General features: G+C 67.0%; 54 protein-coding genes (2 of these 54 running past the window's edge). 26 read left to right on the top strand and 28 right to left on the bottom strand.

The window, feature by feature from the left end; all coding sequences use genetic code 11:
• Positions 1 to 705 carry the 5' portion of an enoyl-CoA hydratase-related protein gene (locus AC1DW0_RS18780; RefSeq protein ID WP_457389863.1) on the bottom strand. The gene continues 93 nt to the left of window position 1, outside the view, so 705 of the gene's 798 nt are visible here — the first part of the coding sequence; its start codon is at positions 703 to 705; the stop codon falls past the left edge of the window.
• A 117-nt stretch (positions 706 to 822) separates the two neighbouring features.
• On the opposite strand from AC1DW0_RS18780, the gene AC1DW0_RS18775 reads away from it, so the two are divergent.
• Positions 823 to 1,866: a sensor histidine kinase gene (locus AC1DW0_RS18775; RefSeq protein WP_477947324.1), complete on the top strand. Its 1,044-nt coding sequence runs from the start codon at positions 823 to 825 to the stop codon at positions 1,864 to 1,866.
• A complete protein-coding gene (locus tag AC1DW0_RS18770) occupies positions 1,863 to 2,621 on the top strand; it encodes a LytR/AlgR family response regulator transcription factor (protein ID WP_457389865.1) in 759 nt (252 codons plus the stop codon). Before AC1DW0_RS18775 ends, AC1DW0_RS18770 begins: the two co-directional genes overlap by 4 nt.
• A 23-nt stretch (positions 2,622 to 2,644) precedes the next feature.
• Here the strand turns inward: AC1DW0_RS18770 and AC1DW0_RS18765 are convergent, their stop codons facing one another.
• The 5 genes from AC1DW0_RS18765 to AC1DW0_RS18745 all read right to left on the bottom strand — a co-directional run bounded on the left by AC1DW0_RS18765 (position 2,645) and on the right by AC1DW0_RS18745 (position 9,063).
• Positions 2,645 to 5,341 carry a peptidase M16 family protein gene (locus tag AC1DW0_RS18765; RefSeq protein WP_477947322.1) on the bottom strand — a complete coding sequence of 899 codons (2,697 nt, stop codon included), beginning with the start codon at positions 5,339 to 5,341 and terminating at the stop codon, positions 2,645 to 2,647.
• Positions 5,342 to 5,365: 24 nt separating this feature from the next.
• The gene (locus AC1DW0_RS18760; protein ID WP_477947320.1) at positions 5,366 to 6,250 is read right to left on the bottom strand and encodes a HEAT repeat domain-containing protein; all 885 of its coding nucleotides are present in this window, start codon (positions 6,248 to 6,250) and stop codon (positions 5,366 to 5,368) included.
• 10 nt (positions 6,251 to 6,260) lie between these two features.
• Complete coding sequence (locus AC1DW0_RS18755) at positions 6,261 to 7,046, bottom strand: hypothetical protein (RefSeq protein ID WP_457389868.1); 786 nt, start codon at positions 7,044 to 7,046, stop codon at positions 6,261 to 6,263.
• Positions 7,047 to 7,107: 61 nt separating this feature from the next.
• Positions 7,108 to 8,736 carry a MutS-related protein gene (locus AC1DW0_RS18750; RefSeq protein ID WP_477947318.1) on the bottom strand — a complete coding sequence of 543 codons (1,629 nt, stop codon included), beginning with the start codon at positions 8,734 to 8,736 and terminating at the stop codon, positions 7,108 to 7,110.
• A gap of 189 nt (positions 8,737 to 8,925) precedes the next feature.
• A complete protein-coding gene (locus AC1DW0_RS18745) occupies positions 8,926 to 9,063 on the bottom strand; it encodes a hypothetical protein (RefSeq protein ID WP_457389870.1) in 138 nt (45 codons plus the stop codon).
• Positions 9,064 to 9,374: 311 nt separating this feature from the next.
• On the opposite strand from AC1DW0_RS18745, the gene AC1DW0_RS18740 reads away from it, so the two are divergent.
• Positions 9,375 to 11,093, top strand: a complete 1,719-nt coding sequence (locus tag AC1DW0_RS18740; RefSeq protein WP_457389871.1) for a M14 family metallopeptidase — start codon at positions 9,375 to 9,377, stop codon at positions 11,091 to 11,093.
• 157 nt (positions 11,094 to 11,250) lie between these two features.
• On the opposite strand, the gene AC1DW0_RS18735 is transcribed toward AC1DW0_RS18740, so the two are convergent.
• From AC1DW0_RS18735 to AC1DW0_RS18725, 3 genes are all read right to left on the bottom strand, one after another.
• Positions 11,251 to 12,036, bottom strand: coding sequence for a PEP-CTERM sorting domain-containing protein (locus tag AC1DW0_RS18735; protein WP_162247825.1), 786 nt, complete (start codon positions 12,034 to 12,036; stop codon positions 11,251 to 11,253).
• A gap of 178 nt (positions 12,037 to 12,214) precedes the next feature.
• Positions 12,215 to 13,213 carry a substrate-binding domain-containing protein gene (locus AC1DW0_RS18730; RefSeq protein ID WP_056200675.1) on the bottom strand — a complete coding sequence of 333 codons (999 nt, stop codon included), beginning with the start codon at positions 13,211 to 13,213 and terminating at the stop codon, positions 12,215 to 12,217.
• Between the two features lie 73 nt (positions 13,214 to 13,286).
• A complete protein-coding gene (locus AC1DW0_RS18725) occupies positions 13,287 to 14,153 on the bottom strand; it encodes a 23S rRNA (adenine(2030)-N(6))-methyltransferase RlmJ (protein ID WP_056200679.1) in 867 nt (288 codons plus the stop codon).
• A 102-nt stretch (positions 14,154 to 14,255) separates the two neighbouring features.
• Between AC1DW0_RS18725 and AC1DW0_RS18720 the strand changes: the two genes are divergently transcribed.
• Positions 14,256 to 15,338 carry an alkene reductase gene (locus AC1DW0_RS18720; RefSeq protein ID WP_056200682.1) on the top strand — a complete coding sequence of 361 codons (1,083 nt, stop codon included), beginning with the start codon at positions 14,256 to 14,258 and terminating at the stop codon, positions 15,336 to 15,338.
• A 79-nt stretch (positions 15,339 to 15,417) separates the two neighbouring features.
• On the opposite strand, the gene AC1DW0_RS18715 is transcribed toward AC1DW0_RS18720, so the two are convergent.
• Together AC1DW0_RS18715 and AC1DW0_RS18710 are read right to left on the bottom strand one after the other, a co-directional pair.
• Positions 15,418 to 16,548 carry a hypothetical protein gene (locus tag AC1DW0_RS18715; RefSeq protein ID WP_477947315.1) on the bottom strand — a complete coding sequence of 377 codons (1,131 nt, stop codon included), beginning with the start codon at positions 16,546 to 16,548 and terminating at the stop codon, positions 15,418 to 15,420.
• Positions 16,548 to 17,114 carry an MOSC domain-containing protein gene (locus AC1DW0_RS18710; protein WP_457389876.1) on the bottom strand — a complete coding sequence of 189 codons (567 nt, stop codon included), beginning with the start codon at positions 17,112 to 17,114 and terminating at the stop codon, positions 16,548 to 16,550. Before AC1DW0_RS18710 ends, AC1DW0_RS18715 begins: the two co-directional genes overlap by 1 nt.
• 94 nt (positions 17,115 to 17,208) lie before the next feature.
• On the opposite strand from AC1DW0_RS18710, the gene AC1DW0_RS18705 reads away from it, so the two are divergent.
• From AC1DW0_RS18705 to AC1DW0_RS18695, 3 genes are all read left to right on the top strand, one after another.
• Complete coding sequence (locus AC1DW0_RS18705; RefSeq protein ID WP_082532833.1) at positions 17,209 to 18,459, top strand: cation:proton antiporter; 1,251 nt, start codon at positions 17,209 to 17,211, stop codon at positions 18,457 to 18,459.
• The gene (locus AC1DW0_RS18700) at positions 18,456 to 19,571 is read left to right on the top strand and encodes a YbdK family carboxylate-amine ligase (protein WP_457352220.1); all 1,116 of its coding nucleotides are present in this window, start codon (positions 18,456 to 18,458) and stop codon (positions 19,569 to 19,571) included. Before AC1DW0_RS18705 ends, AC1DW0_RS18700 begins: the two co-directional genes overlap by 4 nt.
• 174 nt (positions 19,572 to 19,745) lie before the next feature.
• On the top strand, positions 19,746 to 20,924 hold the full coding sequence (locus tag AC1DW0_RS18695) for an MFS transporter (RefSeq protein ID WP_477947313.1): 1,179 nt from the start codon (positions 19,746 to 19,748) through the stop codon (positions 20,922 to 20,924).
• 216 nt (positions 20,925 to 21,140) lie between these two features.
• Here AC1DW0_RS18695 and AC1DW0_RS18690 read toward each other — a convergent pair whose 3' ends face one another.
• On the bottom strand, positions 21,141 to 21,644 hold the full coding sequence (locus AC1DW0_RS18690) for a 3'-5' exonuclease family protein (protein WP_477947311.1): 504 nt from the start codon (positions 21,642 to 21,644) through the stop codon (positions 21,141 to 21,143).
• Positions 21,645 to 21,994: 350 nt separating this feature from the next.
• Here AC1DW0_RS18690 and AC1DW0_RS18685 point away from each other — a divergent pair, with 350 nt between their 5' ends.
• The gene (locus AC1DW0_RS18685; RefSeq protein WP_477947310.1) at positions 21,995 to 23,152 is read left to right on the top strand and encodes an HNH endonuclease; all 1,158 of its coding nucleotides are present in this window, start codon (positions 21,995 to 21,997) and stop codon (positions 23,150 to 23,152) included.
• Between the two features lie 215 nt (positions 23,153 to 23,367).
• A complete protein-coding gene (locus AC1DW0_RS18680; protein ID WP_477947308.1) occupies positions 23,368 to 23,787 on the top strand; it encodes a hypothetical protein in 420 nt (139 codons plus the stop codon).
• Between the two features lie 82 nt (positions 23,788 to 23,869).
• Here AC1DW0_RS18680 and AC1DW0_RS18675 read toward each other — a convergent pair whose 3' ends face one another.
• Complete coding sequence (locus AC1DW0_RS18675) at positions 23,870 to 24,421, bottom strand: hypothetical protein (protein WP_477947306.1); 552 nt, start codon at positions 24,419 to 24,421, stop codon at positions 23,870 to 23,872.
• Positions 24,418 to 24,606, bottom strand: a complete 189-nt coding sequence (locus tag AC1DW0_RS18670) for a hypothetical protein (RefSeq protein ID WP_477947304.1) — start codon at positions 24,604 to 24,606, stop codon at positions 24,418 to 24,420. The genes AC1DW0_RS18675 and AC1DW0_RS18670 overlap by 4 nt, the downstream gene beginning before the upstream one ends.
• Between AC1DW0_RS18670 and AC1DW0_RS18665 the strand changes: the two genes are divergently transcribed.
• The gene (locus AC1DW0_RS18665; protein WP_477947302.1) at positions 24,599 to 24,859 is read left to right on the top strand and encodes a hypothetical protein; all 261 of its coding nucleotides are present in this window, start codon (positions 24,599 to 24,601) and stop codon (positions 24,857 to 24,859) included. The two genes, AC1DW0_RS18670 and AC1DW0_RS18665, sit on opposite strands and share 8 nt — an antisense overlap.
• 479 nt (positions 24,860 to 25,338) lie before the next feature.
• On the top strand, positions 25,339 to 27,225 hold the full coding sequence (locus AC1DW0_RS18660; RefSeq protein WP_056200699.1) for a phosphoenolpyruvate carboxykinase (GTP): 1,887 nt from the start codon (positions 25,339 to 25,341) through the stop codon (positions 27,223 to 27,225).
• Positions 27,226 to 27,273: 48 nt separating this feature from the next.
• Here the strand turns inward: AC1DW0_RS18660 and AC1DW0_RS18655 are convergent, their stop codons facing one another.
• The 3 genes from AC1DW0_RS18655 to AC1DW0_RS18645 form a co-directional block, all read right to left on the bottom strand.
• The gene (locus tag AC1DW0_RS18655) at positions 27,274 to 27,492 is read right to left on the bottom strand and encodes a hypothetical protein (RefSeq protein WP_056200702.1); all 219 of its coding nucleotides are present in this window, start codon (positions 27,490 to 27,492) and stop codon (positions 27,274 to 27,276) included.
• 98 nt (positions 27,493 to 27,590) lie between these two features.
• Positions 27,591 to 28,724 carry a hypothetical protein gene (locus AC1DW0_RS18650; protein ID WP_477947300.1) on the bottom strand — a complete coding sequence of 378 codons (1,134 nt, stop codon included), beginning with the start codon at positions 28,722 to 28,724 and terminating at the stop codon, positions 27,591 to 27,593.
• 18 nt (positions 28,725 to 28,742) lie between these two features.
• Positions 28,743 to 29,327, bottom strand: a complete 585-nt coding sequence (locus AC1DW0_RS18645) for a hypothetical protein (protein WP_477947298.1) — start codon at positions 29,325 to 29,327, stop codon at positions 28,743 to 28,745.
• 158 nt (positions 29,328 to 29,485) lie between these two features.
• On the opposite strand from AC1DW0_RS18645, the gene AC1DW0_RS18640 reads away from it, so the two are divergent.
• Entirely contained in the window at positions 29,486 to 29,776 is a 291-nt protein-coding gene (locus AC1DW0_RS18640) for a hypothetical protein (protein WP_477947296.1), read from the top strand.
• Here the strand turns inward: AC1DW0_RS18640 and AC1DW0_RS18635 are convergent.
• From AC1DW0_RS18635 to AC1DW0_RS18625, 3 genes are read right to left on the bottom strand one after another with little or no spacing between them, the layout of a single operon-like run.
• Positions 29,773 to 30,318 (bottom strand): DUF924 family protein, encoded by a 546-nt coding sequence (locus tag AC1DW0_RS18635; RefSeq protein WP_457320832.1) that lies wholly within the window; start codon positions 30,316 to 30,318, stop codon positions 29,773 to 29,775. The genes AC1DW0_RS18640 and AC1DW0_RS18635 overlap by 4 nt on opposite strands.
• A complete protein-coding gene (locus tag AC1DW0_RS18630) occupies positions 30,315 to 30,533 on the bottom strand; it encodes a hypothetical protein (protein WP_056200707.1) in 219 nt (72 codons plus the stop codon). Before AC1DW0_RS18630 ends, AC1DW0_RS18635 begins: the two co-directional genes overlap by 4 nt.
• Positions 30,534 to 30,572: 39 nt before the next feature.
• The gene (locus tag AC1DW0_RS18625) at positions 30,573 to 31,460 is read right to left on the bottom strand and encodes a hypothetical protein (RefSeq protein ID WP_457320834.1); all 888 of its coding nucleotides are present in this window, start codon (positions 31,458 to 31,460) and stop codon (positions 30,573 to 30,575) included.
• A 145-nt stretch (positions 31,461 to 31,605) separates the two neighbouring features.
• Between AC1DW0_RS18625 and AC1DW0_RS18620 the strand changes: the two genes are divergently transcribed.
• From AC1DW0_RS18620 to AC1DW0_RS18585, 8 genes are all read left to right on the top strand, one after another.
• Complete coding sequence (locus AC1DW0_RS18620; protein WP_477947293.1) at positions 31,606 to 32,505, top strand: AAA family ATPase; 900 nt, start codon at positions 31,606 to 31,608, stop codon at positions 32,503 to 32,505.
• A gap of 3 nt (positions 32,506 to 32,508) precedes the next feature.
• Entirely contained in the window at positions 32,509 to 33,756 is a 1,248-nt protein-coding gene (locus tag AC1DW0_RS18615) for a vWA domain-containing protein (RefSeq protein WP_477947291.1), read from the top strand.
• Positions 33,757 to 33,873: 117 nt separating this feature from the next.
• Positions 33,874 to 34,188, top strand: a complete 315-nt coding sequence (locus AC1DW0_RS18610; protein ID WP_056200713.1) for a BON domain-containing protein — start codon at positions 33,874 to 33,876, stop codon at positions 34,186 to 34,188.
• An 89-nt stretch (positions 34,189 to 34,277) separates the two neighbouring features.
• Positions 34,278 to 34,826: an SRPBCC family protein gene (locus AC1DW0_RS18605; protein ID WP_457389885.1), complete on the top strand. Its 549-nt coding sequence runs from the start codon at positions 34,278 to 34,280 to the stop codon at positions 34,824 to 34,826.
• A gap of 219 nt (positions 34,827 to 35,045) precedes the next feature.
• Entirely contained in the window at positions 35,046 to 36,149 is a 1,104-nt protein-coding gene (locus tag AC1DW0_RS18600) for an acyltransferase family protein (RefSeq protein WP_477947288.1), read from the top strand.
• A gap of 136 nt (positions 36,150 to 36,285) precedes the next feature.
• Positions 36,286 to 38,277 carry a ferritin-like domain-containing protein gene (locus AC1DW0_RS18595; protein WP_477947286.1) on the top strand — a complete coding sequence of 664 codons (1,992 nt, stop codon included), beginning with the start codon at positions 36,286 to 36,288 and terminating at the stop codon, positions 38,275 to 38,277.
• Entirely contained in the window at positions 38,258 to 41,074 is a 2,817-nt protein-coding gene (locus AC1DW0_RS18590; protein ID WP_457352201.1) for a PAS domain-containing hybrid sensor histidine kinase/response regulator, read from the top strand. The genes AC1DW0_RS18595 and AC1DW0_RS18590 overlap by 20 nt, the downstream gene beginning before the upstream one ends.
• 13 nt (positions 41,075 to 41,087) lie before the next feature.
• On the top strand, positions 41,088 to 41,474 hold the full coding sequence (locus AC1DW0_RS18585) for a DUF488 domain-containing protein (protein WP_477947284.1): 387 nt from the start codon (positions 41,088 to 41,090) through the stop codon (positions 41,472 to 41,474).
• 173 nt (positions 41,475 to 41,647) lie between these two features.
• On the opposite strand, the gene AC1DW0_RS18580 is transcribed toward AC1DW0_RS18585, so the two are convergent.
• Complete coding sequence (locus AC1DW0_RS18580; RefSeq protein ID WP_056200736.1) at positions 41,648 to 42,343, bottom strand: helix-turn-helix transcriptional regulator; 696 nt, start codon at positions 42,341 to 42,343, stop codon at positions 41,648 to 41,650.
• A 230-nt stretch (positions 42,344 to 42,573) separates the two neighbouring features.
• Complete coding sequence (locus tag AC1DW0_RS18575; protein ID WP_457320849.1) at positions 42,574 to 42,969, bottom strand: VOC family protein; 396 nt, start codon at positions 42,967 to 42,969, stop codon at positions 42,574 to 42,576.
• Positions 42,970 to 43,054: 85 nt separating this feature from the next.
• Between AC1DW0_RS18575 and AC1DW0_RS18570 the strand changes: the two genes are divergently transcribed.
• Positions 43,055 to 43,633: a TMEM165/GDT1 family protein gene (locus tag AC1DW0_RS18570; RefSeq protein WP_457352197.1), complete on the top strand. Its 579-nt coding sequence runs from the start codon at positions 43,055 to 43,057 to the stop codon at positions 43,631 to 43,633.
• Between the two features lie 65 nt (positions 43,634 to 43,698).
• The gene (locus AC1DW0_RS18565; RefSeq protein ID WP_477947281.1) at positions 43,699 to 44,019 is read left to right on the top strand and encodes a DUF805 domain-containing protein; all 321 of its coding nucleotides are present in this window, start codon (positions 43,699 to 43,701) and stop codon (positions 44,017 to 44,019) included.
• On the opposite strand, the gene AC1DW0_RS18560 is transcribed toward AC1DW0_RS18565, so the two are convergent.
• Positions 44,008 to 44,901, bottom strand: coding sequence for a LysR family transcriptional regulator (locus AC1DW0_RS18560; RefSeq protein ID WP_477856833.1), 894 nt, complete (start codon positions 44,899 to 44,901; stop codon positions 44,008 to 44,010). The genes AC1DW0_RS18565 and AC1DW0_RS18560 overlap by 12 nt on opposite strands.
• A 105-nt stretch (positions 44,902 to 45,006) precedes the next feature.
• Here AC1DW0_RS18560 and AC1DW0_RS18555 point away from each other — a divergent pair, with 105 nt between their 5' ends.
• Complete coding sequence (locus tag AC1DW0_RS18555; protein WP_477947279.1) at positions 45,007 to 45,858, top strand: oxidoreductase; 852 nt, start codon at positions 45,007 to 45,009, stop codon at positions 45,856 to 45,858.
• Positions 45,859 to 45,892: 34 nt separating this feature from the next.
• Here AC1DW0_RS18555 and AC1DW0_RS18550 read toward each other — a convergent pair whose 3' ends face one another.
• Complete coding sequence (locus AC1DW0_RS18550) at positions 45,893 to 46,354, bottom strand: hypothetical protein (RefSeq protein WP_477947277.1); 462 nt, start codon at positions 46,352 to 46,354, stop codon at positions 45,893 to 45,895.
• 28 nt (positions 46,355 to 46,382) lie between these two features.
• Positions 46,383 to 47,849 (bottom strand): glycerol kinase GlpK, encoded by a 1,467-nt coding sequence (gene glpK / locus AC1DW0_RS18545; RefSeq protein WP_477947275.1) that lies wholly within the window; start codon positions 47,847 to 47,849, stop codon positions 46,383 to 46,385.
• 22 nt (positions 47,850 to 47,871) lie between these two features.
• Between glpK and glpD the strand changes: the two genes are divergently transcribed.
• On the top strand, positions 47,872 to 49,356 hold the full coding sequence (gene glpD, locus AC1DW0_RS18540) for a glycerol-3-phosphate dehydrogenase (RefSeq protein ID WP_477947273.1): 1,485 nt from the start codon (positions 47,872 to 47,874) through the stop codon (positions 49,354 to 49,356).
• On the opposite strand, the gene AC1DW0_RS18535 is transcribed toward glpD, so the two are convergent.
• Positions 49,340 to 50,011 carry a hypothetical protein gene (locus tag AC1DW0_RS18535; protein WP_477947271.1) on the bottom strand — a complete coding sequence of 224 codons (672 nt, stop codon included), beginning with the start codon at positions 50,009 to 50,011 and terminating at the stop codon, positions 49,340 to 49,342. The two genes, glpD and AC1DW0_RS18535, sit on opposite strands and share 17 nt — an antisense overlap.
• A 55-nt stretch (positions 50,012 to 50,066) precedes the next feature.
• Here AC1DW0_RS18535 and AC1DW0_RS18530 point away from each other — a divergent pair, with 55 nt between their 5' ends.
• Complete coding sequence (locus tag AC1DW0_RS18530) at positions 50,067 to 51,035, top strand: DMT family transporter (protein ID WP_477947269.1); 969 nt, start codon at positions 50,067 to 50,069, stop codon at positions 51,033 to 51,035.
• 22 nt (positions 51,036 to 51,057) lie between these two features.
• Here AC1DW0_RS18530 and AC1DW0_RS18525 read toward each other — a convergent pair whose 3' ends face one another.
• A complete protein-coding gene (locus AC1DW0_RS18525) occupies positions 51,058 to 51,822 on the bottom strand; it encodes a metallophosphoesterase (RefSeq protein ID WP_457352191.1) in 765 nt (254 codons plus the stop codon).
• 54 nt (positions 51,823 to 51,876) lie between these two features.
• Positions 51,877 to 52,638, bottom strand: coding sequence for a YecA/YgfB family protein (locus AC1DW0_RS18520; RefSeq protein ID WP_056200764.1), 762 nt, complete (start codon positions 52,636 to 52,638; stop codon positions 51,877 to 51,879).
• Between the two features lie 380 nt (positions 52,639 to 53,018).
• Here AC1DW0_RS18520 and AC1DW0_RS18515 point away from each other — a divergent pair, with 380 nt between their 5' ends.
• On the top strand, positions 53,019 to 54,634 hold the 5' portion of the coding sequence (locus tag AC1DW0_RS18515; protein WP_056200766.1) for a TonB-dependent receptor. 925 nt of this gene lie beyond the right edge of the window; 1,616 of the gene's 2,541 nt are visible here — the first part of the coding sequence; its start codon is at positions 53,019 to 53,021; its stop codon lies beyond the right edge, outside the window.

Genomic DNA, 54,634 nt, shown 5'->3' with positions numbered 1-54,634 from the left:
TTGAGCGGTCAGCTCGCGCACCTCGGCCGTGACCGGGCCGGGCGCCAGGCGTGCATAGAGCTGCTTGATCTCGGCCTGCGCCTGCGGGCCGCAGGCGAGCAGGTCGGCCACGAGGGCATCGACGGCGGTGTCCAGGCCTTCTGCCGGCACGACGCGCTGCACAAGGCCAACGCGCAGCGCCTCGTCGGCGCCGATGCGGCAGGCCATCAGCGCCAGCCGCCGCGCCTCGCGCAGGCCGACGGCATTGACAAGATGCGGGCCGATGACCGCGGGCAGGATGCCCATGCGGGCCTCGCTGACCGCGAAGCTCGCGGCGTCGGACGCGACGGCCATGTCACAGGCACAGACGAGGCCGACGCCGCCGCCGAGTGCCGCACCCTGCACTCGGGCGATGGTCGGCTTCGGGGTCTCGGCAATACGCGCCAGCATGGCGGAGAAGCGGCGGGCATCGGCGAGGTTGTCGTCCTGCGACGCCGCGGCCGCGCGCTGCATCCACTGCAGGTCCGCGCCGGCGCTGAAATGCTTGCCGGCGCCGGCCAGCACGATGGCACGGACGCCAGCGTCGCCGCCCAGAAGCGCGAAGGCGGCATCCAGCTCGGCAATCAGCGTCTCGTCGAAGGCATTGAACACGGCCGAACGGTTCATCGTCAGCACGGCCACGCCGTCATCGCGGCGCTGCAGATCGAGGGAGGTCCAAGAAAGCATGGGCGGCATTCTGCTCTTTTCCCGACCGATCGGTCGACTGTGCAGTTCAAGCGCCTCGGCCTGCCGTTCGCCGCAAACCAGCGCACTGGTTCCCGCCCCCCCCTAGACTCACCCACCATGCCTTCCCTGCTCAACGCCCGGCACCGTCACCAGTGGTTCGCCCTCAAGCCGAGGCGCGTCTTCACGCCCGAGGAAATGGCGCGCGCAGGCATGCAGCCTTGGCCAGCGGGCATCGACCAGTACGTCATCGTCAACGTCGTGCTGCTGCTGGCCGCGTTCACACACCAGATGTCCCAGGGCGCGCAGCCTCTGACCTGGTTCCTGTCTCTGGCGTCCGCAGCCATGGCGCTCTCCGTGGCGCGTTCACTCTGGCATGACCCGAGCCGCCGCCGGCTCAACATCGCCTGCTACGTCACGGCCACCGTGGTGTCGGTGGCCTTCGTCGGCCTGGCAAAGGCGGGCTATCACGATTTCTTCGTCCTGTATGCGCTGCTGGCCTTGGTGCTAATGACGGCCATCCTGTCGGCCTGGTGGGTGCTGACGGTCTACCGTGTCGATCAGATCGAGGCGCGGCTGCGTGAGCTGGCCGAACAGGACACCGCGCTGCGCTTACAGACCCGTCTGGCCGCCGCCCAGATCCAACCGCACTTCCTGTTCAATACGCTGGCTTCCCTGCAGCATTGGGTCGACACGGGCGACGCACGCGCCGCGCCGCTGTTGCGCGATTTCACGGCCTATCTGCGCTCGACGCTGCCGATGTTCGAGCGCGAGTTGCAGCCGCTGGCCGAAGAGATGGAGATGGTGCGCCGCTATCTGGCCGTCATGCAGGCCAGACTGGGCGCGCGCCTGAGCTTCAACATCGATGTGCAGACCGGTCTGGACACCACCCTGCCGCCAGGCGTCTTGCTGACCCTGGTGGAGAACGCCATTGCGCACGGCATCGAACCCCAGCTGCGCGGCGGCCACCTCGAGGTCACCGCCCGCCAGGAGGCCGGTCGCCTCGTGCTGACGATCAGCGACGACGGCCCCGGCCTCGCGTCCGGCTGGACCGAGGGTGTCGGCCTGTCCAACACGCGCCGCCGCTTGGCTGACGCCTTTCCCGACGCCTCGCTGACCCTGTCCGATGCGCATCCCGGCTGCACGACCACCCTGACCCTGTGACTCCCATCACCGCCCTGATCTCCGACGACGAGGAGGCCCCGCGCGAGCAACTGCGTGCCGCCCTGGCCCGCCTCTGGCCCGAATTGAAAATCGTCGCCGCCAGCACCAATGGCACCGAGGCCTGGGACGACTGCCTGGCCCATGAGCCCGCCATCGGCTTCCTCGACATCCGCATGCCCGGCCTCACGGGCCTTGAAGTGGCGCGACGTCTGTCGGCACTCGCCGCGCCGCCGCTGATCGTCTTCGTGACGGCCTATGACGATCAGGCGCTGGCGGCCTTCGATGCCGGTGCTGTCGACTATGTGCTCAAGCCCGTCGACGACGAACGCCTGGCTCAGACCCTGACACGGTTGCGCGCGCGGCTGACCCAGCCCGCCTCCGACACGACGGCTCTGCAGCGCCTCTTGGCCAGCCTGCCCCAGGCCCGACCGGCCATGCGCCCCATCCAGGCCAGCGTCGGCCGCGAAGTGTTGCTGATCCCCCCGGACGAGATCATCTATTTCGAGGCCGACCAGCGCTATACCCGCGTTGTCCATCAGAGCGGCGACGCCCTCATCCGGACGCCGCTGCGCGAGCTGCTGGCGCAGTTCGACCCGGACCAGTTCTGGCAGATCCACCGCTCGGTGCTCGTCAACAGCCGCTGCATCGCACGCGCCATCCGCGTAGACGAAGGCAGCATGGTCCTGACCCTGCGCGGCCGCGACGAAAAGCTGCCGGTATCGCGTCAGTTCCAGGCCCTCTTCAAAGGCCAGTAGACGGCTGCCGACCCGTCACGGGGTCAGGATGGCATCAGTGCCAATGCGTTCACTGACCTGCCCGCCAGTGTGGAGGGCACTTTGTCCGGCGAATCGCAGGCCAATGAGATCACGGGCGTCGCCGAAGCGAAGAACACTGCGGCAATGGCTTGGGCGCGCTCCAGCGGCATCAGCCGGATTTGCGCGGCAATTGCCAGTTCGCGTTCGCTGCGTCCCAGGCACAGGTCGTAAGCCTCCAGCACCAGCCTGTTGAGGGCAGATTCGCCCAGGCCGAATCGCATCAGCGCCTTGATGCGCAATGTCTGATGGTCCAGCAGCGACAGGTCGAGACCCGCTGCGGCCTCGCCAAACCGAGACAGCTGCTCAACACATCGGTCGATGGATGGCGCCTGGTAGACGCCGAAGAAAAGCTGGTTGACGGTTGCGTCGCGCCCGAAGAAGCTGCCATAGGCGCCCAGATCGTCCCGGAAGACTGGTGTCATGCACGTGGCATCCAGGGCCTCGGCCATCAGACAGAGGGCCGCCAGTTCCTCACTGCCGAGCGCATCGGTGGGGTACTTCACGATGACCGATGGCATGCCGGGCGCGCCTGCGACGGCCGCCGCTTCGTTGCACTGCCGGACGGGCGCTTTCGTCAGCGTGCGGCGGACACGCCAGCGGGGCTGCGCGGTTTCCACGCGCAGCCTGTGCAAGGTCTCGGGACCGTCCGTGCCATCGCCGAGCAGAAAGGACACGCTGGGCGACGCAAGTATCTGGGCGAGCAACCGGGACACGCCGCTGGACAGGCCTGCAATGTCGGTGTGCGTGGCATGGCTCGAGAGGAGCTCCACCTGCGGGAAACCGCTCCACAGCGCCGTGATGCGAGCCGCTTCGGACAGGTGAGATCCCGCCTGCGCCAGCAGGACGCCCAGCGCGTTTTCGCAAATGGCGGCTCTCAGCCGAAGCACATGCGTCTGGGTCAGGGCCACATGCCTGGCGATCTTCTCCAGGGTATCCGTCAGCAAGGCCTCGGGATCAAGTTCCCAAGGCTCGGGGACGGGGCTGCGAAGCCACTTCATGCGGATCGACAGAAAGAGGCCGGTAGCGTCTGGGCCGCTCCATTGCGAGAAAGGGGAACACTGTAAGGACACCTGCGGCGGCGTCTGTGCAGCGTTCTCGATGACCTGAAATGCCAGCAGCAACAGCGGCAGCAACTCCACATCGGCGGTCGAAATGTTGAACACGCGATGGAGGTAGGCGACACCGTGGGTGGTGAGCTTGGCATGCGCGCGTTCGGGCGGGGCGGACCGGGACTGCGCGGCCCTGCGCGGGGTTGACGCCCGCATGTCGGGGCGGCTCGACGGGCCTCGATTCCACGCCGTCGCACGGCGGCTCAACCGCTCGACGACGCGGCGCTCCCGCGCCGCGACGTCAGCAAACGGGCGCCTGGCGGGCGCGACCACCACATTGCCGATCTCACAGGCTAGCGCTGCGGACGCCTCTGCCGCCAGCGCCACGGGGTCGCTCAACGCCTGACGCGCAAGCGCAAGCTCGTCGAGCAGGCGGTTGAACTTCGGCAGATCGGCGTAGAGCAGGTAGTCGCACAACATCAGCAGGCCGGCAGGCGTGCTGCGCTCGAAGGCGAGATAGTGCTCCCGGACATTGAGTTCTCCGGCCGCCAACTCTGATCGCATGGGCGTGGTGGCGAGGTAGTCGACCAGGTATTTCTGCATCACAGGCCGCAGCAGCGGCCGATGGTCGACGCCGACGCAGGTCGACTTGAAAGTCAACCACAGCGTCTGATCCGCACCCACGCGGACGACCCCGCTCAGGTCCGGCAAGTACTCGCCGCCAAGCCGCTCCGCGACTTGCGCGAAAACAGGGGCAAACGCTTTCAGTGCGCCATCCACAGCCCAGGCCAGGCATGCAGCCTTGGCGTCGAGCGCGTTGCCGAGCTGCCAGCTGTAGCGGTGATAGTGAAGGCCCTCATTGCCAGGAAACAGATGGGTGCCGGGATCACGTCGCGTGCGGCGCGCCGCTGCTGGCGGGCGTGGCCCAAGGGGCCGCTTGGGCAGCGCGGCAATCAAGCGGTCGACCCCCGCCAGGGCCGCGTCGTCAGCCTGGATCAACAGGCAGGCATTGTCGTGGGTGACGAATTCGGCTGCGAATGCGCGGACGTGCTCCACCGTGACATGCCGCAGGAGTTCCGGGTCGCCTCCGGGCTCATGGCCGTGGGATCCATTGGCGACCTGTTCGGAAGTCGCCAGTCCGATCTGCCGCCGCTCCGTGTAGAAGGTCGACTTCATCTCGTTGTAGACCACGCCCGAGGCCATCGGTCCATCCGATCGTTCCCGCGCGACGAGGCGGAAGCATTCCTGCTCGACGAACTCCTGCGTGATCGGGACCTGAGGCAGGCTCACCAGCCAATCGACCGCCGCATGCAACGAAGCCTCCGTCACGCAGGTGGCGTAGAAGACGAGCCGATCGCACTCGGTGAGCGCGTTGAGGCTCAGATCCGGGAAGTCACTACCCAGGGCCCGCATCGACCGCCCCCGGGAATCCGGCGAGACCGAGAGCACATGTTCCAGCACATGCGCCACGCCGGAGTCGCAGCGCGTCTCGATCGGAAAGAGCATGACGGCCGAGTACTGGTGGGCTTCGCCAACGGCCTTGACCAGGCGGATCGGCCCGGAGGACTCGACCGCCACTGCGCGGCTGCCTGGCTTGCGAGAAGTGATCATCTGCGAGGCTCCCGCGCCGGCCGGTCAGATGTACTGTTGGACGTGATGCTTCACGATGGGCGCCGTGTCGTCGCGCAGCGCGAGCAGAACGTCGCGATGCGCCGTGGGCGAGGTTTCGGCGAGGACACGCGCGGCCTCGTACCGGGTGCGCGGGTCCAGATGGGTCTTGGCGATGTCGACGAAGATGCCCGTCATCTCATCGTTGGCCAGATGCTTGGCCATGTCGAAAAGGCGGCGGCGCTGCTCCACGATGTTGGGTGCTCGGGAGCGGATGATGCCCCGCGTTCCCAGCTTCTGCGGGATCTCGAAGAAGTACTGGTCGCGCAAGCCATTCTGGTTCACCGTGGGGATCACATTCAACGTGATAGAGGGCGTCGCGGGGAAGTTCTGGACGTGAATGTCCTTGTTGCACAGATACATGAGAACGTCGCCTACCTCGTGCTTGTGCGTGCCAAGCGGCGTCAGCTCGACCTCTTCACCGATGTAGCCCACCGCCTTCTCATAGTCGTACTGGTAATCGTCGGAAAGGTAGCCATCACCGCAGTAGGCGAGCGACAGCAGGTCGAAGTTGTGATCGTGCGGCTGGTCGTAGGCGAACAGCTTGGCCTCCTCAGCGGTGCATTGGTCTTCCGGCAGCCAGAAGTTGGCGCGCACGTAGAAGGTGTCGCAGCGGTACATGACGATCGCCTGCGAGATGACGATGGCGTAGATGTCCTTGCGGGCGTTGCCCTTGATGTAGTCGATGTAGAAGTTCGACAGGAAGTCGCGATCATTGCCCAGCATCGCGAAGCAGTCGCTCAGCTCCCACAGGCCGTCCTGGGTGGTGACGTCGACGCCGTTCTTGGCGAACTCGATGAAGTCCTTGAACGTGATGGATTCGGTCGTGGAAGATTTCTTGACGATGGGCATGATCGGCTCCTCAGGCGCTTTGCATCAGGGTTTGGCGGGCTGCGTTGGACAGCGGCTTGTTCGCCGAACCGGCGAGTACCTTCATCGCGTCGATGCCGGCCTGGCGGTCAAGGCATGACAGCGCCACGGCAGCCTCCCACTTGATGTTGTCCAGCTGATGGCCGAGCAGCGACCTCAAGGGATCGATGCAGTTGGCATCGCCGTAGTAGCCGAGGAACTTGGCCACCAGTTGCATTGACGTCGACGGCGGGTAGGTGAAGAAGCTGGTGAAGGGCTTGCCCGTCTGCAGGTCGAACTTGTAGTGCACGCCTTCGAAAGTGAACTCAGCCAGCGAGACGAAGATGATGGGCTCGGGCGACTTCAGCGCGTACAGGTCGGCCCGACCGTCGATGGCCATGACATCCCCTGCGCCGAAATGCCCTTCCTCGTTGAGCGTCGCGCGCGCCTCGGGGTTGAACGCGTCCGGCTGGAAGCCCTGCAGGCGGTAGTGCCGAAAATCGCAGCCGGAATAGAAGTACTGCAGCACGTCCTGATGTGTGCAGACCACGGCTGGGTAGTCCTTCGCCTGGGTGATGGTCAGGTCGAGTGCCAGCGAATCCCACACCTGCAAGCGCAGCGTCGAGTCGGCCACGGTGGGCGGCGGGCGGCGGTAGTCGGCCAGCGCGGCCTTCAGCTCACGGGTCAGCAAGGCACGGATGTCGAGCTGGCTGACGAAGCGCTCGAAACTCTCCCGGTGGTCGATGACACGGCGCCGCGGTTCAGCGTTGAGAAGGGCGGAAAATTCTTCGGTATTCATGTGTGCTCCCTTTGAATTCGTGGCCCGCACGGCGGCGGTGCTCAGTTGCCGGAGATTGACGTCAGTCGATCTGCGGAAAAGTCGTGGGTTGGATCGTGTAGGCGGAAAACCAGCTAAAAACCCTCAGCGCCTCGTCGATGGCCGATTGCGGCAGGCCATACTGGCGCATCATGTCGATGCCATTGGTTTCCGTCATCACGCCGAGGCGTATTTCCAAACTGTTTTTTTCTGGCGCCGTGAACTGTAGATTCATGGGTATAAGCAGCCGACTCAGCAACGGCGCCAACACGAGATTGTGGGATGTGACAAATACGAGATGCCGGCGACCGAGTTCGGCGATGACGGCGGCGCCGGCCGACACGGATTCAATATTGTTCGTGCCACGGAATAACTCGTCGATCAGAAAGATCGTCGATGGATTGGTGCGTGAGTGGTCCAGCAGTTCCCGGGCGCGCCGCATTTCCGCCATGTACAGGCTTTCGGATGCGCTGATCGAATCGTCGTGACCGATGCTGGTGCGCACGACCGCAAAGGGCACGCACGCCGCCGCGGCGTAACAGCAACCGAAAGCGCGCGCGGTGAGTAAGCTGAGGCCCACGGCGCGCAGCAGCGTGCTTTTGCCGGCGCCGTTCTGCCCCGAGATGAATGTGCCCCGGCCATCCGGGATCGACAGCGTGAGCGGCAGGGGATGCTTCACGAGCGGGTGCACCAAGCGTTCGAGGGTGATCGCGCGGCCGTCGGCAAATTCCGCGCCGCAATGCGTGCCGCCGGACTCGATATGCGCCAGCAGCGCCAGCCCGCCTTCGAACCGCGCCACCGCCTCATAGACGCGCTGCAGGTCGGGAATCAGCGACTCCAGCGTGCCCACCGCCTTGCCAAAGCGGGCGTATTCATACAGGAACAGCAGGTTGGCGTATTCGGCAACCCCCGCCATGCGCTCGTACCAGGTGAGCTGGATCCTGCCCTGCAGCGCCTTGGCAATGGCGTCAACTTCAGCCAGCTCATGGAGCAGCCGATGGCCGTGCTGGCGCTGCAGGGCGGCGACGCCACGGCTGGCGTCGAGGATGCCCCACAGCGCCTGGCGCAGCGTCTGCCAGGCCTTGAGTGGCCGGTACAGGCGGATCTGGACGAACGCGACGACGCAAAGGTACAGCACCAGCAGCACGGCCAGATAGCCGCCGGGCGCCGTCCAGAGCAGCGCCAGCAGGGCGGTGAATGCCCATGGCATCAGCCACAGACGGGCAGACCAGGCGGGCAGCACGGGGCGCTGGCCGCGGTACAGGAAGGGCGTCAGGTCCTGGGATATGAGGCGCAGGTTCTGGATCCACGGGTCTGCCGCGGCCTTCAAAGAGGCCGTCTCGCCGGCGACGACGCCGCGGTCGTCGTAGATGGACTTGTCGCCTGCGGCAACGCGCCCCTGCCGCAGTTGCCGGTACAGGTATTGCCTGGCCAGGATGCTGTGTTCGCGGCAGGTGGCACGGATGAAGTCATCGACGTGCAGGTCGCTCCAGGTCTGGTCGTCAACGCGCTGCGCTGGCGTCGCAGGCCGCCCGGCGTCGTAGCCGGCAACCTCGTCCGGCGTGAACCAGTCGTAGTGGACAGGACTCGGGCGGGCATTACTGAACGACCAGCCAATCAGTGCAAGGAGACGACGAATCACGGTCAGCGCAGCCGACAAGAAAGCTTTCATACCTGGCGGGAAAGTCAAAACTGCGCGGATTATCGGCCTGCGGTATTGCACGCTGGAGTCCTGAAACGGGAATTTTGAAAAACGACCGGGGCGGGGCAATCGGGCCCCGGTCGCAGATGGGATATTGGCAGGCGGATCAATTGTCAAGAGCGAACTATTGACTATTGATTCTCATCTGCCAAAGCGCGTTCAGGACAGCGCAATAATCCACATGATGCCGACCAGCGCCGGCACCAGTTGCTGACCCTTTTCGGAACCGGCGGCTTCGGTCTTGGCCTCGAGCGGCACGACGTTGACCAGTGGCTTGTTCGATTCATTGCGCTTCATTGGAAGTTCCTTTGCTTAGGTTTTGAAATCCCCTCGCACATCTGTGCAGAAGGTCTTTTTATTATTTGGAGCGCGCCAGATACTTCAATGGCACTATTTACAGGCGCTCGCCAAATCCCCGTTTCGGATAACTACCTATGCGAATGTCGCATTCGATGTGTTCGCCTCGCCGACGCAGTCCGCAACAGCACCTGAGCCGGCGCGGGCAACCCCGCGGGCAAACCCTTGGGCGCCTGCACGGGTCGGCTTCAGACAATCCGCCGCATTCCAGAGCCCCTAGTTCTTGGGGTCACATAAAGACAGACGCCGCCATGCCCACTCCACTGCCCAACCCGCGCTTCGACCACTTCTACCGCTACGACGAGCTGACGGCCCTGCTGTTCGCCTACGCCGAAGCCCGCCCCAACCTGGTGTCGGTGCGCTCGATCGGCAAGAGCTACGAGGGCCGCGACATCTGGGTCATCGTCGTCACGAACCTGGCCAGCGGCATGGACATCGACAAGCCGGCGATGTGGATCGACGGCAATATCCATGCGGCCGAGCTGACCGCGTCGACGACCTGCCTGTACTACGTGCATCACCTGCTGAAGGAGCACGGCGGCACGTCGGCCGAGGCCCAGCAGATCAACCGCCTGCTGGACACGCGCACTCTCTACATCGTGCCGCGCCTGAACCCCGACGGTGCCGAGCTGGCCCTGGCCGACCGGCCGCGCCATATCCGCAGCTCGACGCGGCCCTACCCCTACACCGAGGAAGCCGTCGACGGCCTCACCATCGAGGACGTCGATGGCGACGGCCGCATCCTGACCATGCGCGTGCCGGACCCCCATGGCGGCTACAAGAAGCACGCGGGCGACCCGCGGCTGATGGTGGCGCGCGAGCCCGGCGAGCAGGGCGGCGAGTACTACCGCCTCATCCCCGAGGGCTTCATCAAGAACCACGACGGGCTGACGGTCAAGGTCAACGCCGACCGCGAAGGCCTGGACCTGAACCGCAACTTCCCCGGCGAATGGCGCCAGGAGTTCCAACAGCTCGGTGCCGGCCCCTACCCGACCAGCGAGCCCGAGGTGCGGGCCATGGTGGACTTCATCACCCAGCATCCCAACATCGGCGCGGCCATCAGTTATCACACGCACAGCGGCGTCATCCTGCGCCCCTGCGGCACCCGCAGCGACAACGACATGACGCCCGAGGACCTGTGGTTGTTCCAGAACTTCTCGGCCCTGGGCGAGAAGCACACGGGCTACCCCGCCGTCAGCATCTACGAGGATTTCCGCTACCACCCCAAGGACGTCATCACCGGCACCCAGGACTGGGTCTACGAGCACCTGGGCGCGCTGTTCTGGGTCGTCGAGCTGTGGTCGCCAAGCAAGGAGGCCGGCCTCGAGGTCAAGAAGTTCATCGACTGGTACCGACAGCATCCGGTGGAAGACGACGTCAAGCTGCTGAAGTGGAGCGACGAGCAATGCGGCGGCAAGGCCCATGTCGAATGGACGCCCTTCCAGCATCCGCAGCTGGGTTCCGTGGAGATCGGCGGCTGGGACAAGATGAACTATTGGCGCAACCCGCCGCCGGCCCTGCGCGAGCGCGAGGCGGCGCGCTTTCCGGCCTGGATGACGCAGATCGCCATGAGCCTGCCCAAGCTGGAGCTGATCCGCACCGAGGTGCGAGCACTCGGTCCCGACATGTGGCGGGTGCGCATGGCCGTGGCCAACGCCGGCTATCTGCCGGCCTATGTGACGCAGCGGGCCCTGGAGCGCAAGGCGGTGCGCGGCGTCATGTTCGAGATCCACATGCCCAGCGGCGACCCGGCCATCAGCCTCGTCAACGGCAAGGAGCGCATGGAAGGCCCGCAGCTCGAAGGCCACGCGCCCAAGCAGAGCCAGTTGGCCTTCCTGTTCAACAAGCAGCCCACGGGCGACCGCGCAGTGGCGGAGTGGGTGGTGCGAGCGCCGGTGGGGACGCGGCTGGCGCTGTCGGCGAGTGCGGAGCGGGCAGGGGTGGTGAGGACGGAGGTGGTGCTGGATTGACGAGAAGTCGCATCCCTGAGACCTTCGCATCAACGCTACATGCGGCGGCCAGTGCGCTTGCCGAGCGCGGAGAACGTGTCCTCCGCTCAGTTCTGAAATGCCGGCGAGCTCGGCACCGCAACGGCCAATGAAGCAGCAACTTGGGGGCGCGCCGAGCTCACTGCCGTTGCCGAATCACCAGCAAGCCCATCAGGCAAGCGCCACAAAAAAGCATTGACGTTGTGCCGGGTTCAGGAACTGGCGCCGCTTGCTGTTCAGCGTTCGCAAACATGGTTGTGTAAATGGTCTCCTCGCGCGACCACCCGTTTACAAACGTCACCGAGAGCGTCCTAGCTTCGGAAAAGGAAAAGGAGCCGCCTTCCTCATCTATTGACTTTTGCAAGACATCTGCCACAGGAAAATTTATCAGGGTCGAGACGTTGATGTATGCGGTGGCGAGAACCGTGTTGTGAAAGGTCTGGACGCCGGCAACTCCGGAGTTCGCTTGGAGTTTGGCATCCGCCGTAATTTCTAGTTTCGTGTTAGGCGACAGCGTGAATATCGAGTACGCCAACGCGTTCGCACCTGTCTCGTTAGGAGAATATGCACCTCCGCTGGCGCCAAGGGAAGACGACACGTGGCTTTCAAAACTGAGGCTGGCTAGACTGCTTGTATCGATCCGGAATTCCCCAGTTTGACCTTCGCTGATCAAGTTCCTTGAAAAGCTTGCCAAGGGCGCTTGAGTGCTCGCGGTAAGCTGGTCCGTCATGCCAGTGGGCGTAGTTGCCCAAAGCTTTCCGACCAGCTGGCCGCCAGCCAAAGTTATATACGGCGCAATACCGTCGCCAGGATTGAGGTCGACCAGTGTGAAGTGGAAATTGCTCAATGAGGCGCTTACCTGGACGTCTGCTCTGCACGTTAACGCAGCAAACATGACACCGCAGGCCGCGAGTATTTTGTTCATTTGAAGCTCCATTCAGCACCGGTAGTGGTGCTGTCGGACATTAGCGAGCTTTGGCTACCAGACGTACCCCTAGGGCGAGCCGGTCAAGCGAACTGGTGCGGGCACCGGTCGGGACGCGGCTGGCGCTGTCGGCCAGTGCCGAACGCGCCGGCATCATCCGGACCGAGGTCGTGCTGGACTAAGTACTGCGAACGACCAGTTCGGTCGGCATGATCTCGCTGGCGGCGGCCTGGCCGCCGATCAGGTCCAGCACCTTGCGCGCCAGCAGCACGCCGCCGTGATGCCAGTCCTGGCGCACGCTGGTCAGCGGCGGCGCAAAGCTCTGGGCGGCGGGCGAGTCGTCATAGCCGATCACCGAGACCGCATCAGGCACGGCCAGGCCGGCATCGGTGAAGGCGCGCACAGCGCCCATGGCGAGCAGGTCGCTGGCGGCGAACAGACCGTCGGGCGCCTTGCCGCCTCGACCCAGGTTGGCGAGATGGGCCTGCACGGCCGTGAAGCCGGCGCCGAAGGTGAAGGCCGCCGGCGTCAACGTCTGGGTCTTGAGCCCGGCCTTCTTCAGCGCCTTGGCGAAGCCCTGCTGGCGGTCGCGGATCTCGGCATGGCGCACGTCACCGAGGAAGAGCAGCTCGCGCCGCTGCAGTGTGATGAGGCGCTCGGCCGCACAAGCGCCGCCATGGGCGTTGTCGCCGCCGACCACGACCGAGTCGCCGCGGCCATGCTCGGCTCCCCACACCACCATCGGCAGGCCCATCGCCGCAGCCGACTTCACCGCCGAGCCGTTGGCGCCCTGGCCCAGCAGGATGAGGCCGTCGGCGGACGCCGCCATGCCCTGGCCGGGGCTTTGCAGGGCCGACAGCAGCACGCTGTAGCCGCGCGAGGTCAGCTCCTGGGTGATGCCGCCGAGCAGCTGCAGCGGGTAGGCGTCGGTCATGGGACGGTCGGTGTCGGGCTGCATCTCCAGCATGACGGCGACCATGTGGCTGCGGCGCAGCCGCAGGTTGCGCGCATGGTGGTTGAAGCGGTAGCCGGCGGCTTCCGCCAGCGTCTTGATGCGCTCGCGCGTGGCCGGCGTGACCGAGGGGCTGTCGCGCAGCGCGCGCGAAACCGTGATCGTGGAGACGCCGGCCAGAGCGGCGATCTGCTCCATCGTGACGGGCTTGGACTCCGTCGTCATTGGTGCACCCTTCGGCCTACGGCCTGTCCCGCCAGGCGGGAGCGAGCTTGCTTGGGGCGGCCCGGCGCGGCGCTCATGCCACTTTCTGTTCCAGCACGTAGTTCGCGCCGTCGTACTGGCCCAGTCGCTCGACGAGCACCGGCAGGCATTCGGCCAGTTCGTCGTGCAGCGTGAACGGCGGGTTGGCGATGAACATGCCGCTGCCCAGCATGCCCAGGCCTTTGCCGTCCGGGCGGTCGGCGGGTTCGGCCACGGTCAGCCGCACATGCAGCCAACCCTTCTTGGCGGCGGCGTCGGCGCTGCCCTTCAGGCGCGCCGCGAGCTGGCTCGATTCGAGCAGCTGCAGCTGCGGGTACCAGATCATGATGACCGTGTCGGCGGCCCGCTCCAGCGCCTCGCGCAACGCCGAAAGCACCTTGCCGTAGTCGCTCTTGATCTCGTAGGACGGGTCCATCAGCAACGCGGCGCGGCGGGTGGGCGAGGGCAGCTCGGCCTTGATGGCGGCAAAGCCGTCGGTGTCGCGCACCTGCGTCTGCGCGCGGCCGTCGAGGTAGCTGGCCAGGATGCGGTGGTCGGTCGAGTGCAGCTCGTAGACGCGCAGCCGGTCGGTCTCGCGCATCAGCATGTTGGCGATGGCCGGCGAGCCCGGGTACTGGCGCAGCTGGCCGCCGGGGTTGAAGGCGCGCACCAGGTCGAGGTAGTCGGCCAGCGGTGCGGGCAGGTCCTTGCGGTCGTAGAGCTTGACGACGCCTTCGGCGTACTCACCCTTCTTCTGCGCATAGCGGCCTTCGACCGAGTAGCCACCGGCGCCTGCATGGGTGTCGATCAGCGTGTAGGGCTTGTCTTTCTCAGCCATGTAGCGCAGCACGCGCGTCAGCACGAGGTGCTTGAGGACGTCGGCATGGTTGCCGGCATGGAAGGCGTGGCGGTAGGCGAGCATGGCGCGATTGTCGCTAACACATCCGCCATCAACCCCACCGGGACGGGGAAAGTCGGCCCCGGCCAGACTTGCAACCATCCTTACCGGCCCTATTTCACCGCCATGCCTACCCTTTTCGACCCCATCCGCTTCGGCGACATCCAGCTGGCCAACCGCGTCGTCATGGCGCCGCTGACGCGCAACCGCGCCACCCGCCAGACCCCGCACGACCTGCATGTCGAGTACTACCGCCAGCGCGCCGGCGCCGGCCTGCTGATCACCGAGGCGACCCAGATCCGCCCCGATGGCCAGGGCTATTTCGACACGCCGGGCATCCACACGCCCGAGCAGATCGCCGCCTGGAAGCAGGTGACGGACGCCGTGCATGCTGCGGGCGGCAAGATCGTCGTGCAGCTCTGGCATGTGGGCCGCATCTCGCTGAAGAGCCTGCAGCCGGGCGGCCAGCAGCCGGTGTCGTCCACCAATCGCGCCGCCAAGACCAAGACCTATGCGGCCTATGGCGAGCTGGTGCCCACCGATGAGCCCCGCGCACTCGCCACGCATGAGATCCCGCAGCTGATCGCTGACTATGTGCAGGCCGCCAAGAACGCCATCGCCGCCGGCTTTGACGGCGTCGAGGTCCACGGCGCCAACGGCTATCTGCTCGACCAGTTCCTGCGTGACAGCGCCAACGACCGCAACGATGAATACGGCGGCTCCATCGAGAACCGCGCCCGCCTGCTGATCGAGGTCATGACGGCGGTGGCCGGCACCATCGGCGCCGGCCGCACGGCGCTGCGCCTGAGCCCGGTCACGCCGAGCAACGACATCGGCCAGGACAGCAATCCGCAGGCTCTCTTCAACTACGTGGCCAACCAGCTCGCGCCGCTGAAGCTGGCCTTCCTGGAGGTGGTGGAAGGCGCCACCGGCGGCGCACGCGACGTCGCACCCTTCGATTACGCCGAGCTGCGCCGCCGCTTCAACGGCCCCTATATCGCCAACAACGGCTACGACCGCACCATGGCCCTGGACGCCGTCGCCAGCGGCAAGGCGGACGCGGTGGCCATTGGCCGGCCCTTCATCGCCAACCCCGACCTCGTCGAGCGCATCCGCGGCGACCTGCCCTGGGCCGCGCCGCAGAAGGAGACTTTCTACGGCGGCGGTGCCGAGGGCTACACGGACTACCCGGTGCTGAAGCGCGCCTGACCCATACGCCGCCGATATGGCGGCGCGCCGGTGCCGAGCTGCGACGACGCCAATGACCTGACGGCCGGCTTCAACGCCCTCAGGACTGGAAAGCGCCGGGGTGGCGCGCCGGCCCGTTGAGGGCCTGGCTGGTGTGAGGGTGGCGGTACTCGCGCGAAGGCGCGAGCTTCATGCCGCCCCCCTCGCCGGCGTCGGCAGCCTTGCCGCGCAGTGACGAATCGGGCTTGAGTCGGTAGTCGTCGCGCGCCGCGCGCACAAACTCATCCCAGTCGGCGTGGAAGTTGGCGCGCCGCGTCCAATGCCCCTCGGCCGCGAGCTGGGGGCCGCCGACGAGCAGGTTGTTGGCCAGCACGACCTCGGCCTGCGGCGGCGTCACGCGCAACCAGATGCCGCCGCTGGGCAGTTGGTCCACCAGCGTGTTGTTGACGAGGTAGAGGGCCTGCTTCTCCCATTTCGCACCCTCGACGCCGAAGGAAATGACGTGCGGGTTCTCCGTCATCGAGCTCTGCATGATGAGGTTGCCCATGACGACGGCGACGCCGCCGTTGGGGAACTCCAGCTCATAGCTCGCGCGGCCACCGATCTCGTCAGACAGGCGGTTGTAGAGGATGCGGTTGAGGGCCGCGCGGCTCTTCAGCAGATGGCCATGCAGGCCGTGGTGGAAGTAGCTGCCGGTCACGGCCAGGCGCTTGATGGCGCCGACGTAGAGGTTGTGCGTCTTGCCCTCGCGCGGCAGGATGGGGCCGAAGTCGCAGTCGACGATGTCGAGCTCGATGGCCTCATCGTTGGCGGTCAGCACGCCGTTCTCGTTGTCGCTGAAGGTGCAGTCCACCAGCGTCAGTGAACCGGCCTCGACACGGATGCCGGCGCCGTTGCGATCGGGCACCGCGGCGCCGGTGAAATCGAAGCCTTCGATGCGCTGGCGCCGGCCGGTCGTCACGAACAGGCCCTTGCCCTGCGCGTGGGCGCCGGCCGCGACCAGCTTCACGCGGCCGCCGACGGCACGCAGCGTCAGCCCGTGCTGGGGCCAAGTGGCGACATCGGCCACGTACTCGCCCGCATCGACCTCGACGAGCATGCCGTCACGCGCTTGGCGGGCCGCGGCGGCCAGCGACTTGACGGCGCGCCTGGGTCCGACCTGCAGCACCGGGCCGGCATAGGCGGCAACGGGCGCCAACCCTGCCACGGCCAACAGCAGCCGGCGCCGCATTAGCCCTTCTTCTTCATTTTTGCCTTGAAGAGTTCGACGATGCCGACCTCGCGTGGCCCTGCTATCAACTCGAAGGCCTGGCCGGCCGCAATCGATCCCTCGCGCTTCACGGCAAGATAGAAGCCGCAGTAGCCGCTCTGCGCCATCAGCTTGGCGGCCTGGTTGAAGCCCATGTGCGCGTTGAACTTGAAGCAGGGGTAGCGCGGCTCGGACACGACGAGCTCGCAGTCCGGGAAGCGCAGCACATCGCCGATCCAGACCCTGCTTTCCAGCAGGCCCGTCAACGTCAGGTTCTCGCCGCAATCCCCCGGCTGCAGCGCGCCTTCCACCTTGGCCTGGCCGCGCACCGTCTGCCAGAAAGCGTAGTGCTCCTGGGGGTAGGCATAGACGGCCTTGCTCAGGCCGCCGTGCACGCTCAGGTCGGCCTGCTCGTCGCCGTCCAGGCCCAGGGGCCGGACATCGACGGGCCCCTGGCAGTGGCGCTTGCGAATGGCCGAATCCAGTACCTGGCCCGAGGTCGCAACAAAGTGTTCGACGCGGGCGGTGTTCACGCTGACGACTTGCATGGCGGCCATTGTCCAGGAGGCTTTCGGCATGTCGGCCTACAAGGGCGCGCCGACCGTGCGTCTAGGCTTCGGCCAAAACTTTTAGGGAGAGCCTATGAATGCACTAGACACCGGCGCGCGGGTCTGGGCCGGCTTGGCCGTTCCTCCGTCCAGCGCGCTGATGTTCGTCGTTGGCGTGCTGCTGGCCGGCGCTCTGGCCGGCGAATTCATCGCCGCGACGACGCGGCTGCCGCGCGTGGTCGGCTACACATTGGCAGGCTGCGTGGCCGCTGCCTTCGGCCACGGCGTTGCGATGCCGCTGGCCGGCGCGGCCCAGACTGTGACCGACCTGGCCCTGGGCCTGCTGTTGTTCGAGATCGGCAGCCGCGTGCACCTGCGCTGGCTGGTCCGCAACCCTGGCCTGGCGCTGACCAGCCTGGCCGAAGCCCTGCTCAGTGCACTGGCGGTGGCTTTCGTACTGCGCCTGTTTGATCTCAGTTGGCAGACGGCCATCGCCTGCGCCATCCTGGCCATGCCGGCGCCCGCCGCCGTGTCGGGGCGCGTCGCGATGGAATTGGGGGCTGCGGGTCAAGTCACGCAGCGGGCTTCGTTGCTGACGGCCTTGAACACGCTGTACGCCGTTGTTGCGCTGATCCTGATGCGCACCTGGTGGGCGGCCGATGACGGCGGCAGCCTGTCGCAGGCGCTCGCTGGCCTGGCGATCTCGCTGCTGACGACACTGGGGCTGGCCGCGCTGCTGGCGGGCGCCGTCTACCTCGTTGCGCGGCGCCTGGACTTGCGCAATGAGAGCGCCGTGTTGCTGCTGTTCGGCCTGGTCGCTTTCGCCATCGTCGCCGCGCGCGCCATCGGCGTGTCGACGCTGCTGATGCCGCTGCTGGCGGGCCTGCTGCTGCGCAACACCAGCGACCGGCCCTGGGTCTGGCCGCGTCACTTCGGCACCTCGGGCGGGGCGCTGGTGCTGATGCTCTTCGTCATCGTCGGCTCGGCCTGGTCGCCCAAGATCCTCGTCGCCGGCGGCTTCGCCGCGCTGGCGCTGCTGGCAGCCCGCTTCATCGCCAAGACCGTGGCCATCGTGGCGCTGGCGCCCATGGCCAAGGCCAGTTGGCGCCAGGGCCTGGCGCTATCGATCACGATGACGCCGCTGTCCGCGACCGCCCTGGTCATGCTCAGCGAGCTGATGCGCGCCGAGCCGGAACTGGCTGCCGGCGCCGTACCCATCATCCTGGCCAGCATCGCCGTGCTGGAACTGATCGGCCCCATCGCCGTGCAGTTCGCGCTGCGCCTGGCCGGCGAGCTGCCGCCTGCGCCCAAGCGCGTCCCACGCAACAAGGAGGCCGTTGAATGAGCCTGGGTGATTTCTCCAAATCGCAGCCGCTCACCCTCGGTGTCGAGCTCGAACTGCAGATCGTCAACAGCGACGACTACGACCTCGCGCCTGTCTCGGGTGACCTGATGCGGCTGATGGAAAAGCGCAGCATCCCGGGCGACGTGAAGCCCGAGATCACCAGCAGCATGATCGAGCTGGCCACCGGCGTCTGCACGGGCTTCGGCCAGGTGCTGTCGGAGCTGGGCCAGATCCGCGACGCGCTGGTGGACTGTGCCGAAAAGCTGGACGTGAGTCTGTGCGGCGGCGGCACCCACCCCTTCCAGCACTGGAAGCGCCAGCGCATCTTCGAGACGCCGCGCTTTCACGAGCTGTCGTCGCTGTACGGCTACCTGTCCAAGCAGTTCACCATCTTCGGCCAGCACGTGCATATCGGCTGCCCGAGCGCCGACGAAGCCCTGGTGCTGCTGCACGGCATGAGCCGCTTCATCCCCCACCTGATCGCGCTGGCAGCATCGTCTCCGTTTGTGCAGGGCGAGGACACCGGCTTCGATTCGGCACGCCTGAACTCGGTCTTCGCCTTCCCGCTGTCGGGCCGTGCGCCGTTCGTGCAAACCTGGACCGACTTCGAGGCCTACTTCGCCAAGATGACCCGCACCGGCGTTGTCTCGGGAATGAAGGACTTCTACTGGGACATCCGCCCCAAGCCCGAGTTCGGCACCATCGAAGTCCGCGTGCTTGACACGCCGCTGACCATCGAGAAGGCGGCGGCCCTGGCCGGCTTCATCCAGTGCCTGGCGCGCTGGATCACGGTGGAGAAACCGTTCAAGCTCAGCGAAGACGATTACCTGCCCTACACCTTCAACCGCTTCCAGGCCTGCCGCTTCGGCCTGGACGGCACCTTCGTCGATCCCGAGACCGGTGACCACCGCGTGCTGCGCGACGACCTGATCCATGTGCTGACCAAGCTGGACACCCACGCCGGTGACCTGCACGCGGAAGCCGCGCTGCAATACATGCGCCGCGAGATCAACGGCATTGGCAACGACGCATCCTGGCTGCGGCGCGTCGAGGCCGAGAACCACCTGTTGCCCGAAGTGGTGAGGCGGGCGGCCAAACGCTGGCACGGCTGAGCGCCGGCGCTCGCAGCGAGCGGCGGCTCGCCATTGCAGACCGAACAGCGGACGCGCGGTGCCGTAGCGGATCTGCGCTGGCCGGGCGAACGCTGCCGCTCAATTGGTGCGGCCGGCCAAGGTGCTTCTCATGACAGCTGGCAACATCGCAGCTGCTCTTCGCAACCACCCCTCATGACCGACACCCCCGCCCGCACCCGCTGGGCCATCGTGCTGCTGCTGTGCGCCTGCGGCGTGCTGGCCGGCGGCCAGTTCGCCAAGATTTCCATCGAGTTCACGCGGCTGCAGGCGGTCTACGGCGCCTCACCCGCAGGCATGGGCCTGCTGCTGTCGACCGTCGGCGTGGTGGGCCTGCTGTGCGGCGTCGTGGCGGGTTGGCTGGCACCACGGGTGGGCTATCGCCGCCTGCTGCTGATCGGCCTGGGCGGCGGCGCCTTGCTGTCGGCTCTGCAAGCGTTGCTGCCGCCTTTCGGCCTGTTCTGGGCCAGCCGTGTGCCCGAGGGCGCGGCCCATCTGGCCATCATGGTGGCCACGCCGACGCTGCTGATCCACGCCTGCGCGCCGCCACACCGCACCGCCGTCATGGGCCTGTGGGCCACGGTGGTGGGCCTGGCCTTCGCCGTGCTGGCCGGGCTGGATCGCCTGCTGCCCCAGGGCCTGGCGCCGCGCGAGACCCTCGCCGGGCATGCAATGTTGCTGGCCCTGGCGGCGCTGGCGGTGCGGCTGTGGGTGGCCGACGTCCGTGCGGCGCCCGCGCCGGTCATGGCGGGCGCGCGCGCCGGTGTGCTGGCCCTGCACCGCGAGGTCTATGCCGACCTGCGCACCGCGCTGCCCGGCCTGGCGTTCTTCTTCTATGCCTTCCCGACGATCGCGCTGATCACCTTCGTGCCGCGCTTCAGCGGCCAGGGTCAGGGCGGTTTTCACACGGTGCTGCCGCTGATGGCCACGGCGGGCACGCTGGCGGCAGGATGGGCCGCGCGGCGCTTCGAGGGCGGCTTGAAGCTGGTGCGCCTGGCGTACCTGGCTTTTGGCGCCGCGGCACTGGCGCTGGCCGGAGCGGCGCTCATGGGCGCACCCACCGAGGCGCTGGCACTGCTGACACTGACCTGCGCCGGCCTGGGCGGCGGCGCCGCGTCCACATTGATCCCGCAGCTCAACCCCACCCCGGCCCAGCAGGCTCGCGCTTCCGGCGTGCTGGTGCAACTGGGCAACCTGGGCTCGGTCAGTGGCCCGCCGCTGTTCGCGGCGCTGGCGGATCGCTTTGGCCTGGTGGGCCTGGCCGGCCTTGCTGCTTTGACGGCCACCGTGGCGTTGCTGGTGCTGGGGCGGCTGGGTACGCGACTCGAGGGCTGACGATGTCGAAGTTCTTTGAATGCCGAACTCGTTCGCATGGGATTTCAATGAGTTGCAGCATGTCGGCTCGGATGATTCTGGACGGCCTGCTCGCCGAGTTCTGGACATTTCGGATTTGCGTTCGGTGAGTTCTGAACTTTCTTTGCGGTCTGAATGGACCGTCGGGTCCATGCCTCAACAGCGCGCGAGCGTCCAGAAGAAGTCACCGTCCTGCGCTCACCCCACTTGATTCGCCCTCAGCATGTTGCAGAACAATGCGCCTTGTTCGATGGCGTCGTCAAGCGCGACATGGGTGTGGGGCTGCTTGTCAAACCAGCTGCGGGGCATGTTCCGCTTCGTACTGTCGCGGTAGCCCGTCTTCAGGATCGCCATGGCGTAGGTCTTCATGTCGAGCGCCGAGTGGCTGAATGGGCTCTCGCCCACGAACCGCATCAGGTACCAGTACACGAACAGGAAGTCGAAGCCGGCCGGGTAGGCCACGAACACCGGCTTGCCGCCCAGCGTCTTGATCCACGCCACATAGGCACGCATCGCGACTTCCGGCGATTGCAGATCAGAGCGACAGGCCGCCCAGGCTTCAGGCTGGGTAGCCCACCAGGAGGCCGTGGCCGGATGGGCCGTGGCGCCTTCCAAGGTCTCCAACCCTCCTGTGTCGGCCAGATTCAAAAAGCGGCTGAGCAGCACGCGCTGGTCAAATCCGTCGACCCATGAAGCCTGCATAACCCCTCCCATAACCCGATTTACGATCGGAGCCGTATCAAGAACAGTCTCGCCGACGCATGCGCCTGGCTACTCATCTCTCGTGCTGGCGACGATGCGTTCAGGAATGATCGGGGTGCATGGAATCAAGCGATCAGGGTCAATCATGGTGCCTGGAGCGCCTGCCGCCACGCCTCGATGCTCGGCGACTGAGACCCCCAGCTTGCTCCAGAGGCTTCGATGTCTTCACGTACAGGGCTGAGGCGCCCAGGCCCGCGGTATCAACGCGCGTCGCTGTGTCCCATGGCCAGCTCGGCAGCGCTCGATACGTTGTTGCTCGGCTGAACTCATGCAACCAATCTTCGGCCGCCATGAATATCAAGAATTCTCTGACAAATGTCGACCAGTATCTGATTGCTCATCGAGAACTAAAGGCATCCGAGGATCGTCTTTCACGGGAATTGCTTAGCCTTCCCTATGAACACTCGGCGCGCCCAGCAACGTCCGAAAGCTTGGATAAGGTGCGCTCAGATCTGGCTACGCTCGAAAGCCAGTGCGCAATTGAATCTCGAGATTTTGACGTTTTCGTATCCAGTCGAGATTGGAAGCTGATAGAGTTTCTACGCAACAATCCGCAGCCTTCACGGCCGACATGCCACCATACCGAACAAGAAATCAGGAGGCGATTCTTTGTCGACGGCACTCAACACATTCGTCTGCAATGTATGGCGTGTGGTTCTGAGATCAAAGACTTAAGGAAAAATGATTTCCCGAATTGGCAGCAACTGCCTGTCTTCGACGACTCACTTAGCGCTCTTTTTTATGTTGAATATGAATCTTGGCAAAAAAAGTACCAAGAGCTCCACAATTCGCTTCCAGCGCTAGAGGGAGTACCAGAGTTCGATGACGTTGGGTTTAGGGCCGCGTATGTCGCTGACAACCCCAAGCCACTCTCTGTAGGTAACTGCGAACATCCCCGCCTAAGGCTTACCCGGAGATTAAAGAGCGGCTTGGCGATCGTAGAACAATGCGAATTCTGCGGCGCATACATTAGAGCCAAGTCAAAGAAGCAAATCCCTAATATTGACGATCTACCACTGTTCGACGAACACTTAGAAAAGGCGCTTACCCAAAAAGCCGATGCATGGTCAGACGAATACATCACCGCATGGAAAGCAGCTCGGAGCGAATTCCGCTTGCGGCGCGATCTGGATTGGATGCAGGGGAAATTGCAGATCACGGATCACACGACGTTCGGCCAATACTACGACTCGCCCCAGTGGCTTAATACGCGCGATCGCATTCTCAAGCGAGACCGATATTCCTGCCAATCTTGCATCAAAACTGCCCAGTGCGTACACCATCTGTGTTATGAGCGCCTTGGCAGAGAGAACGACTCTGACCTCATTTCACTATGCAATGCGTGCCACACGTTAGTGCACAAAATTCAGAATTCATACGGCTATGCGTTCAAACTAACGTCAGGCGAGATTCGTGAATTAGGGTCGGTTGACGAATACGTTGATTGACTCCTGTAGTAGACACAAAGGTCCCTGCTTCCCGCGGGCTGACACGTCATCACAGCGCGAGCGCATGCATCATTGACCGATGGTCAAGAAATCCAGCAATGCGCCGCTGACCCAATCGGCGTGCGCCGCCCCGACGATTGCGCTCGACTAGGCAGCACCACACGGCGAGCTGACGGCAGCAGGAGAACGACGTATGGTCGTTGAGAGGTGAATCAATGAGCTACGAGTTATGCACCCGGATTAGGTACAAGCACGATCAGCTGACTAAGGCCTGGGCCAATGCCCTTAAATGGATGGTCACTAGGCCAGATCATTTCGATGTCTACGGCAGCATTGCCGCAGACGGAGGTCAGCACATTTACACGTTCCTCGGGGTCAAATTTCCGGTCGCTGTGCGTCCCGTGATCTGGAATCTGAACGACGTTTTGCTAGAGATAACACTCGGCAATCCCGACCTGGAAGGCGAACCAGTGGCCGTTTGGTACTCGGACGGCAACCTGCTTTTCAGCCGGCCTCCTGCCGTTGTGGAAAATCAGATATTGAATTTGAGCGGGCCGACAGTTGAGCATTTTTGGGAAATGCTGTCTCACGCCGTTATTTCGAGCCCGGTATTTGCACCCTTTAGCCGAGGCTAGGAACGTGCCGTCGACGAGGATTTGGCAGTTCTCCCCATAGCGCAACGCAGCCGCCAAGAGTGGGCTTCGTGGGGTGGTACGACTATTTAGGAGCCGATGGCGCAGCGCTTGGCGCGCCGAGGGCTGGCGCGTCTGACTTGACGTCCAACGTGGAAATCTCTTTCAAGACGCGATCGCCACCCACTTTGTTCACGTAGAAAACCAATACAAGGGTCGCCCAGACGAGCGCTACGGCAACGTTGCCAACAAGCGCCTCGCCAATTACTCGAAGCCAAGACTTGCCCTCTTGCAGCTTAGTTCGCAGCTTGGTGTTGTAGTCATCTTCCAGCTGCGCCACCGCTTCTTCAAGCTGAAACTCGGCAAAGCGCTCCAATAAAACTTCTGCCTCACTTCGGTAGCCGGACAGACGGGTGTCTAAGTTGCAGCCGCGGATGAAAACGTCCAACTCCTCCCGGGTAGGTTGCCGCCCGGCCGCCTTTTCGTATTGATCACAAAACTTCAGTTTGTCTCGTTTGTACAGGGCGTAAGCGATATGACCGATTAGGTCGACATCGCCCTGAACAAGGGACGAGTACGTACGATGTAAAACCGGCCCCAAAGATGGGGCCGGTTGATTGGATGGAGGCGTGGTCACTTTTTAGCGGACTGCATGGCAAGCTGACCTGCACGCGCCACGCTCACGCTGCCAAGTTTTTCGCTGACCCGGATGCTTGGCGCCACTGGTGCAGCGGCGCCGTGCGAAAGGCCCATCACCTTGCCATTCGCGGCACGCACGGTCTGAACGGTGACTAGCGTCTTCACAAGGGGCTTGGTGTTCATCTTCCTCTCCAAAAAATCAGGCTCACTAGCAGAGCAATCGGCGAGCCCAGGCATGTTCTTTGGAGCGAAGGTAAGGGCTTTATCCAATCAAATCAAGGACTTATCTGCCAAAACTTCCGGACAAGCACTTCTCAATGATGGCTGCCAGCGGGCCTATAACTTCTGTTTAAACAACACCTTAGGCGAGAATGCAGGCAACTTATCAACAGGTAATCAACAAAGTTGTCAACAGGGTAAAGTTTTCGGGCCGTGACAACAACGCCCGGCCGAGCAGCGGGATCGCTGCTGCACATCCAGCTTTAGAGCCGAATGGGCCGCCCATCCTAGGCGCTTATCAACTGGTGGAGCCCCGCTGGAGGGGTGCAACGACCATTGAAGCCGCGCTGGGCTCTGCCATCAGCAGCGTGCGGACCGAGTGAGACTTCGCCGAGGTCTTGCCAAAGTTCAGCATTCAATGAACAAAGTTCAGAGATGAATGAACTTCGACAGACGACCCAGGAAGTTGCGTCAAGTTTCACGCACTCTTCGCGCAAACCCTAGCCCCACTTCGCCACCGCCGTGAGCCGCGCGGCCGCGCTGGCATGGTGTTATTCCTGTTTTGCATGACCCCCACCGATCCCGGTGGTTACGGCGTGATTACATTGGATTCGACAATGCACCTCCTCAGGTTCGGTGTGCTTGGGCCAGCTCGCCAGCTGCCCCAAACACATTCCCATGATTGGAGCTTTCGCCATGAACCAACCCGCCATGCAGGGGCTGCGGCTGAACCTGCCCGCCTATGTCAAAAACGCCCGGCTGATTGCCTGGGTGGCCGAGATCGCGGCGCTCACGGAGGCCGCCGACGTCTATTGGTGCGACGGCAGCGCCGACGAATACCAGCGGCTGTGCGACCAGCTCGTCGCCGCCGGTACCTTCAAGAAACTCAACCCCGCGCTGCGCCCTGGCAGCTACCTGGCCAACTCGGACCCGAGCGACGTCGCCCGCGTCGAGGACCGCACCTTCATCTGCTCCGCCAAGAAGGAAGACGCCGGCCCGACCAACAACTGGATGGCCCCAGCCGAGATGCGCAGTTTGCTGCAGACCGGTCAAGCTGACGGAACCCCGGCCCTCTTCAAGGGCTGTATGCGCGGCCGCACGCTCTATGTGGTGCCCTTCAGCATGGGGCCGCTGGGCAGTCCGATCGCCCACATCGGGGTGGAACTGAGCGACAGCCCCTACGTCGCAGTCAACATGCGCACCATGACGCGCATGGGCCGCGCCGTCATCGAGCTGCTGGGCACGGATGGCGACTTCGTGCCTTGCGTGCACACCGTGGGTGCACCGCTGGCAGAAGGCCAGGCCGACGTGAGCTGGCCCTGCAACAAGACCAAGTACATCGTCCATTTCCCTGAAACGCGCGAGATCTGGAGCTATGGCTCGGGCTACGGCGGCAACGCGCTGCTGGGCAAGAAGTGCTTCGCGCTGCGTATCGCGTCCACGATGGGCCGCGACCAAGGCTGGCTGGCCGAGCACATGCTGGTGCTGGGCGTGGAGAACCCGCAGGGCAAGAAGTACCACGTCGCCGCCGCCTTCCCGAGCGCCTGCGGCAAGACCAACTTCGCCATGCTGATCCCGCCTGCCGCCTTCGACGGCTGGAAGATCACCACCATCGGCGACGACATCGCCTGGATCAAGCCGGGCGCCGATGGCCGCCTGTACGCGATCAACCCCGAGGCCGGCTATTTCGGTGTCGCCCCGGGCACCAACTCGCACACCAACCCCAACTGCATGGACAGCCTGGAGCGCGACGTGATCTTCACGAACGTGGCGCTGACCGACGACGGCGACGTCTGGTGGGAAGGCATGACGGACACACCGCCCGCCCACGCCATCGACTGGCAGGGCAAGGACTGGACGCCCGCGATCGCCAAGGAAACCGGCGCCAAGGCCGCTCACCCGAACGCCCGCTTCACCGTGGCTGCGACCAACAACCCGGCGCTGGACGCCAACTGGGACAACCCCGCCGGTGTGGCCATCGACGCCTTCATCTTCGGCGGCCGCCGCTCCACCACGGTGCCGCTGGTGACCGAGGCCCGCGACTGGACAGAGGGCGTCTACATGGCCGCGACCATGGGCAGCGAGACCACCGCCGCCGCCGCCGGCCAGCAGGGCATCGTGCGCCGCGACCCTTTCGCCATGCTGCCCTTCATGGGCTACAACATGGCCGACTACTTCCAGCACTGGCTGGACCTGGGCGCCAAGCTTGAAGCCTCGGGCGCCAAGCTGCCCGCCATCTACTGCGTCAACTGGTTCCGCAAGGGTGCCGACGGCAAGTTCGTCTGGCCCGGCTACGGCGAGAACATGCGCGTGCTGAAGTGGATGCTGGACCGCCTGGAAGGCACTGGCGGCGGCCAGGAGCATGTGTTTGGCGTGACGCCCGGCTACACCGACCTGAACTGGGATGGCCTGGACTTCTCGCCGGAGAAGTTCGACACCGTGACCCGCATCGACGCCGCCGAATGGCAGGCCGAGATGAAGCTGCACGACGAGCTGTTCGCCCAGCTCGCCTTCCACCTGCCGGCCGCGCTGCCGGCCGTCAAGGCGCGCATCGAAGAGCGCCTCGCGAAAGAGGCGGGCTGACCGTTTCTCTTCGGCAGCATCAGCATGGGCGCCTTCGGGCGCCCGTTTTTATCTCCGGCTGCCGAACACCAGCAGCAGGCCGCCGATGGCGATGGCGCCCACGCCCAGCCATACCGGCACATTGACCGTTTCCTTCTCCTTGGCCGAGACCTCCAGCGAGCCGAGCTTCACGACGGTCTTGTCCTTGGTGTAGCTGAAGCCGCCCATTGCGAGGCTGGCCGCGCCGATGACGAGCAGCAGGATGGCGATGATCTTGGTGGCACCCATGGCGCGCTCCTTGGTTTGAGATGGGCCCAGGCTAAGGTCGGCAGCATGTGACAAACAGTGTCCGACAGCGCGATGCACTGTCGGACGACGCCGACACCTCAGGGATAGTCCTTCAGCGTCGCCGTATTGCTGCCGCCCTTGCAGCGCGCCGAGTCACCCGCGTCGTTGATGACGCGCTCGATGCTGCCCTTGTCCACCAGGCAGACGGTGATCATGTGGCGCAAGCGCACGCCGGGCGCTTTTGTTGGATTTGGCACCTCGAAGGCGCGGTCCAGCACAACGTCGGGCTTCAGGAAGACGCTGTAGGCGCCCAGGCCCCAGGCCTCGTGGCGTGTCACCGTGTCGGCCACCTTGTACGCCGCATAGCCGCGGCCGGTCGGGCTCGTCCACTGGCTTTGCGTCGGCGGGTCATACGGGATCTCGGACTGGTAGAAGTAGACGCGCCCGCCATTGCCCTGCCAGACGACTTGCTCCTTCTGGAAGTGCTCGACAAAAAGGCCATAAATGGTCACGTCCTCGCCGTTGACCCACAGGCCGTGGGCGGACGGGTTGCTGGTCCAGCCGACACCCTCGCCATGGTCAGCGCGCCAGATCCAGGTGTGGTCGATCACGGTGTCGTGGGCGTTGATGCGCAAGGCCGTGTCCACCTGCCCGGCCGCCGCGCCGCCGATGCGGAAGAACAGGTCGTGCAGCACGATGGGGTCGGCTTTGTGACGCTTCCTTGAGCCGGCCGGCGCCACCTCCATCAGCACGCCAGAGTCCTGCTTGCCGGCGTCGAGGAACAGGCCCGAGATCGTCAGCCCGTCCATGTCCGCCGTCTTCACCAGCGGCTGGCCGTTGTCCGAGCGCAGCGTCGGGAAGCCGATGCCCAGCACCACCGTGCCGGAACGCTTCACCTGCAGCGTCTGCGTCAACAGGTACTCGCCCGGCGTGAACAGCAGGTGCTTGCCGGCGGCCAGCTGGGCGTTCAGCGTCGCCGCTGTGTCGCCGGGTTTGGCGATGAAGAACTGGCCGATGGGCAGCGTCTTGCCGGGCGCCACGGCGCCATTCGCCCACGAGATGCCCGCGCTGTCGCGCCGCAAGGCAGGCACTCGCACGGCGTACTGCCCCTTGGCATCAATGAAGAGCCAGGGCTTCTCGCGCACCAGCGGCGTCTTCGCAATCTTGGTGAAGCGCTGGCCCGGCGTCGGAAATTCGCCGTCGGGTGCGCCAGCCACGCCGACGAAAACCATGTTCCAGTTCGAACCCGTCTAGCTGCCCCACTGGCTGTTGCGCGAGATCCATTGCTGCTGCGTGGCCGAGTTGACCTGGCCATCCACCAGCACGTCCGAGAACCAGCCGCCGCTGGCCCAGCCCTTGTTCTGGTTCAGGCGGATGTTGCCGCGCACATGCATGCGCCGGAACGGGATGGCCTGAGACACGGCCCATTGCATGGTGTTGTCGCCGATGCCCGGCGTCGGCGTCACCGAGAAGTTCTCGGCACCGCGCCAGAAGTTCTGCGTCGCGTTGTCGCCATCCAGAAAGGCCGTTGAGCGCAGGTCGCCGATGACGTGGACGTCGTCGGGATGCTCGCCCAGGCCCAGCACATGCGTGTAGAAGCCCACCGGAATGCGCAAGTCCTGGTAGGTGCCCGGCTTGAGCAGGATGGCGTCGCGGCGCGGGCCGAAATGGTTGGGCTGCTGGGCGGCGTAGATGCCGTCGATCAGCGCCTGCAGGCCCGGCGTCGCCGGGTCGACGACATGCACGTTGGGGCCGAAGTCCGGCACCTCAACCGCCAAGGCCGGAGCCGCCAGACCAAGGGCCAGCACGGCCACCATCGCTCGCTTGCACTGCATGTCTCTTCCTCGCCAGGTCTCTGGTTGTCGCTATTTGGAATCGGTTCCACTTCCCGTATTGAATCATGTCCAGGCCACCTGGTCTTCCGGGTTGCTGAGGCGGCAGGCGGCGCACAATGGCGGCACTTGAGCAGCCTGCAACCAGGCGAGGAGGCCAGATGAGCCAGGGCTTCGGTCACGAATTGCCGTCACGGCACAACCAGCAGGAGCATCGCCAGGTGTCCCGCTACCTGATCGTCATCGCGTCAAGCGGCGGCCCGGTCGCCAAGCTCTTTCTGGACAGCCGCGAGCAGGTCGGCGAATTCGATGCCAGCACCGAAGAGGTCGCCGTGATGACGCGCAACGCGTCGTCGTCGACGGGCGCTTCCGGCCCCGAATGGAACAAGGCCCTCGCCGGCCACAGCGCCGAGGAGCGCGCGGCCGCGACGGTCTACCAGCTCGACGTCTAGAAGCTCGATCCCGGCTGCTTCAGGAAGGCTTCCTCCTCGGCCGTCGATGCGCGGCCAAGGATGGTGTTGCGGTGCGGGTAGCGCCCGAAACGGTCGATGATGGCCTTGTGCTTGAGCTCGAAGTCGTGCGTGCCCTGCGGCGCGCGTTCCTTCATCAGCGGCTCGCCCGCCGCGTGGATGACGGCGGATTCGCTGTGCATATAGGGCATGAAGAGGAAGGCGCGCTGCTCGACCGGCAGGGCCAGGTCGGCACCGGCAGCGACGGCCTCCTGCGCCAGCGCGAGGGCCAGCGGATCGGCCGCGAAGGCGCCGGGCGTGCCGCGGTGGATGTTGCGGGCGAACTGGTCCAGCACGATGACCTCGGCGAGCCGACCTTCGGGCACCGCGCGCCAGGCAAAGAGTTCGCAGCGCTTGGCCTGTTCGTGCAGGGCGCCGAAGCGCGTGCGGACCTGCTCGTCGAAAGCGGTGTCCACCGTCCACCACTGCGCAGGCTTGATCTCCTGGAACCAGAAGCGAAGGATGTCGTCAGGCGTGGCCCTCATTTGCGCCCGCCAAACACCAGCAGCAAGCCGCCGACCGCAATCGCGCCCACGCCCAGCCACACCGGCAGATTGACTTCCTCCTTCTGCTTGGCCGACAGCTCCAGCGGCCCGAGCTTCACGACGGTGCTGTCCTTGGTGTAGCTGAAACCGCCAGTGGCCAGGCTGGCGGCGCCGGCGATGAGGAGGAGTACGCCGACGATCTTGGCGAAGTTCATAACAGGGCTTCCATGGGGTGAAGACCCAAGCTTAGAGCCTCACCACGCGTAGCTCGCCCCCAGCAACCCGTAGTTCACGCCTCCCTGGGGCCCGCGGCTGCGGCCGACGCCTGGCGTGACGGTCCAGCCAGCCCCCGCGGCGATGGCTGCCTTCATCTGCACGCTGCGCAGGTTGCCGCCATCGTGCAGCCGGTCCTGCATCACCTCGCCGTTCAGCGCCACGCGCTCGCTGACGCGGTAGGTGGCGCCGAGCTGGTGGCTGCGGTCCAGCGCCGCCTCGTCGCGGTTGATGGCCGTCACGCGGTTGCCCAGCAGCGGCACCCCGGCCAGCAGGCCGCCGCTGTTCGTCGCTTGCGTCGTGCTCGTCGTGTAGCGGTTGCGCATGACGGCGCCGTAGACGCTCAGGCGCGGCGTGACCGCCACCGCGCCGTGCACGCCCAGGCCATGGCCCCGCAGGCGCTGCTCGACCGGCGTGGCCGCGCCGCCGCCTGACGCCACCGTGCCCCGCGCACGGGCACTGCGCTTCACCGCATCGATACCGACGTTGACGCCCTCCGCCGGCCGCCAGTCCACCGCTGTAGCCAGGTCCGTCTGGCGCAGGCGCTCACCGTCGCGGCGCTGGCTGGCGTTCACACTGGCCTGCCAGGCCTTGCCGGCCACGCCACCACCGACCGCGACCTGCCGGGGCTTGACGCTGTTGCCACTGGCCAGGTCGTGGCTGCGCGACTGGCCGGCGCCCAGTTGCACCCAGGCGCGCTCACCCACGGGCAGGCTGACCGCCGCCGCCGCGCTCTGATTGCGCTGGCCATCGCGCTGCACGGCGAGGTTGACGGCGCGTTTGTCGGCATTCGGTGCCACCTCCTCGGCGTGGGCCATGCCGGCCAGCATCAGGGCGGTGGCAATGAGGCAGAGTTTGGACGTGTTCATGAGCGGGCTCCGTTGGATATCGAGTGCTGCGGGACGCTTCGGTCCCTCAACCCGACAACGCCGCCCGCGGCACAAAACTTCCCCGCCCAGATGTAAGCAGGCGCAGCCCACCGCATACTTGCTCCAACTACCCATGAGGCCTGCCGTGCCCGATCCCGCTCCGGACAGCAGCATCGACGCCGTCGCCCAGGCCCTTGAGGCCCAGGCCTATCTGCCCTCGCGCGAGCTGGCGACAGCCGCCTTCCTCGCGCTGCGCCTGTCGCGGCCCTTGCTGCTGGAAGGCGCGCCGGGCACCGGCAAGACGGCCATTGCCGCGGCACTCGCCACGGCCCTCGGCCGGCCGTTGATCCGCCTGCAGTGCTACGAAGGCCTGGACCTGGCCGCGGCCGCCTACGAGTGGAATTACGCGCGGCAGATGCTGGAGATCCGCCTCGCGCAGGCACACGAACGTGAACGCACGGCCGACGAACTCTTTGCGCGCCGCTTCCTTATCGAACGCCCGCTGCTGCAGGCGCTCACCATCACGCCCGCGCCCGTGCTGCTCATCGACGAGCTGGACCGCGCCGACGCGCCCTTCGAAGCCTTTCTGCTGGAGTTCCTGGCCGACTTCCAGATCACCATCCCCGAACTCGGCACCCTCACGGCTGCCACACCACCGCTGGTCATCCTCACCAGCAATCGCAGCCGCGAGGTCCACGACGCCGTCAAGCGCCGTTGCCTCTATCACTGGGTGGACTTTCCCGATGCCGCGCGCGAGCTCGCCATCGTCAGCGCGCGCCTGCCGCAGATCGAGCGGCGGCTCGCCGCGCAGGTCGTCGCCTTTGTGCAGGGCCTGCGCCAGCTCGACCTCTACAAGCTGCCCGGCCTGGCCGAGACGCTGGACTGGTCGCGTGCCCTCATTGAGCTGAACGCCATCAGCCTGGACCCGGCCACGGTGCAGTCGACCTTGGGCGTGCTGCTGAAATACCAGGACGACATCGCCCGCGTGCAGGGGAGCGAGGCCGCAAGGCTGCTTGCAGAACTGCGGCAGAGCGTCGAGGGCTGAGCCGTGGACCCGCATGCCGAGCGCTGGGCCGCTCCCGAGCCGGCATGCATCCCCTCGGGGGATCGGCTGGTGTACCCGCCGGCCGAGGGGCACCACCTGGCGGAAAACCTTGTGCATTTCGGCCGCGTCTTGCGCACGGCCGGCTTGGCCCTCGGCACCGACCGGCTGCTGCTCGCCGCCCAGGCGCTGGAAGCCGGCGGCCTGGCCTCGCGTGCCGACTTCAAGGCGACGCTGGCCGCCTGCCTGGTCGACCGGCCCGAGCACCGGCCGCTGTTCGAGCAGGCCTTCCACGTCTTCTGGCGCGACCCCGACCTGCTCGGCCGCATCATGGCCCTCCTACTGCCGCAGGCCCAGGGCCGTGCGGGCGCACCGCCACCACCCGAGAACCGGCGCCTGGCCAATGCGCTGTTTCCTGGCGCGCCTGCCGATTCGCCGCGCGCCGAGCAGGTCGAGATCGAGGCGCGTCTGGACGCCGGCAACCGCGAGCTGCTGCAGCGGCGCGATTTCGACACGATGACGGCCGCCGAATGGGCCGCCGCGCGCCAGGCCCTCGCCGCGTTGCAGCCGCGCCTGGCGCAACAGCTCACGCGCCGCCATGCGCCCGCGCCGCAAGGCCGCATCGCCTGGCGCGCCACGCTGCGCGCCGAGGCCCGGTGCGACTTCGCCCTGCCCACCCGTGAGCGCGCCCGCCGCCGCCCGACACCCCTGGTGCTGCTGGCCGACATCTCGGGCTCCATGGGCCGCTATTCGCGGGTGCTGCTGCATCTGGCCCAGGGCCTGTTGAATCCGGCCGGCGGCGCGGGCGAGGCCCCCGTCGTTGAAGCCTTCGTCTTCGGCACCCGGCTCACGCGCATCACGCGCCAGCTCAAAGCCCGCGACCCCGACGCGGCGCTGGCCGCCGTGTCCGCCGCCGTGCCGGACTGGGCCGGCGGCACGCGCATCAGCCAGAGCCTGCACGCCTTCAACCGCGACTGGGCGCGCCGCGTGCTGGGCGGCGGCGCGGCCACGGTGCTGCTCGTCACCGATGGCCTGGAACGCGACGCCGAGGACGGCGGCTCGCACCTGGCCTTCGAGGCCGAGCGGCTGCGCCTGTGCTGCCGCGAGCTGATCTGGCTGAACCCGCTGCTGCGCTTCAAGGCTTTCCAGCCGCGCGCCGCGGGCGTGAAGGCACTGCTGCCCCAGGTGACTCGCCATCTGCCGGTGCACGACCTCGACAGCATCGACCGCCTGCTCGACGCCCTGAAGCGATAGCCCACGTCCTACAGGCTGGCGGCGCAACGTCCGCCCTGCACGGGCAGTCCCACTGCTTAGATTTCGGTTTCGGCGGTGCGCATCCAGTGCTACCGCTTCCGATTGAAAGGAAGAGTCATGAAGATTTCGCAACTCGCTTCGCTGCTGGTCGCCGCTGCCCTGGTCACGCCGCTGGTCGGCCATGCCGATGACAAGCCGCCCGGCGCGGCCAAGGCCTGGGTCAAGGACTCGGTCGTGACGACCAAGATCAAGACGCAGCTCGCCACCAGCAAGATCTCGTCGCTGGCCATGGTTCACGTCGAGACCGACGCCAACGGCTATGTGCAGCTGACCGGCAAGGTCGCCACGCAGGCCGAGAAGGACCGCGCCGAAGCCATCGCCAAGGCAGTCGACGGCGTGAAGTCGGTCGACAACCAGCTGACCGTCAAGTAAACAGCGCCCCCGGCCTCCCGCGCTGCCCGTCAGGCCCTGTCTGGCGGGCAGCGCTTTTTGTTGGCCGGGCCGACGGTCAGAATCGGTGCATGAATCTGACCGGCCAGCAGCATCTGCCCGTGTCCCAGGCCCAGGCCTGGGCCGCGCTGAACGACACCGCAATGCTGCAGGCCGCCGTGCCCGGCTGCGAGGCCCTCACGTCGACCGGCGACAACGCCTTTGACCTGTTGATGGCCGTGTCCATCGGGCCCGTGAAGGCCAGGTTCAAGGGCAAGCTGCAACTGTCCGAGTTGACCCCGCCTCTGAGCTACCGCATCGGCTTCGAGGGCTCGGGCGGCGCGGCCGGCCATGGCAAGGGCCAAGCCTTCGTCCAGCTGCAGGCCGTGTCGCCCAGCGAAACGGTGCTGAGCTATGACGTGACGGCCAGCGTCGGTGGCAAGGTGGCGCAGATCGGCTCGCGTCTGGTCGATGCGGCGGCACAAAAGCTGGCCCAGGACTTCTTCATCCGCCTGCAGGCCGCGCTGGTTGAGCGCCATCCGCCAGCCGCCGCGCCGGCCCTCGCCGCAAGTGCCGCGCCGGCCGAGCGCCGTCACGCGCTGCAGCGCCTGCGCGCCTGGCTGCGCCGCTGGTTTGGGTGAGGCGGTTTGCAAAGAACAAGCACCTCTTCGTGACCAGCTGAAACACCATGGGGATTTCCCCAGGACGCCACCGGTACAATTTCACATGTCCGAGACAACGGGCCTGCCTGCGCAGGCCCGTTCTTTTTGTGCAATGAATCCACAGCCCCCGCACCCACTTCGCTCGCCGCCCTCCCGGGGTGTGCGTCAGCGCGTGCCAGCGGCTGGGCCGCACTGATCATGTCCAGTCCCTCCGGCCGACTGCCCCATCTTGACGTCCTGAAGGCGCTCGCGGCACAGATCATCGTGCTGCACCACCTGGTCAGCTACGGGCCGATCGCCCGCGCCGCCCACGCCGCCCTGCCCCTGCTGGCCGGCGCCATGCATCAGTACGGGCGCATGTCGGTGCAGATCTTCCTGGTCGTCGGCGGCTATCTCAGCGCGCGCGGCCTGTCGCCGCGTGGACAGGCCCTGCAGGCCGCCGTGCCCGAGCTGCTGTGGCGGCGTTATCTGCGGCTGGTGCTGCCCTTCCTGGCGGCGCTGGCCCTGACACTGGGCATCTCCGGCCTCATCGCTTCGTCCTGGCCCGAGCTGGTGCCCGCCGACATCAGCGTCGGCCAGCTTCTCGCTCACGCGCTGCTGCTGCATGACGTGCTGGGCTATGAAGCGCTGACCGTGGGCGCCTGGTATGTGGCCATCGACCTGCAGCTGTTTGCCCTGCTCGTGGGCCTGCTGTGGCTGGCACGGCGCGGCTGGCGGCATCCAAGCCGTCTCGTCGTCGGCCCCGTCCTCGTCGCGGCCGCCGCGCTGGCCTCGGCCTGGGTGTTCAACCGCCAGCCGGAGCTCGACGCCTACGCACCCTACTTCTTCGCGTCCTATGGCCTGGGCGCCCTCGTGCATTGGCTGGGCCTGTCGCGTCACCGCCGCGCCGGCCTGCTGCTGCTGGCAGTGGCCGTGAGCGCCGCGCTGATGGTGGAATGGCGCGACCGCCTCGCCCTGGCGCTGGCCACGGCGTTGTGGCTGTCCTGGGCGCAGGCCCGCCATGCCGAGGGCCGTCAGCTGCTGCCGGCCGCCTTGGCTTCGGCCTTCGCCAGCGCCGCAACGCCTTCCTACGCACTGTTCCTGCTGCATTTCCCGGTGCTGCTGCTGAGCAACGCCCTGCTCGCGCATCTGCCGGGCGCGACACCCGAAGCCGGCCTGGTGCTGCTCGTGGCCACCTGGCTGCTGGCCAACGGCCTGGCCGTGCCCTTCCACCGCTGGGTGGAGGCGCCGGCCGCCCGCTTCGATCCACTGGCATGGCTGCCGCGCCTGCAGTGGGCCCCTCGCCCAGCCTCGCGTCGCTGAACGCGCGCGGTCTGATCGGTTCCGCGAGGACGGCGATGCTTGCGGACCGGGCGCTCGGCCCGTAGCCGCGAACAACCGCCGACATCCCGCAACTGCGTGCTAATGTCGCGCGCTGCTAGTCCCAGGCCGCGCTTCCATGACGATTCAAACCCCGGCCGCGGCCCCCAGCCGCGAGCAACTGCTGCACAGCCTTTACGAGGCCGCCGAGCTCGAGCACAACCTCATGTGCACCTATCTCTACGCGGCCTTCAGCCTCAAGCAGGGCGAGGCCGAGGGGCTGGGTGCCGTCGAGGCCGAGGCCGTCGAGCGCTGGCGGCGCGAGATCATCGCTGTCGCCATCGAGGAGATGGGCCACCTGGTGGCGGTCTGGAACATCACGGCGGCGCTGGGCGGCGCGCCGCGCATCGGCCGCGGCAACTTCCCGCTCGACCCCGGCAATCTGCCAGCCCGCGTCGTCGTCAAGCTCGCACCTTTCAATGACGCGACGCTGCAGCACTTCATCTTCCTGGAGCGCCCCGAGGGCAGCGCTGAAGAGGACGGCGAAGGCTTTGCCGCCGAGCGCCTGTTCACGCGCGGCTCGACGGCACCGCGCGTCACGCCGATGGCGCGCGACTACGACACCGTCGGCCATTTCTACGCCACGCTGAGCGCCGACCTGCGCGCCTTTGTCGAGCTGCACGGCGAGGCCGTGGCCTTCTGCGGCAACCGCTGGCTGCAGCTCGGGCCCCAGGAGCTCAACCTCGGCGGCGCCCGCCATGTGCTGTGCTCCAAGACGGCGCTGGCGGCCTTCGACGCCATCGTGCAGCAGGGCGAAGGCGCCCCCAGCGACAGCGCCACCTCGCATTACCACCGCTTCGCCGCCATCCGCGAGGAGCTGGCCCAGCTGCGCGCCGCCCACCCGGGCTTCGAGCCCGCCTGGCCGGCCGCCACCAACCCGGTGCTGCGCCGCCCGCCGCGGCCCGAGGGCCGGGTCTGGCTGGAGAACCCGGCCGCGGCCGCGACGGTGGACATCGCCAACGCCAGCTACGGCCTGATGCTGCGCCTGCTGGCCCAGAGCTATCTGCTGCCCGGGCCGTCGGCCGAGAAAAGCCTGATGGTGGATCTGGGCATCTGCCTGATGCGCGCCTTCACACCGCTGGCCGAGCATGCCGCGCGGCTGCCTGCCGGCGCGAGCAATCCGGGCTGCAACGCCGGCGTCAGCTTCACCGCCCTGCGCGACGCGGCAGCGTTGCCACCGGGGCCGGCCGCGCGGCGCTTCGTCGTCGAACGCCTGGGCCAGATCGCCGACGCAGCGGCCAGCCTGCACGCCGAGCTCGGGGCCGAACGCAGCGGCCGCGCGGCACGCCTGCTGCAGTCGCTGCGCGAACGCGCCGAGCGCGGGCTGGACCTGAACGCACCCGTCGCCGCGCCTGCACCCGCCGCTGCGCCCGCCGCAGCACCTGCCGCGGCAGCACCGCCCCCGCCACCCACGGAGACCGTCGACGGCATCGAGATCGTGCAGGGCGACAAGCTCGAATTGCGCTTCGAGGCCCAGCGCTGCATCCATGCACGCTTCTGCGTGACCGGCGCGCCCAAGGTCTTCCTCGCCAATGTGCAAGGCCCCTGGCTGCACCCGGACGCCATGCCCGTCGAGCGCCTCGTCGACATCGCCCATGCCTGCCCCTCGGGCGCCATCCAGTACCGCCGCAAGGACGGCGAGGACGACGAGGCGCCGCCGCCGGTCAACTTGCTGTCGGTGCGCGAGGCCGGCCCCTATGGCATACGCGGCGAGCTGGTGCTGCGCGGCCAGGCCATCGGCACGCGCGCCACGCTGTGCCGCTGCGGCGCGAGCAAGAACAAGCCCTTCTGCGACGGCAGCCACCACGACATCCACTTCGACGCGACCGGCGAGCCCGAGACCGGTCTGCTGGGCCTGCCCACCGACATGCCCGCCATGCGCGATGGCCGCATCGACATCGAGCCCGAGCCCAACGGCCCGCTGCAGCTGCGCGGCCAAATCGAGGTGCTGAGCGGCACCGGCCGCATGGTCTGCCGCGTCGCGCAGGCGCGGCTGTGCCGCTGCGGCGGCAGCCAGACCAAACCTTTCTGCGACGGCACGCATGCCCGCAATGGCTTCAGTGCCGACTGACGCCAGCGACACCCGCAGCGCGCTGCAGCAGATGGCGGCGCGCACGCTGATCTGGATCGTCGGCGTCGTGGGTACCGTGGCCGCGCTGATCGGCGCCGGCGAGGCCGCCCTCGGCCTGCGCGCGCTGTGGGGCAGCCAGCGCCTCGTCGTCGGGCTGGCGTTGCTGGCAGTCAGCGGCGCAGGCTGGCTGCTGTGCCGCGCCGGCCGCGCGCGGCTGGCCACAACCCTGATCCTCGGCGGCACGCTGATCGCCCTCGTCGCCCACGCGGCCCATATCGGCCTGGGCGTGCACACCGTCATCCTGGCGGCCGGCGCCCTGGTCATCGCGCTGGGCGGCGGCGTGGCCGGCAATGCGGCGGCAGCCGTGCTGACCGTGCTCTACCTCGCCGCCATCGGCGTGCTGGCCGCGATGGAAGCCCAGGGCCTGCTGCCGGGCTTGAGCGCGCCGCGCCAGCCGCAATTGATCGATCGCGTCGTCGCCCACTTCCTGATCGCCACCAGCGGCCTGGCCTCGGCCCTGCTGCTCAACCGCATCCTGGGCACGGCACTGACGCGCGCCATCGGCGAGGAGGCCCGCCTGGCTCGCCTCGTGCAGGCCGCCCACAACTGGGCCTGGGAAGCCGACGCCAAGTTCCGCGTCACCATGCTGTCCGATGAGTTCGAGGCCCTGTCCGGCCACAAGCGCGAAGACTTCCTGCGCATGGGCGAGCCCGGCGGCGCCATGCTCGTGCGCGACGCCGACTACCCCGGCCTGCTGGAGGACATCCGCGCCAAGCGCGCCTACCGCGACCGCATCAACGGCTTTCGCGCGCCCGACGGCCGGCTGCTGTGGACGCTGGGCTCGGGCGAGCCCGTCTTCGATGCGAACGGCAGCCACATTGGCTGGCGCGGCGTCAGCCACAACATCACCGGCGAGCGCCTGGCGCTGCAGCAGCACCAGCGCACCGCCAACATGCTGGACCGCGTGCTGCGCGCCAGTCCCGACGCCATTTGCGTGGCCCATATGGAAGACGGCCGCATCCGCTTCGCCAACTCCGGCTTCTGTGCCCTGGTGGGCCTGTCGCGCGACGAGCTGATGGGCCACTCGGGCCGTGAGCTCGGCCTATGGCCCGACAGCGGCGAGCCCAGGCGCCTGGCCGCCGAGCTGGCCGCGTCAGGCATCGTGCGCGACTTCCGCTCCGCCCTGCTGGTGCACGGCGAGTGGCGTGACGTGCTGGTGTCGGCCGCAACGCTGGACTGGGAGGGCGAGCCGGCCACCATGCTGATCGCCCGCGACATCACCGAGCGCGAGCGCGCGCGCATCGAGGCCGAGGCCATCCTCGACCACGCCAGCGTCGGCATCGCGCTGACGCGCGGCGAGCGCTTCGAGCGCGTCAATCGCCACTGGCAGGAGATCTTCGGCGGCACCGAGCCGCAGCTGGCCGATGGCCACGCCTGCCTGCCTTCGGCCCAGGAGGTCGCCAGCGCCGCACTGGCATTCGAGCGCGACTTCATCCGCCCCGATGGCCGGCGCATCACCGTGCAGTTCAACGCCCGCGGCCTGCCAACGACGCTGGCCGGCCGCAGCGAAGGCCGCAACGACCAGGACTGCGACCACGCGACGCTCTGGGTGGCCGAGGACGTCACCGAACGCCGCCGCCAGGAGCGCGAGCTGCGGTCTGCCAAGCAGCAGGCCGAAGGCGCCAGCCACGCCAAGAGCGCCTTCCTCGCGACGATGAGCCACGAGATCCGCACGCCGCTGAACGGCGTGCTGGGCCTGGCGCGGCTGCTGCAGCAGGCCGGGCCCGACGAGCGCCGGCCGCAGTACCTGGCCCACCTCGTGGCGGCGGCCGAGTCGCTCAATGAGATCGTCTCCAACGTGCTGGACCTGTCCAAGATCGAGGCGGGTCATCTCGAGCTGGAGACCATCGAGTTCGACCTGCACGCGCTGGCCCAGGCCGGCTTCGAAGGCTGCGCGGCGTTGGGCCGCGAGCGCGGCCTGGACATGCAGATCGAACTCGCACCAGGCCTGCCGCGCCTGGTCATCGGCGACCCGCTGCGGGTGCGCCAGATCATGGCCAACTTCCTCGTCAACGCGCTGAAGTTCACCGAGCGGGGCCACATCCGGCTGAAGCTGTCATCGGCCGGCGAAGGCCGCGTGCGCATCGTCGTCGCGGACAGCGGCATCGGCGTGCCGCTGGAGTTGCAGAGTCGACTGTTCCGCCCCTTCGCCCAGGCCGACGACTCGACGACGCGGCGCTTTGGCGGCACCGGCCTGGGGCTTTCCATCTGCCGCGAGCTGGCCGCACGCATGCAGGGCCGCGTCGGCGTGCAGAGCGACGGCGCGAACGGCTCCAGTTTCTGGGCCGAGCTGGCCCTGCCTACGGCCCTGACCATCGACGACACCGCTGCGCGCAAGCGCATCCCGATGCCGCCGCGCTACCCGCTGGCCGGCCAGCGCCTGCTCGTCGCCGAGGACAACCCGGTCAACCGCCTCATCATCACGGCCCTGCTGCAGCGCCTGGGCGCCGAGGTCGTTGAGGCCGAGGACGGCGAGCAGGCCGTCTGCCTCGCGCGCGAGCAGGCCGGGCGACTGGACGGGGTGCTGATGGACCTGCACATGCCCAAGGTCGATGGCCTGAAGGCGACGCAGCTGCTGCGCGCCGATCCGATCACCGCCCAGCTGCCCATCCACGCCTTCACGGCCGCCGTGCTCGACCAGGAACGCCAGGCCGCGCTGGCCGCCGGCATGAACGGCTTCATCGCCAAGCCGGTGGCCGAAGAAGAAGTGATCCGCGTGTTGGGGCGCCAGCCCTGAAAGGACGACCGCCATGCCCATCCGCATCGTCAGGCTCGGCAGCCCGCGCGCCCAGAACGAAGGCACGCGCATCGGCACCGTGCGCCGCCCGCCGCGTGGCGTGCCCAAGGCCGAGTTCGCATCACGCGACTTCTACGATGTCTGGTTCCCCAATCTCGCGCCCAGCGTCGAGACGATGAAGCTCGGCCAGGCGGCTGAGACAGACGCCGAGTGGAAGATCTTCAAGAAGAAGTACAGCGCGGAGATGGCTGCGCCGGAGGCACAACATGCGTTGTCGCTATTGGCCACGCTATCGGCGCAGACGAATTTCTCGGTGGGTTGCTATTGCGAGGATGAGGCGAGATGTCATCGCCCCCTGTTGCGCGCGCTGCTTGAGGACAAGGGCGCGCGCTGTACTTAACTCGCCGGCGGCATGCTGGTGTCGAATTGCGGGCCGAGCGCTGGGCCGCTCCCGAGCCGGCCCGCGTTAGGCGATGTGCTTGCGGCTCGATGCCGCAAGCATCGCCGTCCCCTCGGGGGACCGGTCAGGCACGCCCGCGTTCAGCGGCGCGAGACTGGACGAGGGGCTCCATTTCAAGCTCCGCCGTTGTCCTGCGCCTCGCGCTTGCGGTTCATGTCCGCCAGCGTCTTGCCCGCCTCGTCGCGGAAGGTCTCCTCCAGCACCTCCAGCGTCTCGACGCGATCGACGCGGAAACTGCGGAAGTCATTGCGCAGCTCGCACCAGGCAGCCAGCGTCCAGACCGGGCCCCAGAACAGGCAGGCCAGCGGGCGCACGATGCGCTCGCTTTTCACCCCACCCAGATCGAGATAGCCGACCTTGAGCTTGCGGCGGTCCTCGGTGGCCTCGCGCATGGCCGTCAGGTGGGCGCTGGTGGCCGGGTCCAGGGCCGGCAGCGGCGCATACAGCGCCAGGCTCTCGGCCGCGGCGCGAGCGTCCAGCGGCAGCACGGCGAGGATCTTGGACAGCGCGTTCTCGGCCTGGCGGGCCAACGCCGCATCCAGCCGCGATTCGGCCATGCGCACCGTCGCGACCAGGGCCTGGGCCTCCTGCTTGCTGAACATCAGCGGCGGCAGGTCAAAGCCTGCCCGCATGCGGTAACCGACGCCCGCCTCGCCCTCGATGGGCACGCCCTGCTGGCCCAGCGCGGCGATGTCGCGGTAGACGGTGCGCATCGACACCTCGAGGCGACTCGCGAGGTAGTCGGCCGTCGTGAGGCGGCGTCCGCGGATGAGCTGGACGATCTGGAAGAGGCGGTCTGCGCGGCGCATAACCGGTCATTGTGCGGGACCGGGCATGCCCCTTGCAGAAGACACGTGTCACCGACAACGAGGTCGAGCTTCATCATGGCCATCTACGCCTCCTTCCAGGCCCGCGGTACCCGCGGCGCCGAACTGGCCACGCTGGGCGCCATCAGCGCCCCACTGGCTTCCCTGGCTCAAGACCAGCTATTCACGGCGCGCGCCGTGCCGGGGCGAAACCGCCCCGTGAAAGGGAAATCTCAGCCCATGGCCGTGCAGAGTTCCACCAGCGTGCCGTCCGGGCAGCGCACATAGGCCACCGTCTGGCCCCAGGGCTTGGTGACCGGTGCGGCCAGCGCGCGGGCGCCGGCGGCGACGGCCTGGTCATAGGCAGCCTGCACGTCGGTCACCGTGAAGCCGATCTCCATGCCCAGCGGCTGCGGGCTCGCGTCGGCGGCCACGTAGTCGTGCTGCACGCTGTCACGGGCGGTTGCGTGGTCCACAAAGGCGAGCGTGGTGCCGCTGCCGCCGGTGTCGACCTCGCCATAGGCGCCACTCTCGTGCAGGAAGCGCTTCTTGAGGCCGAAAGCCTTGTCGAAGAAGGCCAGGGACGCGGCCACGTCGGACACGTAGACGAGGGTGTAGGCGAAGTTCATGCGGGTCTCCTGAAGTGCAATGCCCGCATGCTGCGCCGGGTTGGCTGTCAGCGCGTGTCAGGAGCGGCTGAGAAAATCCGCCGCAATGCAAGCCTTCCTCATCGCCACCGGCCTGGTGGCCCTCGCCGAGATTGGCGACAAGACCCAGCTGCTCGCCTTCATGCTTGCGGCCCGCTTCAGGCGGCCGGTGCCCATCGTGCTGGGCATCTTCGTTGCGACCGTCTTCAACCACGCCGCTGCGGGCGCGTTAGGCAGCTGGCTGACAGGCCTGATCAGCCCGATGGCGCTGCGCTGGATCCTCGGCCTGTCCTTCCTGGCGATGGCGGGCTGGATGCTGATCCCCGACAAGCTCGACGAGGACGACACGCCCAAGCCCGGCCATGGCGTCTTCTTGACGACGGTCATCGCCTTCTTCCTGGCCGAGATGGGCGACAAGACGCAGATCGCCACCGTGGCGCTGGCGGCGCGCTTCCCGGCCGACTTCATCGGCGTCGTCGCCGGCACGACGGCCGGCATGATGATCGCCAACGTGCCGGCGGTGCTGGTGGGGGATAAGTTGGCGCAGAAGCTGCCGGTCAAGCTGGTGCACACGGTGGCCGCCGTCATCTTTGCGAGCCTGAGCATCGCAACGCTGGCCGGCCTGGGCGAAAGCCTGGGTTTTTGAGGGGTGGTGAAGCCCGGCCGGTGGCCTAGCATGCCGGCGACTCAACACCACCTCGGGGAGAGGCCATGACCTTCCAGGAATCCGTCCAGACCTGCTTCAGCAAATACGTCGACTTCTCGGGCCGCGCCAGCCGCTCGGAGTACTGGTGGTTCGCACTGTTCGTCTTCGGCGCGAGCTTCGTGCTGGGCATGTTCAGCCAATGGCTCAACATCATCTTCCTGCTGGCCACGCTGCTGCCTCAGCTGGCCGCCGCCACGCGCCGCCTGCACGACACCGGCCGCAGCGGCTGGTGGCAGCTGATCGGCTTGATCCCCCTCATCGGTTTCATCGTGCTGATCGTCTTCCTGGCCCAGGAAAGCGGTGAGGCGACCGAATCAACCGCCTGAGCGGGCGGCGTCGATGAAGGCGCGCAGCTTGGGCGCCAACGCTGCGCGCCGCGGAAAGTAGAGGAAGAGGCCGGGCTCCTCGAAGGCCGACTCGGGCAGCAGTTGCTGCAGACGGCCGCTGAGCAGTTCCGCGTGCACCAGCGGCTCGAAGATGTAGGCGATGCCGACGCCGGCCAGGGCCAGGTCGCGCGCGAAGCTGGCGTCCGTGATGACGGCACTGCCCGTCGTGCGCACGGCCACCGTCTCACCGGCCTCGCGCAGCTCCCAGTCGTAGAGGCTGCCGGCGGCCAGCAGACGAAAGCCAATGCAGTTGTGCGCCGCCAGCTCGGCTACGCGGGCCGGCGCGCCGCGGCGGGCCAGGTAGTCCGGCGAGGCGACGAGGATGGCCTTGAACGGCGGCGTCAGGCGCACGCTGACCATGTCCTGCTGCACCTGCTCGCCCAGGCGGATGCCGGCGTCGAAGCCGCCGGCGACGACATCCACGAGGGCGTCGTTGTCGTGCACCTCCACCGTCAGCTTGGGGTGGGCCACCGCCAGCTTCGCGAGCAGCGGCGGCAGCACCATTTGCGAAGCCACGCGCGAGGAATTCAGCTTCAGCACGCCGCCAACCTCGCCGCGGGCGGCGCCCAGATGTTCGACGGCCGCGCCGATGTCCTCCAACGCCGGCCCCACGCTGGCGAGAAACCGCACGCCCGCCTCGGTCAACGCCACGCTGCGCGTCGTGCGCGCGAACAGCGGCTCGCCGAGGGCGTCCTCCACCACACGCACCGCATGGCTGACGGCCGAGGCGCTCATCCCCAGTGCCTGGGCAGCCGCCGCAAAGCCGCGCTTGTCGGCCACGGCAACGACGATGGGCAGATGGGCCAGCAGTTCGCGGTTCATTCATGAACCATATCGCATGACCCATGCGATTCAAGCACCTTTATCCGATCACATCGTTTCGAGACACTGAATCCCGTCGCAACCCACCACCCCACGGAGCCCACCATGACTGCAACCACCAACATCCGCCCCACCTGGTTCATCACCGGCGCCTCGTCCGGCTTTGGCCTGTCCTTCGCGAAGTACGCCCTGGCTCAGGGCTACAACGTCGTCGCCACGGCCCGCCAGCCGGCGCGCCTGGCCGCGCTGGCCGACAGCGCACCCGACCGCGTCCTCGTGCTGCCGCTGGACGTGACCGCTGCTGGCGACGCCGAGCGCGCCACGGCTGCCGCCCTGGCGCACTTCGGCCGCATCGACGTGCTGATCAACAACGCCGGCTACGGCATCGTCGGCGCCGTCGAGGAGACACCCGACGCCGAGCTGCGCGCGCAGATGGAAACCAACTTCTTCGGCGCTGTCGCCGTGACCCGCGCCGTGCTGCCGGCCATGCGCGAGCAGCGCAGCGGCGCCATCGTCAACCTGTCCAGCATGGGCGGCCAGATGTCCTTTGGCGGCTTCGGCGCCTACTCGGCCTCCAAGTTCGCGCTGGAGGGCCTGTCCGAGGCCCTGGCCCAGGAGGTCGCGCCCTTCGGCATCAAGGTGCTCATCGTCGAACCCGGTGCCTTCCGCACCGGCTTTGCGGGCGCCGACGTGCTGCGCCAGATGCCCGTGCTGGCGGCCTACGACGAGATCGTCGGCGGCACGCGCAGCTTTGCGAAGGGCATGGATGGGACGCAAGCCGGCGACCCGGACAAGGCAGCGGCGGCGATCGACGCGGCGCTGAAGGCCGAGGTCACGCCGTTGCGCTTGCAGCTGGGTGCGGATGCGATCGACGCGGTGCGGGCGCACAGCGAGCAGTTGCTGAAGGATCTGGCGGCGTGGGAGGCTGTTGGGCGTGCAACGGCGGTGGATGCCTGAGCACTAACGAGCAGTGCAACCAAGCAACGCGAGGCTATTTGCGCCAGTTGCGAATGCCCTCGGCAAGTACGTCATCCCAACACTCTTGCGCAACAAGCTCACCATGCTCATCGGCCAAATGCTCCAAGAAGGAGGCGACGATTGCACGTTGGCTTGCATCGAGCAGCGAGAGGCTCGCGTGCCCAGGCCCGTCGGAGAAATGGTTGATGAACTGCATCATGAAGAGATCTCCCAATTTGTCTCTGGCATCAGATGCAGCAAGCTCCATCAAGCGGGGGAGCAGGTAGGCCTTGGCTGCCGGCGTCAGATAGCACAGCGGCCCCCACGCGCTAGTGCCAAAGTCGACAGCAGTGAGTTGTTGGCGCGGCTTGCCGCCGAGCATCTGTTCGTAGTCGTCTCGCTCGGGCTCATAGAGGTCCGGATCGACGTAATTCGACGGCTGGGCGAAGCAAGCGAAGGCCTTCTCAACCTCGCGAAAATCAAACGGCGAATTCATGGTCTTCAGTGTGCTCTTTGGTGGTCGATCAATCCGCCAAAACTTGCCTCACGGCCTTGTCCCACTCCGCCAGCCGCGCGCCTGCCTCATCACGCGACATGCGGGGCTCAAACGCGCGGTCCAACTGCCAGATAGCGCCAATCTGTTCAGTGGACTCATAGACGCCACTACCCAGTCCGGCCAGCAGCGCAGCACCCAAGGCCGTCGTCTCGATGACCTTGGGGCGCAGCACCGGGATGCCGAGCAGGTCGGCCTGAAACTGCATCAACAGGTCATTGGCGCTCGCCCCGCCGTCCACTCGCAATTCGGTCAGGCGGTCAGCCGCGCCGACGTCGGTATTCATCGCCGTGAGCACGGCAGCGCTCTGGAAGGCAATGCTCTCCAGCGCCGCGCGGGCGATGTGGGCCTGCGTCGTGCCGCGCGTGAGACCGAGCAGCGCACCGCGCGCATCGGGACGCCAGTAGGGCGCGCCCAGGCCCGCGAAAGCCGGCACGAACATGACGCCGCCGGCGTCGGGCACGCTGCTGGCCAGCGCCTGCACCTCGCCGCTGCCGCCAATGGCCTTCAGGCCGTCGCGCAGCCATTGCACGACGGCGCCGCCGACGAAGACGCTGCCCTCCAATGCGTATTGCGGCGTCGCGTCGACCTGGGCGGCGCGCGTCGTGATGAGGCCTTGCGTGGACGTGCGCGCCTGGTGGCCGGTGTGCATCAGCAAGAAGCAACCGGTGCCATAGGTGTTCTTGGCCTGGCCTGGTTGCAACGCCGCCTGGCCGAACAGCGCGGCCTGCTGATCACCCGCGATGCCGGCGATCGGGACGCCAAACTCGGCCGCCTGGCCGAACACGCCGGCCGAGGGCCGCACCTCGGGCAGCAGGCTGCGCGGAATGTCGAAGGCCGCCAACAGCTCGTCGCTCCAGTCGCCACGGTGGATGTCGTAGATCAACGTGCGCGAGGCATTGCTGGCGTCGGTGGCATGCACCTTGCCGTCGGTCAACTTCCAAAGCAGCCAGCTGTCGATGGTGCCAAAGGCCAGCTCGCCGCGGGCGGCGCGTTCGCGGGCGCCGGGCACGTGGTCCAGCAGCCAGCGCAGCTTGGTGGCCGAGAAATACGGGTCGAGCACCAGGCCGGTCAGCTCGCGCACGCGCGGCTCCAGGCCCTGGGACTTCAACTGTTCGCAGAATGCCGCCGTGCGGCGGTCCTGCCAGACCAGGGCCTTGTGCAGGGGCTTGCCAGTCTTGCGGTCCCACAGCACGACGGTCTCACGCTGGTTGGTGATGCCGATCGCCGCGACCTTCACACCTGCCTTGGCCATAGCCTCTCGGGCGCATTCAACCTGATGCGTCCAGATCTCCTCGGCGTCATGCTCCACCCAGCCCGGCTGGGGGAAATGCTGGGGCAGCTCGCGCTGGGCCGAGGCGAGCAAGCGGCCGTCGCGGCCAAAAACTAGAGCGCGCGAACTAGAGGTTCCCTGGTCCAACGCAAGCAAGGCGTCCATCACCATCCCTTAGAGTGAGTGCATGGTGGACGATTTTGACGTGGTGGTGGTGGGAGGCGGCATCAACGGCACGGGACTGGCCCGCGACCTGGCCGGGCGCGGCTGGCGGGTGCTGCTGGCCGAGCGCGATGACCTGGCCTCGCACACCTCGTCGGCGTCCACCAAGCTCGTGCATGGCGGGCTGCGCTATCTGGAGACCTATGAGTTCTCGCTGGTGCGCAAGGCGTTGCAGGAGCGCGAGGTGCTGCTCAGGAGCGCGCCTCATCTGATCCAGCCGTTGCGCTTCGTGCTGCCGCATGCGCCGCATCTGCGCCCGGCCTGGATGATCCGCATCGGCCTCTTCCTCTACGACCACCTGGCCCGCCGCGAGCTGCTGCCGGGCTCGCACGGCCTGCGGCTGGCGGGCAGCGTCTATGGCGCGCCGCTCAAGCCGGAATTCACGCGCGGCTTTGTCTATTCCGACGGCTGGGTGGACGACGCCCGCCTCGTCGTGCTGAACGCGCAGGACGCCCAAGCCCGCGGCGCACAGGTGCTGACACGCTGCGCCGTGACCCAGGCCGTGCGCGGCGCGGACGGCTGGCAGGTCACGCTGCAAAACGGCCGCCAGTTCCAATCACGTGCACTGGTCAATGCAGCCGGCCCCTGGGCCGAGCGCTTCCTGCGCGACCACACCCAGGGCGCCAGCGGCCAGCCGCTGCCGGCGCGCGGCCTGCGCCTCGTCAAGGGCAGCCACATCGTCGTCGACCAGCGCTTCACCCACGACCACGCCTACATCTTCCAGAACGCCGACGGCCGCATCATCTTCGCCATCCCCTACCAGGAGCGCTTCACGCTGATCGGCACCACCGACGTCGAGCTGCCCGAGCATGAGGACCCGCCGTCGCGCGCCACCATCGCCGAAGACGAGATCGCCTATCTCTGCGAGCAGGCCAGCCGCTATCTGGCCCAGCCGGTGAAGCCCGCCGATGTGCTGTGGACCTATGCCGGCGTTCGCCCGCTGCTGGACGAAGGCGGCTCGGCTTCGGCCGTCACGCGCGACTATCTGCTGGAAGCCGACAAGGACGGCGGTTCGCCGCTGCTCAATGTCTGGGGCGGCAAGCTGACGACCTATCGCAAGCTGGCCGAGGACGGCGCGACCCAGCTCGGCGAATTGCTGGGCGATGCGCGCAAGCCCTGGACGGCCGGCACCACGCTGCCCGGTGGCGACCTCGGCGCACATGGCGTGAACATCGACGCCTTTGCCGCCGAGCTGCAGGCGGCCTACCCAGCTCGACCCGGCGTGCGCCGCATCGCCCGCGCCTACGGCAGTAAAGCTCGCGAGCTGCTGGCCGCCCCGACGGGCACCGAGATCGCGCCGGGCCTGTTCGAGTCCGAGCTGCACCATCTGGTGGAGAGCGAATGGGCCACCAGCGCCGACGACGTGCTGTGGCGGCGCAGCAAGCTCGGCCTTCATTACACCGCCGAACAGCGCGAGGCCGTGGCGGCCTGGTTCAAAACGCGAACTTGAAGCCGACAGTCTTCAGCCGGGCGCGAGCGCCTGCGAACTGCCGGCCATAGGACGCGTCGACGAAGACGCGATCGGGCAGCAGGGCCACGCGCAACGCCGCATTGGCCCAGGGCCGGCCACGGTCGTCGCCGAAGACCTCGGCCATGGGCTGCCAGCGCCCGCCTTCGCCAAAGCCACCATGCTCGACGGCCAGGGCCCAGGTGGTGCTGCGGCGGCCCACCATCTCGTCGCGCTGGTGGCCCAGGTTGGCGTGCAGGGTCAGCTCGCGCGTCAGCGGCACGCTGCCAACCAAAATCAGCCCCGCGCTGCTGCGCCGCCACACCGTCTCGACGTGGCGATGCGAGAAGCTCCACGCCAGCGTGAGCTGGGCGTCGCCATCGGCCCAGGCGGCGCTGGCCAGCAGGGTCTTGCCGTTCAGCACCAGCTCGCGCGGCCGGATGACGTTGAGCGCGACCTCGGTACCCCAGCCGATGCCGCAGCCGAGCTGCAGGCTGGTCTGGCGCTGGCCGTCTTCGCCCAAACGCCAGTCACCATGGGCACCTTCGATCTCGCAGGCCTGCGGGTCCATGACGGCGGCGTCTTCGGCCTGCAGCGGCCGACCGGCCTGGGCCGTGCAGGCGACCAGGGCGAGGCTGAGGACGAAGGCGGGGCGCATGGGGGAAAGAGCCTAGCGCCCCGGTGTGACGAAGGCATGGGTGATGATGCCGGCCATGCTGTTTGGTTTGTTGTTCGCCCTCGCTGCCGGGCTGATGTGGGGGCTGGTGTTTGTCGCGCCCGTGATGTTGCCGGGCTATGCGCCCGCCTTGCTGACGGTAGGCCGTTACCTGGCCTTCGGCCTGATCGCCGTGCCGCTGGCCCTGGCCCTGGACCGGCGCGCGCTGCGCGAGTTGCGGCCGGGTGACTGGTGGGAGGCGGCCAAGCTCAGCCTGATCGGCAACTTCCTGTACTACCTCTGCCTGTCGGCCGCCATCCAGCGCGCCGGCGCGCCGCTGCCAACCATGATCATCGGCACGCTGCCGGTCGTCATCGCCATCTGCGCCAACCATCGCAACCGCGTGCGTGACGGCCATCTGCCGTGGGCGCGGCTGGCGCCGTCGCTGCTGCTGATCGCCGCGGGCCTGGCCTGCGTCAATCGCGACGAGCTGGCGGTGCTGCAAGCCGAGGCCGGCGACCCGCGCCGCTATGCCGAGGGCGCGCTGCTGGCCATCGCCGCGGTGGCCTGCTGGACCTGGTATCCGATCCGCAATGCCGACTGGCTGCGCGCGCACAGTGATCGCAGCCCCAGGGCTTGGGCGACGGCGCAAGGCCTCGTCACCTTGCCGATGGCGCTGGTGGGCCTGCTGCTGCTGGCGCTCGCGTACCTGATGGCGCCGGGCAAGCTGATTCCCGCGGACTACGCTTTTCCGCTCGGCGACAGGCCGCTGGCGTACGTGGGTCTGATGGCGGCCATCGGCCTGTGCTCATCCTGGTTGGGCACGCTGTGCTGGAACGAGGCCAGCCAGCGTCTGCCGACCTCGCTGTCGGGCCAGCTCATCGTCTTCGAGACCTTGGCCGCGCTGGCCTACGCGTTTGCGTGGAAGCAGCGCATGCCGCCGCCAGCGACCCTGGCCGGCGTGGCCTTGCTGATCGCCGGCGTCGTCTGGGCTCTGCGCATCAAGCCGGTGAAGCACGCGGCCTGATCGGGCCGCCACGGCGCAAGTCTCAGGCCGCGAAGACCTCGAACACGCGCTGGCCATCGAAGCCATCGGCCTCGCCGCGCTTCATGTGGCCGCGGGCGTTGCTGACGACGCGCGTGTCGCCGATGCGGTAATCGTGGCGGCAGTGAAGGTGGCCGTGCACCCAGAGCTGCGCGCCAGGCAGCAACTCCTCATCGTTGTTGCAGAAGCTGGCCGTGCCGGGCTGGCGGCCATAGCGCGGGTCGGCGCTCTTCAGGCTGGGTGCGAAGTGGGTGATGGCCACCGTGGCGTCCCAGTCACCCGTGCGCGCAAGTTCGCCGGCCAGCCAGGCGCGACTCTCCAGCGCCAGTTCGCGCACCGCCTCGACGCCGAAGACCTCGCCATGGCGCGTGGCCTGCATGACGTTCTGGAAGTAGCCCCCGGCGCGCATCGCACGATCACGGCCGCCGGGGCCGAAGGCGTCGAAGTCGCACCAGCGCGTGCAGCCAATAAAGCGCACGCGCCGGCCCTGGGCGTCGGTCAAGACGATGGATTCGTCGTCCAGCATCTGCAGGCCGACGGCCTTGACGTGAGCGCGCAGGGCCTCACGCGCCTCGTCCACGTCACGGCGGTCGTACTCGTGGTTGCCGGGCACGAACAGCACCGGCACCGGCCAGCCGCGGAACAGCTCGAAGCTGCGCCAGGTTGTGTCGATGTCGCCGGCGAGGATCAGCAGTTCAGCGCCCGGCGCGGGGATGGGCTGGTAGGACTCCGTTTCGAGGTGGAGGTCCGAGAGGAGCTGCAGTTTCAAGTCAGTTGAGGACAGAGCTTGGCGCAAGCGCCTGCGGTCTGTCCCGCAAAGGCATCAGTTGCTGCCATGACAGACCTTGTATTTCCTACCGGAACCGCAAGGGCAAGGATCGTTTCTGCCAACCTTGGGCGTGTCGCGCTTGATGGTGTCGACACGGTAGCGTTCGGCCTCGGTCAGGTCGGCGAGGTCGGCCACCGTGACAACCAGTTCCTCGATCGCATCGTCCAGATCCTTCAGCGGATGCTCGCGGTTGAGTGTTGCGACGACCTCCTTCTCCTCGGCCGTCTCGGCCGGCAGATGGCGGTACAGACGCGCGAGCGCGGCGGACACCGCGTCGTCGGGCATGTCGGCCAACTCGGGGAAGCACAGCGCCGCATGCTGGAAGCCGGCGACCCAGGGCATCAGCGCGCGCGACAAAGGGCCGAGGGCGTCGTAGCTGGCGCGGGCCGAGCGCTCTTCCTCGCTGGCGTCTTCCGGCAGCGGGTCGGGTTCCTGTTCCTCATCGACCTCCAGGATGACGGGATCGAACCAGCCATCTTCAGCCAGGCCGCGGTTCAGGGCGGCATGGCGACGCTCGACGAGCTGGGTCAGCTTGTCCAGCCAGCCGGCGTCTACCGTCTCGGGCAGCAGGCCGCCGTCGTAGTCAAAGATATTGGGCAGCCACTCGTCGGCCTCGATGAGGCGGGGCTGCACGATGACGCCACACAGATAGCCATCGAGCATGGAGGCGTCCAGCGGCTGCAGCGGCTCGGGCGTGGCGGCGAGGAGTTCGTCGAGTTCGGCGAACTCGGCGTCGGTGAGGTCTTGGGTGCTCATGGGCGCGGATTGTCGGGGTTTGCCCCCTTCGGGCAAGCCGCCGCGCCGAAAACGTTCAACTCCCTAGAACCGAAATCCATGTCATCGATGTCAACGATCAGCCACATTGGTAAAAACCCAAATGACATCGATAACATTTGCCATCAAAGTCCGGTCCATCGAAAGTGGCGACGGCCGCGCTGGCTTTCGGGATCGGAATCGCTGAATAAGTCACCGCGATGCGGCGCGCCCTGGTTTGGTATGGGCTGCAAGGCGCAAAGCGCAGTCATAGCTTGGCTATGGCGAGCATTTGCAACGCCGCAGACCGCCCAAAGCAGGGATGCGCCGCACGCGAGGGACTTGTTCAGCGATTCCACAACAACAACCATCGGAGACCACCCATGCTGAGCCCCCATGCCGCGCCGCGCGCCGGCGTCCGCCTCGTTCGCACCGCCTTCCGTCCCCAGCTGATCGCGCTGGCTGCTGCCGCCCTGTGTGGCGCCGCGTTCGCGCAAGACGCCGCCAAGCCTGCGGAAAAACCTGCCGCACAGTCCCCCGAATTGAAGGAACTCGACGCCGTCGTCGTCACCGGCACGGCGCGCCGCGAGGGCGTGCGCAAGCTCGAAGCCGGCTTCTCGATCACGACCGCCACCGAAGAGCAGATCAAGCAGGCCGCGCCCACCAGCACGGCCGACATCCTGAAGACCGTGCCCGGCGTCTTCGTCGAAACCTCGGGCGGCCAGGCCGGCGCCAACATCCGCGTGCGCGGCTTCCCGACACCCGGCGACGGCCCCTACTCGACCTTCCAGCTCAACGGCGCGCCGCTCTACCACCTGCCCACGCTGAGCTTCTTCGAGCACTCGCAGCTGTTCCGCCTGGACGACACCATCGACCGCATGGAAGTGCTGCGCGGCGGCCCCAGCCCCATCTTCGGCAGCGGCCAGCCCGGCGTGACGGTCAACTTCATCCAGAAGGACGGCCGCAACCCCGAGGCCAGCCTGCGCGTGACGACCGGCACCGGCAGCTTGAAGCGCGTCGACGGCGTCTATGCCGGCAAGCTGAGCGACCAATGGAATGTCATGGTCGGCGGCTTCTGGCGCCAGAGCCAGGGGGTGCGCGACACGCAGTTCCCGGCCGACGAAGGGGGGCAGGCCAGCGTCGTGCTGAGCCGCAAGCTCGAAGGCGGCAGCCTGCAGCTCTATGCCCGCGCGCTGCGCGACCGCAACGCCTTCTTCACGGCCATTCCGGTCGTCGGCAGCACCGACGGCAAGAGCGCATCAAGCTACCCCGGCTTCGACGCGCTGAAGGACTACTTCTACGGCAACGAGCTGCGCAACATCGTGCTGGAAACCGGCCGCGCGACGGGCCGCACCCTGCCCAACGGCAAGCCCGAGATCCAGCGCAGCACCGTCACCAAGGACCTGGCCGACGGCCGCGGCGCCGACGTGCAGACCTATGGTGCCAACCTCGACACCAAGCTTGGCGACTGGACGCTGACCAACAAGCTCAGCCACACCACCGGCGACACGCCAACCTATGCGTTGTTCTCCGGCGCGAATCCGCAGACGCTGTCGAGCTACATCACGTCCCAGGTCACCGCAGCCAATGGCGATGCGGCCGTCGTCGCAGCGGCCGGCCGCGCGGCGACGACCGGCACCGCCACCTTCACCAACGGCGGCGGCACGGTCGCCGGCAGCACGCCCGTCATCGTCAACGGCATGTGGGCCGTCGACAAGGCGCTGCGCTCGACCAGCAACGAGACCCGCCTGTCGCGCGAGATCGCACCAGGCAACAACCTGACCGTCGGCCTGTATCTGGCCGGCTACAGCTCTCACGACGTGTGGACGCTGGGCCAGGCCCAGCTGATGACGGTGCAGTCGCACGCCCGCCTCGTCGACGTGGCCCTGGACAACGGCGTCAAGGCCTCGCGCAACGGCTACGTGACGCCGCCGTTCTCCTTCAACCTGGACGCGAACTACAGCGGCAACACCCACGCCTTCTTCGTCGCCGACGAGTG

This window comes from Roseateles sp. P4_D2 (assembly GCF_056401875.1).
Note: the sequence above shows the minus strand (reverse complement) of the source record. Positions and strands in the feature narration are given on the sequence as shown.

Coding starts and splice junctions, on each gene's coding strand:
- AC1DW0_RS18775 (WP_477947324.1), top strand. CDS start 823: ATGCCTTCCCTGCTCAACGCCCGGCACCGTCACCAGTGGTTCGCCCTC.
- AC1DW0_RS18765 (WP_477947322.1), bottom strand. CDS start 5,341: ATGATCACTTCTCGCAAGCCAGGCAGCCGCGCAGTGGCGGTCGAGTCC.
- AC1DW0_RS18760 (WP_477947320.1), bottom strand. CDS start 6,250: ATGCCCATCGTCAAGAAATCTTCCACGACCGAATCCATCACGTTCAAG.
- AC1DW0_RS18755 (WP_457389868.1), bottom strand. CDS start 7,046: ATGAATACCGAAGAATTTTCCGCCCTTCTCAACGCTGAACCGCGGCGC.
- AC1DW0_RS18750 (WP_477947318.1), bottom strand. CDS start 8,736: ATGAAAGCTTTCTTGTCGGCTGCGCTGACCGTGATTCGTCGTCTCCTT.
- AC1DW0_RS18745 (WP_457389870.1), bottom strand. CDS start 9,063: ATGAAGCGCAATGAATCGAACAAGCCACTGGTCAACGTCGTGCCGCTC.
- AC1DW0_RS18740 (WP_457389871.1), top strand. CDS start 9,375: ATGCCCACTCCACTGCCCAACCCGCGCTTCGACCACTTCTACCGCTAC.
- AC1DW0_RS18735 (WP_162247825.1), bottom strand. CDS start 12,036: ATGAACAAAATACTCGCGGCCTGCGGTGTCATGTTTGCTGCGTTAACG.
- AC1DW0_RS18730 (WP_056200675.1), bottom strand. CDS start 13,213: ATGACGACGGAGTCCAAGCCCGTCACGATGGAGCAGATCGCCGCTCTG.
- AC1DW0_RS18725 (WP_056200679.1), bottom strand. CDS start 14,153: ATGCTCGCCTACCGCCACGCCTTCCATGCCGGCAACCATGCCGACGTC.
- AC1DW0_RS18720 (WP_056200682.1), top strand. CDS start 14,256: ATGCCTACCCTTTTCGACCCCATCCGCTTCGGCGACATCCAGCTGGCC.
- AC1DW0_RS18715 (WP_477947315.1), bottom strand. CDS start 16,548: ATGCGGCGCCGGCTGCTGTTGGCCGTGGCAGGGTTGGCGCCCGTTGCC.
- AC1DW0_RS18710 (WP_457389876.1), bottom strand. CDS start 17,114: ATGCAAGTCGTCAGCGTGAACACCGCCCGCGTCGAACACTTTGTTGCG.
- AC1DW0_RS18705 (WP_082532833.1), top strand. CDS start 17,209: ATGAATGCACTAGACACCGGCGCGCGGGTCTGGGCCGGCTTGGCCGTT.
- AC1DW0_RS18700 (WP_457352220.1), top strand. CDS start 18,456: ATGAGCCTGGGTGATTTCTCCAAATCGCAGCCGCTCACCCTCGGTGTC.
- AC1DW0_RS18695 (WP_477947313.1), top strand. CDS start 19,746: ATGACCGACACCCCCGCCCGCACCCGCTGGGCCATCGTGCTGCTGCTG.
- AC1DW0_RS18690 (WP_477947311.1), bottom strand. CDS start 21,644: ATGCAGGCTTCATGGGTCGACGGATTTGACCAGCGCGTGCTGCTCAGC.
- AC1DW0_RS18685 (WP_477947310.1), top strand. CDS start 21,995: ATGAATATCAAGAATTCTCTGACAAATGTCGACCAGTATCTGATTGCT.
- AC1DW0_RS18680 (WP_477947308.1), top strand. CDS start 23,368: ATGAGCTACGAGTTATGCACCCGGATTAGGTACAAGCACGATCAGCTG.
- AC1DW0_RS18670 (WP_477947304.1), bottom strand. CDS start 24,606: ATGAACACCAAGCCCCTTGTGAAGACGCTAGTCACCGTTCAGACCGTG.
- AC1DW0_RS18660 (WP_056200699.1), top strand. CDS start 25,339: ATGAACCAACCCGCCATGCAGGGGCTGCGGCTGAACCTGCCCGCCTAT.
- AC1DW0_RS18655 (WP_056200702.1), bottom strand. CDS start 27,492: ATGGGTGCCACCAAGATCATCGCCATCCTGCTGCTCGTCATCGGCGCG.
- AC1DW0_RS18650 (WP_477947300.1), bottom strand. CDS start 28,724: ATGGTTTTCGTCGGCGTGGCTGGCGCACCCGACGGCGAATTTCCGACG.
- AC1DW0_RS18645 (WP_477947298.1), bottom strand. CDS start 29,327: ATGCAGTGCAAGCGAGCGATGGTGGCCGTGCTGGCCCTTGGTCTGGCG.
- AC1DW0_RS18640 (WP_477947296.1), top strand. CDS start 29,486: ATGAGCCAGGGCTTCGGTCACGAATTGCCGTCACGGCACAACCAGCAG.
- AC1DW0_RS18635 (WP_457320832.1), bottom strand. CDS start 30,318: ATGAGGGCCACGCCTGACGACATCCTTCGCTTCTGGTTCCAGGAGATC.
- AC1DW0_RS18630 (WP_056200707.1), bottom strand. CDS start 30,533: ATGAACTTCGCCAAGATCGTCGGCGTACTCCTCCTCATCGCCGGCGCC.
- AC1DW0_RS18625 (WP_457320834.1), bottom strand. CDS start 31,460: ATGAACACGTCCAAACTCTGCCTCATTGCCACCGCCCTGATGCTGGCC.
- AC1DW0_RS18610 (WP_056200713.1), top strand. CDS start 33,874: ATGAAGATTTCGCAACTCGCTTCGCTGCTGGTCGCCGCTGCCCTGGTC.
- AC1DW0_RS18605 (WP_457389885.1), top strand. CDS start 34,278: ATGAATCTGACCGGCCAGCAGCATCTGCCCGTGTCCCAGGCCCAGGCC.
- AC1DW0_RS18600 (WP_477947288.1), top strand. CDS start 35,046: ATGTCCAGTCCCTCCGGCCGACTGCCCCATCTTGACGTCCTGAAGGCG.
- AC1DW0_RS18595 (WP_477947286.1), top strand. CDS start 36,286: ATGACGATTCAAACCCCGGCCGCGGCCCCCAGCCGCGAGCAACTGCTG.
- AC1DW0_RS18590 (WP_457352201.1), top strand. CDS start 38,258: ATGGCTTCAGTGCCGACTGACGCCAGCGACACCCGCAGCGCGCTGCAG.
- AC1DW0_RS18585 (WP_477947284.1), top strand. CDS start 41,088: ATGCCCATCCGCATCGTCAGGCTCGGCAGCCCGCGCGCCCAGAACGAA.
- AC1DW0_RS18580 (WP_056200736.1), bottom strand. CDS start 42,343: ATGCGCCGCGCAGACCGCCTCTTCCAGATCGTCCAGCTCATCCGCGGA.
- AC1DW0_RS18575 (WP_457320849.1), bottom strand. CDS start 42,969: ATGAACTTCGCCTACACCCTCGTCTACGTGTCCGACGTGGCCGCGTCC.
- AC1DW0_RS18570 (WP_457352197.1), top strand. CDS start 43,055: ATGCAAGCCTTCCTCATCGCCACCGGCCTGGTGGCCCTCGCCGAGATT.
- AC1DW0_RS18565 (WP_477947281.1), top strand. CDS start 43,699: ATGACCTTCCAGGAATCCGTCCAGACCTGCTTCAGCAAATACGTCGAC.
- AC1DW0_RS18560 (WP_477856833.1), bottom strand. CDS start 44,901: ATGAACCGCGAACTGCTGGCCCATCTGCCCATCGTCGTTGCCGTGGCC.
- AC1DW0_RS18555 (WP_477947279.1), top strand. CDS start 45,007: ATGACTGCAACCACCAACATCCGCCCCACCTGGTTCATCACCGGCGCC.
- AC1DW0_RS18550 (WP_477947277.1), bottom strand. CDS start 46,354: ATGAATTCGCCGTTTGATTTTCGCGAGGTTGAGAAGGCCTTCGCTTGC.
- glpK (WP_477947275.1), bottom strand. CDS start 47,849: ATGGACGCCTTGCTTGCGTTGGACCAGGGAACCTCTAGTTCGCGCGCT.
- glpD (WP_477947273.1), top strand. CDS start 47,872: ATGGTGGACGATTTTGACGTGGTGGTGGTGGGAGGCGGCATCAACGGC.
- AC1DW0_RS18535 (WP_477947271.1), bottom strand. CDS start 50,011: ATGCGCCCCGCCTTCGTCCTCAGCCTCGCCCTGGTCGCCTGCACGGCC.
- AC1DW0_RS18530 (WP_477947269.1), top strand. CDS start 50,067: ATGCTGTTTGGTTTGTTGTTCGCCCTCGCTGCCGGGCTGATGTGGGGG.
- AC1DW0_RS18520 (WP_056200764.1), bottom strand. CDS start 52,638: ATGAGCACCCAAGACCTCACCGACGCCGAGTTCGCCGAACTCGACGAA.